This window comes from Endozoicomonas sp. (assembly GCF_031844845.1).
GTDB lineage: Bacteria > Pseudomonadota > Gammaproteobacteria > Pseudomonadales > Endozoicomonadaceae > Endozoicomonas.
The window spans coordinates 1-57671 of record NZ_JAVRMB020000128.1 but is presented as its reverse complement, the minus strand read 5'-3'; the positions used below and the strand labels follow the sequence as shown (position 1 = coordinate 57671).

The following is a 57671-nucleotide window of genomic DNA, read 5'->3' as shown; positions in this document are numbered from 1 at the left end:
TTCAAATAAATCAAGGTTTTCAACGGGTTGATTGCCGCTTAACCGTACGCGAGCCATTCTGACCATTTGATCTGATTCTGAACTTTATTACCTGTTGAGACTCTAAACTGTGATGGAATCCGATTGGCCCAAAGCGGCTTCCATCAAGAATAAGACGAATATATATTACCAAGGGATTAACCAAAGATGATGCTCTCTCCATATTTTGAGTCAGCCATCAGCGCAGCTGGTGCGCCTATGCTGACTGAAGTCTTTATCTGGACACTGATTGTGGTTCTCATTGCTTCAATTTTCCTTAAAAAAACCGGTAGATTAAACGCCTTCACACTATATGCTCCCACCTTGCTGACCTCCCTTGGCATGCTGGGCACCTTTATTGGTATTGTTGCAGGCCTGTTGGAATTTGATCCCGCCAATATTGATGGCAGCATTGAGCTACTGCTAGCTGGCTTGAAAACCGCATTTATCACCAGTCTGGTTGGGATGCTGTTTTCTATCTTCTTTAAAGGCCTTTCAGCCACCGGGCTTATCAACAGTAAACGGCAAGCAAAACAGCCTGCTGAAGCTATTACCACAGGCCATCTTTACGAGGTAATGCAGCAGCAGGTTGATGCCATTAAGGATTTGAAAAAGTCTATTGGTGGGGATAATGAGAACTCACTGGTTGGGCAGTTTAAGTTGATGCGTTCAGATATTATGGATGGTCAGCGAAATACCGAGCGAGCCCTTAAATTTGCTAACGAGCACCTTCAAAGCCTCAGCGAAACCGCCCACCAGCAACAAAAGAATTTTGCCGATTTTGAACAGCGATTGGTAATCAAACTTCAGGAGTTTGCCGAGATGCTGTCCGAGTCAGCGACCAAGCAAGTGATTGAAGCATTAGAAGATGTCATAAAGGATTTTAATAATAAACTGACTGAGCAGTTTGGGGAGAATTTTAAACAGCTGAATGCTGCTGTTCTGGAGCTGGTCACCTGGCAGGAGAACTATAAGCAACAGCTCAGTGATATGAAAGCCCAATATGATCAAGGCGTTATCGCTATTGAGAAAACAGAGGGTTCAGTTGCCAGTATTGCCGAGAACACAGGCATCATCCCGATAGCCATGTCAGATCTTACACAGGTAATGGAAGTCAACCAGCACCAAATTGAAGAACTGGCCCGACATTTAGACGCTTTTGCTGAAACCAGAGATAAAGCAGTTGAGGCTATTCCCGAAATACAGCAACAAATTACCCATGTACTAGAAGGGGCAAGACAAGCCAGTGACACGATGGCTAAAGGAGTATTGGATAGCACAGAAACGCTTACACAAGGGATTGCAGGCAGTACTCAATCGTTAACAGATTCCATTGCCGGTGGTGTCTCAACCATGTCTGAAACTGTTTCCGGTAGTACTGAGTTATTGAAAACCTCCATTGCTGGCAGTACGCAGAAGTTAGAAGCAGGTATTTTGCAAAGCACAGGTTCATTAGTAACCGCTGTTACAGCAAGTGGCAACACGTTGAAGGATAAGGTTTCTGAAAGTGCAGAATCATTAAAAAACGCCCTGAAACAAAGTTCAGACAACATGGCTGCGGGAGTGAATAGCTCTTCTTCTGATTTAGTCAGTGCGGTTAAAGGTAGTTCCGACAAAATAGCCGAGGGGATTAACTCCAGTATTACTGACTTGATGGAAGCGGTTAAAAACAGTGCGGGGAACATGACCAGTGAAGTGACTACCAGTACAACAGAGCTAGTCAGTGCTGTTAAGAGCAGTTCCGAGACCATGGCAGCAGGGATTAATACCAGCGCGACAGACTTTCTTAGCACAATGAAAGACAGCACTGAGAACATGACAGAAGGAGTGAATGGCAGTGCCAAGGAGTTAGTTAGTGCGGTTAAAAATAGTGCTGAACACATGGTTGCTGGTGTTACTAAATCTTCCGATCACTTGGCCCAATCAGTTGTCGTCAGTGCGGATAATTTGCAAGAAAGAGTCACAAAAAGTGCAGAGAGTTATCAAGCAGCCATTAATGAATCAAGTAAGGCTCTCACTGAACTCACGGGAAATATGTCTGATTACGCAGGCAATATTAATCGAACACTTACTGAATCAACAAACAAAATCAGGGAAGAGAACTCAGAATTGATCAAGCAGTTGCAGACCGGTAACCAAGAGCTTTTAAATGGTTTCCAGCTAACGAAATCGGAGATCGATCAGTTACAAAAGCAACTGGTAAAATCTATTAATGAAGCTGCTCAAGTACAAATTGGAGAATCGCAAAAAGTATTAACTGCTCTGGAGAAAAACATTGAGGACACTGTGAATAAAGCATTAGAGGAAACAGCAAAAGTCATCAAAGGTGAAATAACGGACATCAGCAATGCTACTGCACAACACTGCAATAACGTACTTCAGCAAATGGCTGATGACTTGGTATCAATAACTGGAAAATTCACATCTGATTACAAAAGCTTGGTAGGAGAAATGGATGGTGTGATTCGCTACTGGAAAAACAAGCAGTAACCAGGAACTAAAAAATGAATAATTATCATGATGAACAAGAAGAGAATCACTGGTTATCTGTATCTGATTTAATGTCAGGACTGATGATGGTCTTTCTCTTTATCTCCGTTGCTCTGATGCGAAGCGCTTTTCTTGAAAGAGATAAAATTCGGGAAATTGCTGTTGCCTATCAGGAGAATCAGGTAGCTATCTATCAGGCTCTGCAAACTGAGTTTGAAAACGACCTGCCCAAATGGCATGCAACTATTGATGAGGACACTTTGACCTTTACCTTTCAATCACCAGATGTGTTATTCAAAAATGGTGAAATTGAACTGAGCGACCAATATCAGTCATTGCTTTCAAATTTCTTCCCCAGATATATGAAAGTGCTGACGCCATTTAAAAGCTCCATTAACGAAATCCGCATTGAAGGACACACCAGTAGCATTTGGAATCAATACTCCAGCAAACAGGCTGCGTATTTCAAAAATATGGAACTCTCTCAGGGACGAACTCGCTCAGTACTCGACTATGTCTACAACATCCCCAGCAGCAAGCCCTACCGGCCATGGATAAAAGCCAATATTGCTGCTGTAGGACTCTCATCATCCAAACCCATTCTGGATAAGCGTGGGCAAGAAAATCAGGCTCAGTCACGACGTGTCAGCTTCCGGGTCATTACCAACTCAGATATCCAGATCAAACGCATTCTGGGAGAAAGTGAATGAGCCAGCCAATGAATATTCAAGTTAATCTCTCCGACTTGCGTGCAGCAGCCGAGCAAATGGGGGCGGAAAAACGGCGGCATGACTTGGGGGCTGGGGATGATACAGCCATTCAACTTGAACGCGCCGAAGGTATTGAAATAAGCCTTGCTGACCTTGAAACCAGAGAAGGCCTGTTGCACTACAAGGACATGCAAGTCGTTCTGTTCATACCCGATCATAGCCGACGACAGGGCTTCTTTGAAAAAGCAGTTGACGACGGCTCAAAAGGGAACAAATATCACATTGGGCAATGCCAAAAACTGGATGAAATGAAGAGGAATAATAGATTAGAGCGTTACTCAATCAGTCGAAATCCCGACGGGCAATTTGAAATATATGGTTTTGATCGTAGTGGTGAGCAGATAAAGGACGTTGTCGAACTCAACGTGTGCCAGTATTGTCTTTCACTACTTAATTATAAAGGTGCTGCTGAATCATCAAGACGACGATGGGAAGTTGTGGGGGAGTTCGATATTAACGAGTTTTTTGCTAGTCACAGCTCTCTATTCAAATATCTTCCCGGAAACATAAGCCAACGCGATATTGGCTATACCAAGGACTGGGAAGAGATTTCAGCCAAAACCAGAAAACGAGCCAACTACATATGCAAAAGCTGTAAGGTAAAACTCTCTGATAATAAGAATCTTCTGCACACCCACCACATCAATGGCGTAAAAAGTGACAACTCGCACAATAACCTTGAAGTACTTTGTGCCGACTGCCACCGTAGACAGCCTTGTCACCAATGCATGCACGTTTCTCACTCAGATATTCAATTGATCAACCGGCTAAGACGAGAACAGGGCATCATTACAAGTAACTTAAGCTGGGATGATGTATTTAGATATGCTGATCCAGCAATCCATGGTCCGCTTAGTCATGCCCGCAGTCAGGGATATGCGCCACCGATGGTGAGCTTCGAATTATCTGACAGTCAAGCGAACGTTATAGGGGAATTAGGAGCAGCCTGGCCAGATAGGATGTATGGGATCTACATTAACAACCCACCGTCAAAACTGCATGGCTGGGTATTCCATAGCATTCTTGAGGCTCTCGAATACTTTAATGGGTAATGTCAGCTATATTCTCTGACACCAGTTGACTCAATGCCCAATAAGAGAGGTACCAATGCTCAGAAACAGCACCGGCGGATCAAGCAAATTGCTTACGTCCCCCCTTACGCCCCCCTCGCCACCAGAAACAAAAAAGCCCGAAGCATTCACTAACGCTTCGGGCCTTGAAATATATGGCGCTCCCAGGTGGATTCGAACCACCGACCTGCCCCTTAGGAGGGGGCCGCTCTATCCAGCTGAGCCATGGGAGCCTGCTGACTACGGCCTTGGGATACCAAGGCATATGCATAATCCGAGCGATTCGAAGCGTACTTCATTCACAAAGGATGATCAAGCCTTGGATTTTCAGGTTTTTTTTGACGAATATTTCGCGGAATAGCTTATGGGCTATCTTTCTCAGGAAAGACTATTTCAAGCTGACGCTCAAAGGCCAGCATTTTATCGGCGAGGCGTTCACTGTTAACCATTAACTGGCCGTCAAGATAAGCTTGGCGTAACCGGCTGACTTTGTCTTCAGTGGTGTTGATAACAAAGCTGATTCTCTTCTCGGAGCCTTCTAACTTCTCACTTGACTCTCGATGATTCTTAACCATGTTCACTCCTTGAACGGTAAAAAAAAATAACATGTTGTGGTGACGAGTCGGAAATATTGTCACCTCTCGGGCAACCTGTCTACCCATCATTTGCATAGTTTTAGTACTCAAGTTTCATACCAATTCTACCCTTTGCTTTGCTTTCATAATGTTAGCAAAAAAAGCACGCTTAAATTTTTTTTTACTCTCTGTGACGCTGCACCAGAATATGCCGATGGATACACTTCAGTGTCATTGAGTTAGCAAAATCACATGGGAACAAGGTAGAATAATTTACCAGGAGAGTTCAGATTTTGCTGATCTCGGAATTGCTGTAAACCGCTTATCGCGATATAAGATAAACGTTAATCGTCACCCCATTCAGTAGGCAGTAGGGAATAAACGTGGTTAAGTCACTACAGGCTCTGTTGACATAAAGCCTCGTTAAAAATCAATTAAGGAATCAAGCGTGTGAATCATTCTCCTGCGACTATCGTTCAATCAGTAGTCGTAACGATGCTGATGCTGTTACCCGTTCTGGCGACCAGCTCAGAGCCCATCTCCTATGATGATCCGCTGGAACGCTGGAACCGCAAGGTGTTCAAGTTTAATGACACTGTGGATACTTACGCCCTGAAGCCGGTAGCCAAAACCTATAACTACGTTACCCCAAACCCGGTACAAACACTGGTCAGTAACTTTTTCAGCAACCTGGGTGAATTCCGTAATATTACCAGTGCCGGCATCCAGCTCAAAGGACAGGACGCACTGGTTTCATCAGAACGCCTGCTCATCAACTCTACCGCAGGCATTCTCGGTTTGATTGATGTAGCAACAGCCATGGGTCTTGATAAACGCTACAGTGACTTCGGGCTGGCCTTTGCTCACTGGGGAGCCCCTTCAGGCCCTTATCTGGTGCTGCCCATGTTTGGTCCGGGTACAGTGCGATCCGGAGCCGGTCTGGTTCCCGATGCATTAACCAACCCGGTGACCTGGCATAAACCTGAGCGTGACCGCTGGATTGTCGGTGGCATTGATATCATCAATAGCCGCGCCCGGCTTCTGGATGCGGAAGAACTGATCCTCGGCGACCGCTACACCTTTATCCGGGATACTTATTTACAAAGACGGGAATATTTAATCACAGGCCAGCAACCTGAAGATGATTTTTAAAGAAACCAATAAGATAGACAACCAGCAAAAAATAGCTGTAGCCTTCAACAGCAATTAATCAAAGCAAACACATTAACTTGCCAAGACTCCCGCTTGCAGCCAAGCCAGGTTGGGAGTACTTTTCCTTTAATTGTACATTTTAATGTGGTTTTTTATCCGAATGTATCGGGCTCAGGCAGGTTCTTATCATCTCTTTACTTTGCAGGTGTATCCATGACCGGCAGTACCATTCTGGTCATCGATGATGACACCATTGTACGCGAAAGCATTGTTACCTATCTAAAGGGAAGTGGCTTTAAAGCCCTTGAAGCTGAGAATGGCCAGCAGGGTCTCCATATTTTTCGTGAACACCGACCTGACTTAATTCTGTGTGACTTGCGTATGCCGATAATGGATGGCCTGACCATGCTAAGTCAGGTTCGCAGTGAGACCAGCGATATTCCATTTATTGTAGTTTCTGGCGCTGGCGTCATGACCGATGTCGTTGAAGCCCTGCATCTCGGCGCCAGTGATTTTCTGGTTAAACCCATCGTTGATCTGGAAGTCCTGGAATACGCCATCAACCGGGCTCTGGAAAAAGCGCAGTTACTCATGGAAAACAAGCGTTATCGCGCCAGCCTTGAAAAAGCGAACAACTCACTGAAAAGCAGCCTGACATTGCTAGAGGAAGACCAGAAAGCCGGACGTCAGGTGCAGATGAATATGCTCCCCGGGCAACCATTGGAATTCCAGGGTTTCAAGGTTGACCACAACATTATCCCCTCGCTGTATTTGAGTGGTGACTTTGTTGATTATTTTACCCTGAATGATCACAGTTTTGCTTTTTACCTGGCGGATGTTTCGGGGCACGGAGCTTCTTCTGCGTTTGTGACGGTCCTGTTAAAACACATGTCCATTAGCCTGCTCCAGGACTACCACGCCCATGGCGGTAAAATCCGGGTTAAGCCTTCACATGTTCTGAATTATATTAACCTCAGTCTGCTGAAAACCGGTCTGGGCAAGCACGTCACAGTCTTTGGAGGCATCGTTAACACTCGGGATCAAACGTTAACGTATTCTTTTGGTGGACACTTCCCATTACCCATCATTGCACAGGGAAAGGAAGTTCGCTTTCTCGAAGGTAAAGGCCTTCCCGTTGGCTTATTTGAAGATGCCGTGTATGAAGACGCCATTATAGACTTGCCTCAGCAATTCAGCTTAACTATCCTATCGGACGGTATTCTTGAGGTTTTGCCCCAGAAAAGCCTCAAAGAAAAGGAAGATTATTTACTATCGGTTATCAGAGAAGGAGCCGACACGGTAGCAGCACTGACAGAGAAACTGGGGCTTGATGGTAATCAGGAAGCACCTGATGATATTGCCATGCTGATACTGGCTCGAAACTGATCATGAATCCTGGAAAAATACAGTTTGCCGAAAGTGAGGGTACTTACGTACTCAAACTGATCGGAGAAGTGCGACTTACCCTGTGTTCCAGCCTGGAGACTTTCCTTCAGGCCATGTTTGAGGAACCAGAGTTTCGCTCTGTTATTGTTGACCTGTCTGAAGCAGAAACCATTGACAGCACTTCACTTGGCCTGCTTGCCAAACTGTCCATTATGGCCAGAAAGCAGATAAACCAGCGCCCTGTTCTACTATCTCCACAACCTGACATTACCCGAATTCTGATGAGCATGGGTTTTGAGCGGATTTTCGTTATTGTTGAAGATGATGGAAACCATACGAATGACTATCGGGAAATTGAGTGTAGCGACAGTTGTGAGGAATCCACTCATGCCCGCGTACTTGATGCCCATAGAGTTCTAATGAGCCTGAATGAGAATAATCGTATAGCCTTCTGCGATCTGGTCAAACAACTGGAGCACTGCAGGCAGCCGGAGACTACTTGATGACACTCAATCGGCAAACGTCTAAACAGGGAAAAATGACTCAATTTACGATACCCGGTGAGAAGCATTGTTGTTGATTATATTTTGTTCTACAACAACGAGAGATTGCATTCACACCTGGATTAAATGAGTCCGGTGGATTTTGAATAACAGGAATTGAGAACAGCGGCTTAACTTGTGTCCATTTTTACTTGACCACTACAAGCCACGATAGTTCGATAAGACAGTTGTTTTGCTCTCAACCCGGCATCAAATAAATACACAATTACATGTAAAATTTTCAACCCATTGATTTCACTGGTCGGCGTAGAGAGATTCGAACTCCCGACCCTTTCGTCCCGAACGAAATACGCTACCAGCACTACACGCTGAAGCCATTGCTATTCTAGACATGCAGAGAAACCTGTCAATGTGACAAGAGAAAAGTCAGTGAAACTTTACAAGGAGAAATAAGAAAGGAAAGTTGGTCGGGGTAGAGAGATTCGAACTCCCGACATCCTGCTCCCAAAGCAGGCGCGCTACCAGACTGCGCTATACCCCGTTAAACGACAGCTATCATATTGTTTTTGACTGATAAGTCAACAGCCAGAGTATAAATAATGACTATTTTTTATACTTATCGGCTAAAAGGCGCTGATAGAGTTTAGCCATTGGCTGGTCAAACAGAACGAATACTACCTTGTGGGGGAACCCATGATCACTTAACCACTGCCACACCTCATTCAAGGCAATACTGGCGGCTTCCTGATGTGGATAACCATAAACACCGCAACTGATGGCGGGAAAAGCTATGGACTCCAGTTGTCTGTTTGATACTTCCTCAAGGGCATTACGGTAACAGGAACGAAGCAGGTCAGGTTCACCTGCACTTCCACCCTGCCAGATAGGGCCGACCGCATGCAAGATATACTTTGAAGAGAGGTGAAATGCAGGAGTTACCCGCACCTCACCGGTTGGACAGCCACCGATTTCCCGGCAGGCGGCCAGAAGCTCAGGTCCCGCAGCGCGATGAATAGCTCCATCGACGCCACCTCCGCCCAGCAGACCACTGTTTGCCGCATTGACAATAGCATCCACAGCCATTTTGGTAATGTCGCCCTGGATGATGTCAATGCGCTCTTTCATGGTTTTGCCTCGTTTACTTTGAATCCCTCAGCTTACGACACTTCTTCAGTGTTTCAGCAATAAGGAATGCCAGTTCCAGCGCCTGGTCAGCATTCAACCGTGGGTCACAATGAGTATGGTAGCGGTTGCCCAGGTGATCTTCGGTGACCGCATGAGCACCACCAACACATTCGGTCACATTCTGTCCGGTCATCTCAAAGTGGACACCACCAGCATAGGTTCCTTCCGCCCGGTGAACAGCAAAGAACTGTTCAACCTCCGCAAGGATTTTAGCCACTTCACGGGTTTTATAGCCACTGCTGGCTTTGTAGGTATTCCCGTGCATCGGGTCACAACTCCAGAGCACATTCCTCCCTTCCCGTTGAACGGCTTTAAGCAGAGGTGGCAGACCTTTCTCTACATTGTCAGCTCCCATACGAACGATGACGTTCAACTTGCCGGGAATGTTTTCCGGGTTGATCAGGTCAATCAGGCGAATCAGGTCATCCGGCGGCAGAGTTGGACCGGCCTTCAAACCAATGGGATTTTGTATGCCACGGATAAATTCCACATGGCCACCATCCACCTGACGGGTGCGGTCACCAACCCAGAGCATATGGGCAGAACAGTCATACCAGTCGCCAGAAAGACTGTCACGACGGGTTAACGCCTGCTCGTAAGGGAGCAATAATGCTTCATGAGAGGTATAAAACGCGGTCTCACGAATGGTGGATGAGTTCTCTGAAGAAATGCCACAGGCTCTCATAAAGTCCAGGGTTTCATCAATCCGGTCGGCCATATGTCGGTACTGATCGGACTGTGGACTATGGGAAACAAAGTCCAGGTTCCAGGCATGAGCCTGTTCAAGAGATGCCAACCCGCCCTGGGCAAAAGCACGAAGCAGGTTCAATGTTGATACAGACTGATTATAGGCCTGCAGCATTCTTTGTGGATCTGGTTCTCGGGAGGCCTGGGTAAATTCAGTACCGTTAATAATATCGCCGCGATAAATAGGCAGTTCAACACCATTAATGGTTTCACTGCCCGTGGTTCTTGGCTTGGCAAACTGACCCGCTAAACGCCCCACTTTGATCACCGGACAGGCTGCCCCAAAGGTGAGCACCACAGCCATCTGCATCAAAACTTTAAAGGTATCCCGAATATTGTTGGCAGAAAACTCACGGAAGCTCTCTGCACAGTCACCACCCTGCAGTAAAAAAGCTTTGCCTTCAGTGGCTTCTGCCAGACGGTTTCTCAATTCATTCACTTCACCTGCAAACACCAGTGGTGGCATTGCAGCAAGTTCCCGCTCAACCCGGCTCAATTTTTCCTGGTCGGGATATTCTGGAAGCTGGAGCAGCGGCATACGTCTCCAGCTATCAACACTCCATGAATTCATTCAGTCACCAGCTCTTTCACACACTTTAAAAACGGCCATTCTACCTGAATAAAATCATCAAGGCTCTGACGTTATTCCCAGCAATAAAATATGAAAAATGCTCAGTTGAAAAAAATGCAACGAACGCAACAAGCCTTGCCCTGTGCGGGTCTTTTGGTCGCAATAATACAATCATTTCTCTATTTTCAAAGTAATGATTGTATTTAGGACTTGCATAAAGGCAGCTTGAGCCTTGGATCATAACAACGAATGTTGCGCTCGTTGCGGTTTTAATCAAGAGAGCATTACCACTGACTAACCAATGATGCAGCTTTATAGACAGCGTCTTTTTTTGTTATAAGTTCTACCCAGACGACAATACGTAACTATACTAACAACCATGAATTTTTCACTGCCTTCCATGATCACCATTAAATCCGGCAAAATTATGATGTGCCGGAGGGGGGATCGTGGATAGCTGAAAAGCAAAAACGAGCCCCCGCACCCTAACCGGTCCGGGGGCTTTTTTATGTTTACCCCACTGAAAGGAACAAGAGCGTGAACGAACTGAACCTCCGGCTCATCACTACAAATGACCCAAATGCTCTGGAACAGGTTCTCCAATGCAGCAGCGAGAATGGGCTGCACCTGAAAAGTTTTTCAGCCGAACTGAACCCACAAAAAGATCAGTATGAAATAAATATGTGCGTATCTGGCTTTTCCAGCCAGCACCAGATTGTTGGCAGGCTGGCTCAGCAGGAGTACATCCGTGAGCTGAGCCCGGTTAAGTCCCGCGGATTACTCTGAATGATGAATGACTATTGACCCCTGGCGATTGGATGCCCGGGGTCTGTAATCCATTCACTCCACGATCCGGGATAAAGCGTTGCGCCTGACAAGCCAGCATACTCCATGGCAAAAATATTGTGGCACGCGGTAACTCCGGAACCACAGTAGAAGACCGGCCGGGAATCTTCGCCAATCAGCGAAGTCAATATTTCTCGCAGGTTATCCGCAGACAGAAAGCGGCCATCTTCATCCAGATTCTCGGTAAATGGCCGGCATACCGCACCGGGAATATGGCCAGCAACAGGATCCAGTGATTCCTCATCACCACGGAAGCGCTCATAAGCCCTGGCATCAATCAGCTTATGTAGCTGACCGTTTCCTTCTGATTCCATTTCAACAAGCAAGTCTTCTGCAGAAACCACCGGCATATATCCCGTTGAAAATCGGTGCTGACTTTCAGGCCTTTTTGGAATATCCGCTGTTACCGGATAACGACCGGCAAGCCAGGCTTTCATGCCGCCATGCAATATTTTGACCTGAAAAACACCCGCCCAACGGAGTAACCACCAGGCCCTCGCTGCCATGGCATGACTGCCATCGTCGTAAACCACAACCTGTGATTGCTCATCAATACCCCACGACCTGAGGGTAGCCAGCCAATCTTCCGGTTCGGGCAGTGGGTGCCTTCCGGTTTTGCCCGGAACAATAAGGCCTGAGAGATCCTCTTCAAGGTTCCCATAGGTAGCACCGGGAATATGACCCTGCAGATACATCACCCGCCCCTGTTTGGGTTCAGCAAGGCTGAACCGGGCATCCAGCAGAATCAGGTGCTCATCTTTCAACAGGGTTGCCAGCATCTCCGGCTCAATCAACAAGGGCATCTGGCAGGCTCCATTAACACATTATTATGAAAGAATTATGACGATGAAACACCGCCTCCACACAGTAAAAAAACGGCGATGGCTTTGCAAGAAGTCTTGATAGAACTGGAAAGATGTCAAACAGAAGGCAAAAAAAAACCCACCAGGTCAACTGGTGGGCTCACATCCATGTGAAAAGTGCATCCATGCACGATTTACGTTATCAGCCCACTATCTATGGCAACAGCAGCGATCACGCTGAACAACGTGAGATATTTCTCACACGACCTTTATTGTTCAGTGGGCGACTTGTCGACAATCTTGTCATTGCGAATGACTTTTTCCGACAACAGATCAGTCAGCTCCCCATTTTCCGGCTCCACGAGGATAATTCGGGTTTCATCAGATGGCTCATCAAAACCTACTTCAGGATACTCTGTAACCTCTTTAACTGAAGCGTCTGAGGTTACGTCCTCAACAGGCACAATATCCGTAACGGGCAACGCTACAGGTCTGTCATTCCCGGCATAGAAAGTGGCATAGAAAAACCAACCTGCCACACCGATGGCCAGCAGCATTGCTACCAAAACTGCAATTGTCTTTTTACTCATACCCACCCTCAACAACGGCTATTGCCTGTTGGAAATTTAAACGGAGCCAAAGCCCCGTCCGAGCAGTTTATTGCATTCTCACGACCCGGGTTGTATTTCCCTGAGTCAATATCTTTACCTGATCACCCACCTGTAAAGGGGCTCTTGGATCAGCCTCCTGAACCACCGAAATATAGTTACCCGTGTCGAGTCGAATGGTCATTTCAACACCCTGCTGCGTGGTCAGCTCTTTTTCAGCCATATTACCCAGTACGCCACCGGCAACACCACCGAGAATCGCAGCAATATCACTGCCTTTACCACCACCAAGAGTTGAGCCGGCAATACCACCAATAGCTGCACCAGCGACAGTGCCTACAGCCCCTTCGGTTCCTTCCAGCTTGACGTTCTGCAGCTCTGTAATCGTACCAAAGCTCACCTGCTGAATGCGGCGGGCATCTCTACTGGAGTAAGTTGTACCCGTGCTGTCGGTCATACAGCCTGACAGAAAAACCATAAAAGTGATGGGCAATATGGCCCAGTAGCTTCTCACACTCATTACTTCAACTCCTTAAATCTGTGCGGCTATAGTACCTGATCCCGGAGAAGCTTGTGATATGAACCCTATTTCCAAACGGTAAAATTTGGCTAAGCTTTTTATCAATGATTCTGCAGGCCAGCTGAAGATTGTTTTAAAGTCCCACCCATTCCCAAACAAAAAAAGCTGATTTTCCGAGAAGAAAAACCAGCTTTATTTAACATAGAAAATAGCGCTTTCCCGTTAACCCACCCAAACCCGGGCATTTCGGAACATTCTCATCAGCGGAGCATCTTCACCCCAGTGATCGGGATGCCAGCTGTTCTGAACGGTACGGAATACCCGTTCAGGGTGCGGCATCATAATGGTCACCCGACCATCGGTAGAAGTGAGGCCGGTGACCCCCTGTACCGAACCATTGGGGTTGTATGGGTAACGATTGGTGGGTTTACCCTGGTTATTAACAAACTTCAATGCCACCTGACCACTGGCAGCCAATCGCTCAATATGTGATGGGTCCGCAAACTCTGCATGCCCTTCCCCATGAGCAACGGCAATAGGCATTCGGGCACCTTCCATCCCCTGGAAGAAGATCGAACGGCTCTTCTGCACTTCAACCATGGCTAACCGGGCCTCAAACTGCTCAGACTGGTTACGAACAAAGTGTGGCCAATACTCAGCACCGGGAATCAGGTCATGGAGGTTGGAAAGCATCTGGCAACCGTTACATACGCCCAGGGCAAAGCTGTCCCGGCGATCAAAGAAACGGGCAAACTGATCACGGGCCTGCTCATTAAAGAGAATGGACTTGGCCCAACCTTCCCCTGCACCCAGGACATCCCCATAAGAGAAACCACCACAGGCGACCAGGCCTTTAAACTCATCCAGAGTCCTGCGACCGGAGAGGATGTCACTCATGTGTACATCCACGGTCTTGAAACCAACCCGATCAAAAGCGGCAGCCATTTCCACCTGACCATTGACGCCCTGCTCACGCAGAATCGCCATGGCGGGTCGCACACCGGTGTTAATGTAAGGAGCTGCTACATCCACGGAAATATTGTAAGGCAGCGAGACATGCAGGCCCTCATCACGATCATCCAGAAGGTTGTCATACTCCTGTTGTGCACACTCAGGGTTATCACGTAATGCCTGTATCCGGAAACTGGTTTCCGCCCACCACCGCTGGAACTTGACGCGGCTTTCGCTCACCAGTTCAGCACCATTGAACCGGAAAGTAATCCGCTGATTATCAGCCAGCCTGCCAATAGCATGGGAGCAGGAAGCCAGACCATGCTGGGCCAGAATATCCTTAACCGCACCCTTATCACTGTGGCGAATCTGAACGACAGCACCCAGTTCTTCATTAAACAGGGCTGGAATCACCATGGACTTGTTGCCAGCCAGTTTATCCAGGTCAATGGCAATACCGGTATGGCCAGCAAAAGTCATTTCAACCAGTGTGGTGAACAGACCGCCATCAGAGCGGTCATGATAGGCCAGCAACAGGTCTTTCCCCATCAACTCCTGAATGGTATTAAAGAACGCTTTCAGATCTTCCGGAGAGTTCACATCCGGAGCCGTATCACCCACCTGACCATAGACCTGGGCCAGCGCAGAGCCTCCCAGACGGTTATGATCCCGGCCAAGGTCAATCAACAGCAGGTCGGTATCTCCCTGGTCAGTGCGAAGCTGTGGTGTCAGTGTCTTGCGAATATCCTGAACGGTCGCGAACGCGGTGATGACCAAAGACAGTGGTGAGGTAACACTCTTGTCTTCACCATTTTCCTGCCACTGAGTTCGCATGGACATGGAATCCTTACCCACTGGAATCGCAATACCCAATGCCGGACACAGCTCCATGCCCACCGCTTTCACGGTATCAAACAGGTTTTCATCTTCACCCGGGTGACCCGCAGCAGCCATCCAGTTTGCTGACAGTTTGATATCCCCGATTTTCTCAATGCGGGCAGCCGCAATGTTGGTGATGGCCTCACCAACCGCCATACGACCAGAAGCGGGTGCATTGATCAGGGCAACGGGAGTGCGTTCTCCCACAGCCATGGCCTCACCGGTGTAACCCTCAAAAGCAGTTGCAGTGACCGCACAGTCAGCGACAGGCACCTGCCAGGGACCCACCATCTGGTCACGATTAACCAGACCGGTAATGGTTCGGTCACCAATGGTAATCAGGAAATTTTTACTGCCTACCGATGGCAGCTTCAACACCCGCTCCATGGCTTCACGAAGGCTGACATCATCAAGATCAAGGGCATCCCGTGTAAATGGCTGGCGCTTGATTTCCCGATGCATTTTGGGTGGTTTACCCAACAGTACATCCAGCGACATATCCACAGGATGATTGTTGAAGTGACTGTCATCCAGCAGTAGCCGTGGTTCTTCAGTGGCTTCACCCACCACCGCATAAGGGCAACGTTCCTGCTGACAGATTTCCTCAAACCGGGAAAGATCCTCAGCCGCCACCGCCATAACATAGCGTTCCTGGGATTCATTACACCAGAGTGCCCGCGGAGACATGCCCGGTTCATCATTATTGATGGCCCGCAGCTGAAAGTGGCCGCCCCGACCACCATCACTCACCAGTTCAGGCAGCGCATTGGAAAGACCGCCGGCACCCACATCGTGAATAAAGGCAATAGGGTTTTTGTCACCCTGCTGCCAGCAACGGTCGATCACCTCCTGACAGCGACGCTCCATTTCCGGGTTATCCCGTTGCACACTGGCAAAATCCAGATCTTCCTGGCCTTCACCGGACGTCATTGAAGAAGCCGCTCCGCCACCCAGGCCGATCTGCATGGCAGGACCGCCCAGTACAATCAGCCTGGCACCTACCGGAATATCACCTTTTTCAACATGCTCAGCCTTAATATTGCCAAGGCCACCCGCCAGCATGATGGGTTTGTGATAGCCGCGAACTTCATAGCCCTTTGCACCTTTTACCAGGGCTTCGAAGGTTCGAAAATAGCCACAGAGATTCGGACGACCAAACTCATTATTAAAGCCGGCACCACCCAGTGGACCATCAAGCATGATATCCAGTGGCGAAACAATCCTCTCGGGTTTGCCATAATCCTGCTCCCAGGGCTGCTCGTAGCCCGGTATTTTCAGATTGGATACCGTGAAACCGGTCAGGCCAGCCTTGGGTTTTGAACCTTTACCAGTCGCGCCTTCATCACGAATTTCACCACCAGAACCGGTTGCAGCACCAGCCCAGGGAGCAATTGCCGTTGGATGGTTATGGGTTTCCACCTTCATGAGGATATGGATATCTTCCTCATTAAAGCCATATTCCCGACTGTTGGTTTCTGGGTAAAAACGCTTTGAATGGAAACCTTCAATAACAGAGGCATTATCTGTATAAGCTGATAACACCCCTTCACCGTGCATCGCGTGGGTATTACGGATCATCTTGAACAGGGAAAGATCCTGCTCTTCACCATCAACAGTCCAGGTGGCATTAAAAATCTTGTGTCGACAGTGTTCGGAGTTCGCCTGGGCAAACATCATCAACTCGACATCAGTGGGATCTCTTTTCAGCTTCTCGTAGCTGTCCACCAGGTAATCAATTTCATCGCCTGCCAGTGCCAGGCCAAGGGACTGGTTTGCAACAACCAGCGCCTCTCTGCCGCCCTCCAGAACAGAAACAGTGGTCATTGGAGCAGGTTCGGATTCAGCAAACAGACGGGGGATATCGCTCTCATCACGGAGTACTGCCTGGGTCATCCGGTCATGCAACATTTCAGCAATCAGGCCTTCCTGATTTTTAGAAAGCTGAGCATCAGCAAAAACAACAAACCGAATACCTCGCTCAATACGCTGGATCATGCTGAGGCCACAGTTATGGGCAATATCCGATGCCTTACTGGACCAGGGAGAAATGGTACCGGGACGGGGAACCACCAGAAATTCTGTCTGAGAGGCAGAACCTTCGGGCTCTGTCTGTTGAATCTTGGGTCCATAAGTCAGAAGCCTGGCCAGAATATCGGCCTGTCGGTCATTTAACTCTCTGTCACTCAACGACTGAGTTTTGACATAATGCTGGAATTCAGCAACAACACAGGAAATCTCTGGCACTCTGCTCTGCAACTGAGCAAGCAGCTTTTGACTGCGGAACTGGGAAAGTGCAGGGGCGCCACGCAGTATCAGCATGTTCTGGTCTGTCCTCGGGCCTGATTAAAGCGTTAAGCAATGAGGAGCTACAGCCCGGATGAGCAAATAATAAGCATCAGGAAGCCCGCATAAATGGCCACTTCCTGATTGGATTACAAGCCAGTCCTTATGCTACAGCCTCTCAACTCAGGGGGATGATTAAAAGCTGCCTATATTAATCGAAACCCGCCTTCGGAAACCAGCAGTCACGGGGTATTTATTGCGCTATTTATCAAGAAAAGGCTTCTTTCTTCTCTCTTCACGAACCTGTTGCCGTCGAAAACGAAAAAAATCGCTGATCATCGCACTGCATTCTTCCTGAAGGACGCCACCAGTAACCTCAACCCGATGATTCATCTGGGGCTGCTCAAGTACCCTTGCCGCACTATCGATAGCACCTGCCTTGGGCTCGGTAGCCCCATAAATCAGACGCCGGATTCGACTATGGACTATCGCCCCGGCACACATGGTGCAGGGCTCCAGCGTCACGTAAAGATCACAATCCACCAGCCGGTAGTTCCCGATGGCTGCAGCGGCAGACTGGAGTGCCAGAATTTCGGCATGAGCAACCGGGTTACAGGAAGAAATCGGCTGATTACAGGCTCGAGCAATGATCTGACCATCTTTAACCACCACCGCTCCAACAGGCACTTCACCCATTTCACGGCCTTTATCAGCCTCCAACAGGGCTTCTTTCATCCAGAAAACATCATCAATCACAAACTATTCACCAGACCAGATATTGATAATCTTCAATTATTTTGTATCTTGAAGGAATGATCCCGGCTTTGCATCCGTTAATTCTGCAAAGATTTTGAGCTTTTATGAAATCCACCTGTCTGCCGATTAAAACTATGGAATTTTTTTACATACGGAATGTCTGAGCTATATATAGTGTCTAAGCTATAAATAGATTATCAAAAATAAATTGCTCAATTATGAAAAATAAATCAGTGGAGGGAAGGACCTGATGTCTTTCAAGCAGAATGTAGAACAGCATCTACAACACTTTGCCCAGAGCATCGGTCTGGGAGAGCTCAAGTTAAACGAACATGACGCCTGCGGGCTGTGTTTTGACGATACCTTAATCGTCAACATGGAATACCTGGAGGATGATGAAGCCCTGGTATTTGTCGCTTCTGTTCGGCCAATGGATGCTCATGATTCAACCAAGACTGAACTCTTTGAAAAAATGCTTTCTCTGAATCTCCAGCATCACAGTATGCAGGGAGCATTCCTGGCATTAAACCATGACAAAACTGAAGTTCTGTTAATTCGTTCTCTGCAGGCTTCCTGTGACTACGGCTTATTTGAATCAACACTGGAAAAGTTTGTGAACACCCTTGAATGGTGTGTCAGCGAGCTGGACCAGGCAAAACAGGATCAACCCATAACACCCAAAACACCACCCCGTCCACAAAATGGTCCCGGAGGTCCCGGTGGCCCTGGCGATATGGGTATGATGGTTTAATTACTTGAATCTTCGATAATAAAGAAGGGTTTCTCCAACCCTTCTTTTCTTTCCCCCCCTCCAGTCTGCCTTCACTTATTTATCACTGCCATTTCAGCTCGAAACCATCAGGCCGACACTATATAGGAAGAAGCCGGTGCTGGCTTAATGCCAAGGGTAATCATCAAGTTTCCAGCTTCGTCTTGAGTAGAAGCACTATACTCCGTCGCGTCTGGATAAAAACGCAAAACAGACAAGAATAAGAAGTGCTGGCCATTCCAGCCATGAAAATGGGATGGATCTCAATAGCGGCATTTCCAGAGTAAAAAAATAATGGAGGCATCAAGTTGGCTCAAGCATTTAACTACCTGACCACGGCACTTCAGGGAACTGTTGAGGGCAGCAGGCTGGTTGATATTCGTGGACGTGTCACTGAGGTGCGGGGCATGATCATTAAAGCAGCTGTGCCTGGTGTCAAAATTGGCGAGCTTTGCCAGCTGGTATCCCCTGACAACCCTGATGACAATGACCGGAATTCTTATGCTGAAGTAGTCGGCTTCCAGGGGCATGAAACGGTACTTGCTCCACTGGGAGAGATCATGGGGATCTCCTCAACCACCGAAGTAATTCCAACCGGAAAAGTGCATCATGTCGCTGTCGGCCCTCACCTTTTAGGTCATGTTCTGGATGGCATGGGAAACCCCTTAAATCCGGAAGCATTTAATGGTATTGAGCCTGAAGCTCACTACCCTGTGTATGCAGATGCACCCGATCCAATGACCCGCCGGATTATTGATCATCCAATTCCGCTGGGTGTTAAGGCGATTGACAGCGTCCTGACCTGTGGTGAAGGTCAGAGAATGGGTATTTTCGCTGCCGCTGGTGGTGGTAAGAGTACCTTGCTGTCCATGCTGGTTAAGGGTGCGGAAGTCGATGTCACCGTTCTCGCCCTGATCGGTGAGCGGGGACGTGAATTACGGGAGTTTATTGAACATGACCTTGGCCCTGAAGGGATAAAGAAATCGGTCATTATTGTAGCCACTTCTGACAAATCCTCCATGGAACGTTCTAAGGCGGCTTATACCGCTACAGCGGTTGCAGAATACTTTCGGGATAAAGGCAAACGTGTACTTCTGTTGATGGACTCTGTCACTCGCTTTGCCCGAGCCCAGCGGGAAATCGGTCTGGCGGCTGGAGAGCCACCAACCCGCCGTGGCTTCCCGCCTTCCGTATTTGCGACCTTACCCAAGCTGATGGAGCGCTCAGGCATGTCGGATGTCGGCTCGATTACGGCATTTTATACCGTACTGGTTGAAGGCGATGATATGACAGAGCCAGTGGCGGATGAGACCCGCTCAATTCTGGATGGACATATTATTTTATCCAGAAAACTGGCTTCTGCCGGCCAGTTCCCCGCCATTGATGTTCTGGCCAGCGCCAGCCGGGTCATAACGGCTATAGCTACAGAAGAACACCGTGCAGCGATAACAAGGCTGCGCACATTGATGGCCAAATACGAAGAAATCGAGTTACTGGTCAAAGTGGGCGAATACAAACAGGGAACCGACCCTGTTGCCGATGAAGCCATACACAAGATTGACATGATAAGGACATTCCTGAAGCAGAGAACCGATGAACTGATGCCGTTTGATCAAACCATCCAGCAACTTCAGCAAATCGCAGGTTACTGACAGAATGCTTAAGGACCTGCTGAAAGTTAAAAAAATCCGCGAAGAATCTGCGGATCGAGAGGTCAAGCGTTGTCAGCATGAACTTGACCTGGCACAGCAGGAGGTTGAAAAGCGCAAGCAGGAAGTCGAACAGCGCAAGCAGAAACTGCAAGAATATATTACATGGCGCAGTCAAGAAGAGCAGCGTCTATACGATAATATTATGAACACCAATGTTCAGCAGCATGATCTGGATATGCTGAAACAGAAAGTTGCCATGTTGCGCGAGAAAGACGCGTCAATGGAACAGGAAATCTCTGAAGCAGAGCAGCGGGTGGTAGAAGCAGAACAACAGGTGGCAGAAGCAGAGCAGATTCTTGAGGCGGCCAGGCAGAAACATTACAAAGCCAGAATTGCCGTCGAGAAATTCGGAGAGTTCTGCAAAGTACAGGATGAAGAGGATGAAAAAGAAGTCAAACGTCTTGAAGACCTGGAAATGGAAGAGTTTACCGTCAAATCCAAGGAATAGGAGCCAATAATTATGTCGACAGAAGGCCTTAACCAAAGCGGTAGCTCTCAACCAGCTCCTCCGTCTCAACCGCAGGACTATAACCAGCAGAGCCGTAAAGTTTCAGAAAGGCAGGCCGGCGACTTTGCTGACCGGATGACAAAAGAGAAACGGGAAAAAGAAAAAAAGGCCGGTGGAGATAAAAAAGACCAGAGCCTTGAGAGTCTGGTTGCCGAGCGCAGCAAAAGTTCAAAAGGTGCTGTCAAAGGCCGCCAGGAAAAAGATCAGGGCGGAGAAAACATGTCGCATAATATGCGGGATGGCTCAGAGCACGCCTTAATCAATAATACTCAGGGTCAGATAAAAGCAGATGCTCAGCTTCGTGAGATCCAACAAGTCAGCAGTGTTAAGGAAATTGATGCCGCACTGCATAAACTGGCGGATCAGATTCAAGTCTCCGCCAAAGATGCAATCAACGGGGCAGAGGTTCGAATTTCCCTGAAAGACAGCGTGCTTCCTGGTACCGAGATCAGAATCCAGAGACAGGGTGGCGAGCTGACGGTAACCATGAACACCACATCAGCAGAAGCCGGAAACTTTCTGGCACAGCACGAAGCGAACCTGCAGAAAATGCTGGCTGAGCGGTTCTCGAACGACAAGGTTCAGGTAAATATCAACATGTCAGGTGGTGACAATCAGGATACCGATGGTCGCTCACGTAACCAGTATGTTTCTGAAGATAACGACCAGAACTCATCAAACGATCGGGCATAGGCTAAACCATGGCAGCAGAACTTCTTGATCTACCCACTGTTTCACCCTCGCAGCTGCTGCTTAGTCAAATCCTCAGCAACCGTCTGAAAGAAATTGCTCTGCAGGTTCATGAGGATCGGTGGGACATTTCCCTAAGCAGTATCGCGGCAGAAAATATGCCGCCCATCTGCCTGCAGCTCGAAATAAACCACCAGCCTGTCTCTCTGTATACCGGCAGTGCATTTATTGACCGTATAATGCCAGACAATCTTAACAGTCAGGTGCTAGAGAAGCTCCCCAGAGAGTTAATGCTGGCGGCCCTGGAAAACAGACTGCAGAACTTACTGGACTACCTGATGCAGGGGCTTGGTATCTCGATCAAGTTCTCTGACATGATGCCAAATGCTGATCACTCAAAACGGGCAGAACTGGCGATGACAATCCAGATAGCCGGCACACAATACCCCATCTATCTGGAAAGCAACCCCATTGTATTTGAGCTGCTGAAACTACTCCCCACTCATATCCACGAGCAAACCACCGATATACCTATCTGGGCAGGTTTGGAACTGGGTCAGGCAAAACTGTCTAAAGAAGAAACCAGCGGGCTGAGTGTCGGTGACATTGTATTTTTTCATTATCACGTAACCGGACAACAACTGATTATCCGAGTCAGCCCTGACGTTGCTTTCATCGGAGAGGCAGAAGGTTCTCAAATCACCATCAAGCACAGGATGGATACAATGGAAGACGATCAAATACATGATGATCAGGACCCGATAGACCTGTCCGATATTGAGGTCGAACTTTTATTTGAAGTGGGTCGTCAACAATTCAGTGCCCAGGAACTTCAGACGCTTCAGTCAGGCCATGTATTTGAACTGGATCGCCCCATTGAACAACCGGTTCGTGTTCGGGCCGGTGGCAAGTTGATTGCCGAATGCCAGCTTGTACAGATAAATAATCGACTGGGCGCACGTATTACCAGAATTGTCGACTGACTCTTTTAAGACAATCTTTATAAAAAAGCCTCTTGCTTACACAGTGAGGCTTGCAAAGGACGACTATGGAAAGCGGCGCGATAACTCTCACCAGTCCTTTTTATTTGATGCTACCGCTGGCGCTGATCGCGCTGGTGCCTTTCCTGGCGGTCATGGGTACATCATTTCTGAAACTGGTTGTCGTTTTTTCCATCCTGCGAAATGCCACCGGCCTACAGCAAATACCGCCCAATATTGCCATGAATGCCCTGGCAATCATCCTGTCCCTTTACATTATGGCGCCCATCGGTTTTGAGATCTGGGATACGGTGGAAGAAGAGAATATCAGTTTCCAGACCGATGACACCAAAGCACTGATGGGTAATATCGAATTACTGGTCAAACCTTACCGGGACTTTCTCAAGAAGAATACCAACGAACGGGAAAGAAATTTCTTCCTCAAAACAGCCCGACAACTCTGGCCAAAAGCTTATCAGGAACAACTGTCTGCAGATGACCTGATCGTTCTGATGCCGTCATTCTGTATCAGTGAACTGACCAAAGCCTTTGAAATCGGCTTTCTGCTCTACTTACCGTTCATCGTTATTGATTTGATCGTATCAAACATTCTGTTAGCCATGGGTATGATGATGGTATCCCCCATGACCATCTCGCTGCCTTTCAAGCTGCTGCTGTTTGTTTTACTGGACGGATGGACGCGTCTGATTCACGGACTGGTGCTGAGCTATGCATGACCCGCATATACTAACGCTGACAGCCCAGGCACTCTGGCTAACCTTACTGCTCTCCATGCCTCCGATCATTGCTGCGTCGATCGTTGGCCTGTTAATCAGCTTGATTCAGGCATTAACACAAATCCAGGAGCAGACCCTGCCCTTCGCCTTCAAGCTGATTGCCGTGGTCATCAGTATTTTCCTGACGTCGCGATGGATGGGCATTGAGATCTATAACTTCTCTTTAGCCATCATGAATATGATTCAAAGGCTCTAGTTCATGATACTGCCCATCGACGACCTGAAAGACTGGTTCTACCTCCTTTCGATGGGGATGCCACGAATAGTCGCCATGTTTACCGTTTTTCCCATGTTGAACAAACGCAACCTGGGTGGTGCCATGGCTCGTAATGGCATTGCCATGTGTCTGGTACTTTTCATGCACCCAATGTTATCTGAAACCAGACCTGATGAAGCGCTCTCCATCTATGACACAGCAGGCATTGTGATCAAGGAAGTGTTCATTGGCGCGATTATGGGCTTTTGCCTGGCCATACCGTTCTGGGCACTGGAAGCGGCTGGTTTTTTTATTGATAACCAACGGGGTGCATCAATGGCCAGTACCATGAACCCCTTCTCGGGGGGAGAAACCTCGCCAATGGGGATCTTATTCAGTCAGGCCCTGATTGCACTGGTAATGACCAGCGGGCTGTTTCTGTTCATACTGGAAAGCTTGATGGTTACCTACAAAGTCTGGCCGATATTCAGCTATTTCCCCCAGCTCAACCAGGAAGCAACCACCTTCTTCCTTGGCCAGTTTGACCTGATCATCAATCTCGCCATGTGGCTATCCGCACCGGTCATTATCTGTATGTTTATCACTGAATTCGGCATTGCCCTGATCAGCCGGGCGGCACCGCAGCTCAACGTATTTATTCTGGCCATGCCCATCAAGTCCGCCGTCGCCCTTGCCATTCTGACTGTCTATATGGCGACCGTTCTGGAGTTATCCCGCAAATACCTGATGGGAATCCCTCAGTTGTTTGACTCACTGGGAGTGATCTGGCAATGAGTGCAGAAAAAACCGAAGAACCCACCCCCAAAAAACTCCGTGACGCCCGGGAAAAAGGGCAGGTGGCAAAAAGCAAGGAGGTATCCGGAACCTTCAACCTGATTGCCGTTCTGGCAACACTCTGGTTCATGAGTGACACCTATATCGACACCTTTAAGCAAATGGTAATTCTCCCCTCCCTGAGCTACAACGAGCCGTTTGAAACCGCCCTTAAAATCGTTATCACCGGTACCCTTGACTTAACAATGGACTTACTGATTCCTTTAGTCGCCGTCGCCATGGTTTCCGCGATTATCGGTAATGTCATGCAGTTTGGCCTGCTGTTTGCCCCTGAGGGTATCAAGCCGGATATTGGGAAAATCAGCCCGATTGGCGGATTGAAGAAAATTTTCGCCATGAAAAACCTGGTAGAGTTTTTCAAATCGGTTGTCAAGATATTATTTCTGTCGTTTGTTGTGTATTACGTAATCACCAGCAGTATTGGTGATATGGTCAACATGCCCCATTGTGGCAGCTCATGCATACTGCCAGTGGCGGCTCACCTGATAAAAAAACTATTACTCTATGCCATCATTGCTTTCGTGATCATTGCCGTACTGGACTTTATGTTCGAGCGTTTTAATTTCACAAAACAGAACCGTATGAGTAAGGATGAAGTCAAACGGGAGCACAAGGAAAGTGAAGGCAGTCCTGAAATCAAGGGTAAGCGGAAAGAGATTCATCAGGAAATACTGAACCAGGCAGAGAACACGGGTAAATCAGATGTTGTTATCAAAAACCCGACTCATCTGGCCATTGGCCTGCGTTACCGCCATGGAAAGACACCCTTACCGATGGTTACTGTCAAAGGTCGTGGAGGCCATGCCCGATTCATCATTAAAATTGCTGAAAAAGAAGGCATTCCTATTCTTGAAAATGTTCCGTTAGCCCATGCCCTGTTTCATTTAAACATCACCGACTTTATTCCTGGCGACCTGATTGAACCCGTTGCAGAAGTGTTCCGCTGGGTGCAGGAAATTAAAGAGCAGGAAGAGCAAAACCAGCAATCTTCTGATTAAGATTAAGGCCGTTGTCCGCTACCCGCTGCCCGAAAAAGCGCAAGCGGGCCCGACTTTTTCGGACAACGGGCATCGGGCACTTCATTCCGTCCGGGCGAGCTGTTCTTTTGCGAACATTTTTGCAAAAGGCTTGTGTATGGCAGAGGGCAAAAGCCGTTTAAATTTCTCAATCAAATGAGAGTCCGTACCAATCACCACTCGCTGTTTATTTTTCTTAACAGCATTCAGCATTTTGGCGACGGCTTTATCCGTATCCATAGCAAACTTATCCACCGTCCTGACAATAGCCGCAGCATTAGCAGGATTGCCTGCCTTATCCAGATGAGCATTCAGTATATTGGTTTTAATGGCACCGGGATGCACACAGGTAACTCCAATATTATCCATATGCAGCTCTGCCCAGAGGGTTTCACTGATCGCTCTTACTGCTGCTTTGGTTGCACAGTAGGATGACTGATTGGGCATCCCGATAAAGCCTGCAAGACTGGACATATTAATAATATGAGCGTTATCGGGTCCTTTCTTGCCCTGCTCTTTCAGATAAGGCAGGAAAGCCTTGGTACCGTAGATTACACCCCACAGATTAATACCCAGGACCAATTCCCAGTGCTCAATACTGAGATCTTCAAAACTGCTCTGTAAAGTAATCCCTGCGTTGTTGACCAGTAAATTAACAGCCCCATGCACGCCAATCACTTCTTCCGGCAGAGATTCCATTCGGCTTCGATCAGTGACATCAACAATATGACAGCTGACTTTTACGCCACTCTTTTTACAAATAGGTTGTAACAGCTCGGCAGTTTCATCCAATCCCTGCTGATTAACATCCGCCAGGGCAAGATGACAACCCTCCCTGGCAAGCTGCAAAGCCACTTCCCGTCCAATGCCACCACCGGCGCCGGTGATAACAGCCACTTTATTATTAAAATTATTCATAGGCTGAAGTCTGCTATTTAAAAGATTTTTTAAACCAGGAAGGCCACAAAGAACACCAGGGATTTATCCTGAAATAACTTACCCATTTTGCACTCAGTTTCCATTCCCCTTGAGCGAGGCGCTTCCCGCTTCCCGCTTCCCGCTTCCCGCTTCCCGCTTCCCGCTTCCCGCTTCCCGCTTCCCGCTTCCCGTAAAGCATGCGTCTTTTCTTTTTCGGGCGGCGGGCAGCGGGTCGCGGGCGGCGAATTTACTTAAATCAATCCCTTCTCTTTGGCCATGGTCAGCGCCAAATCTTCAATCATGTCCTCCTGACCACCAACGGTACCGCGACGACCCAGCTCTGCCAGAATATCACGGGCCTGCACGCCATACTTCGCTTCAGCGCGCTTGGCAAACAGCAGGAATGAGGAGTAAACCCCGGCATAACCCAGTGTCAGCGCATCCCGGTCAATCCGGATGGGCTGGTCCATCAGAGGCACCACCAGGTCTTCAGCCACATCACTGATCTTGTACAGGTCAACACCGGTTTCAACACCCATACGGTCAAGCACGGCCACAAACACTTCCAGCGGTGTATTACCAGCACCAGCGCCCAGGCCAGCTACCGACCCATCAATACGTGAAGCACCCGCTTCAATGGCTGCCAGTGAGTTGGCAATACCCATCGCCATGTTGTGATGACCATGGAAGCCCAGTTCAGTTTCAGGCCTCAATTCCGCTCGCAGAAGTCCCAACTTGTCAGTAACTTCATCTGGCAACATATAACCGGCAGAGTCGGTGCAGTAGATGCAGTTAGCACCATAACTCTCCATCAGCCTGGCCTGTTCCAGAATTTTCTCAGCACTGACCCTATGCGCCATCATCAGAAAGCCCACAGTATCCATGCCCATCTTTGCTGACATGCCAATGTGCTGTTCAGAGACATCCGCTTCAGTACAATGCGTTGCTACGCGAATGGTGGAAACACCCAAGTCTTTTGCCATTCGCAGGTGATCCAGAGTTCCAATACCAGGCAACTGCAAAACAGAAACTCTGGCATTTTTCATCTTGGGAATAACGGCATCCAGATACTCTTCATCGCTATGAGCAGGAAAACCATAGTTAACAGATGCACCACCCAGACCATCACCATGGGTGACTTCGATCAGAGGAATACCGGCCTCATCCATGGCAGTAGCGATATTCACCATTTCGTCCAGAGATATCTGATGCTGTTTGGCATGCATACCGTCACGCAGACACATATCATGGAGGGTGACTTTTTTACCTTTCAGGTTCATCGTTTATTCTCCACGTGCCGGTAAGGTGATTGCGCCCTTCGCTGCTTCTTCAGCAAACATCTCAGCCGTTCTCAGGCCCGCCGCCGTCATAATATCGAGGTTACCCGCATACTTGGGCAGAAAATCCCCAAGGCCTTCCACTTCCATAAAGACGGTAACCCGATTGCCATCAAAAACCGGACCATTTACCAGACGATAGCCTGGTACATACTTTTGAACCTCAGCTACCATATCGTGAACTGACCGAGTGATAGCTCTCTGATCTGGCTCTTCTGTGGTCAGACAGTGGATGGTATCCCGCATAATCATTGGTGGCTCAGCAGGGTTAATAATGATGATCGCCTTGCCCTTCTTCGCTCCCCCAACCTTTTCAACAGCACTGGACGTAGTCCGGGTAAACTCATCAATATTCTGTCGTGTACCAGGCCCTACAGAGCGGGAAGATACCGTGGCCACAATCTCACCGTATTCCACTTCCTGAACCCGTGAAACCGCCGCAACCATGGGGATCGTTGCCTGCCCGCCACAGGTCACCATATTCACGTTCATTTTCAACGCTTCTGTATGCTCTCTCAGATTGACAGGAGGCACACAGAAAGGGCCGATAGCAGCAGGCGTCAAATCAATCATAATGACACCCAGCTCATTCAACTTCCGGCTATTCTCAGCGTGAACGTAGGCTGACGTTGCATCAAAGGCGATGCGAATATCATCCTTGATGACGTGAGAAAGCACGCCATCGACCCCTTCTGAAGAGGTCTTGATACCCATTTCACGGGCACGTTTCAAACCCTCAGATTCCGGATCAATACCCACCATCCAGACCGGCTCGATCCATTCAGAGCGTTTCATTTTCATCAAAAGATCGGTACCGATATTACCCGGCCCGATAATGATTGCCTTCAGTTTCTCATTCACTTTCTCATAGCTCATGGCTGTTTTATTCTCCAAATGTCACAGCGGCCTTGCCCAAACCTTCAATTTCCAGCTCCATCACATCACCTGGTTGAACAGGTTCAAGAGGCACAAGGGAACCGGACAGAATAATTTCACCCGCTTTCAATGGAATGCCAAACTCACCGAGGGTATTAGCCAGCCAGGCAACAGCAGTCAACGGATCACCCTGTACCGCAGCCCCTACACCTTCACTGATTAACTGACCATTTTTATAAACTTTCATCTGCACAGCGGGCAGATCAATTGATCGAGGATCAACAGCTTCTTCTCCCAGCACAAACACGCCACAGGACGCGTTATCCGAAACGGTGTCCTGAATTTTGATCTGCCAGTTATGAATACGGGAATCAACAATTTCAAAACAGGGAAAGACAGACTCGGTGGCATCCAGTACATCCTGTTCAGTCACACCAGGACCCACCAGATCCTTTTTCAGTTTGAAGGCAATTTCTCCTTCAGCTCTGGGTTGTATGAGTTTGTTTTCCGAACAGGAAATGGTTTCTCCATTTTTGAACCACATCTGCCGGGTAATAAACCCAAAATCTGGCTGGTGAACATTCAGCATGTCCTGAACCGCTTTGGAGGTTACCCCTATTTTTTTGCCAACAATCTTATCGCCTGCAGCAACCCGACGTTCCACCACATGAAGGGAAATGTGATAGGCATCTTCAACAGAGATATCGCTTTCACGTTCCGTTAGCGGGGTAATGGTCTGACCACTGGTCAGAGCCTCATAAAGTTCATCACCGTACTGCGATCTTTTATCTTTATTCATTATTTTTATTCGCCTCGTTCCCAGATTCTGAGGTTGTTGCAAAAGGTCTTAAATGCCGATTTCTACCCCCCCTCCGTCTTTCCCGCGAAGGCGGGAATCCATCTCGAGAGCGGGGTCTATCTCGAGCAGTGGATCCCCGCCTTCGCGGGGATGACGGTTGGGAGTTAATTCTCCCTTTTGCGACACCCTCGAAGGCGGGGATCCACTGCGTGGTAGATTCCCGCCTTCGCAAGAATGACGGAGAGCTGGTACTTTCTACAATGCCACGTCCCAAAGCCCTCGCATTTACATCAACATATAATAACGGCTCCTGAACTTCGGGAGCTCAACCGTGCCCAAAACCAGGCTTTCCATGGCTCTCAGGAAAGCCTTTGGTTATTACCAAATAGCACGACAGTATAACTACAAAATGTTAGCCTGTTGCAGCCTGATCTGAAGAGCCAGATAGAAGCCTGAAAAAGCGGCAATCCAGATTGAATATCAAAAAACGCTGACATAACAATAAAAGCAAAAGCTCTAAAAAGGACAACTCATGAATGAGAGTAGTACCGCCATTCTAGGCACCTTTATTGTCTATCTAACCCTGATGCTATTCATTGGTTATCAGGCATGGAGACGCACCAACAACTCTGAAGACTATTTTCTGGGAGGCCGAACACTGGGTCCATGGCCTGCGGCGCTCAGTGCCGGGGCATCGGATATGAGTGGCTGGCTTCTGCTCGGACTGCCCGGCTATGCCTTTGCATCAGGCTTTGAAGCCTTCTGGCTGGCTGGCGGTTTACTACTGGGCACCTGGTTGAACTGGTTATTAATGGCTAAACGACTGAGAGTTTACAGTGAGACTGCTGGAAACTCGGTAACCCTGCCTGAATTCTTTACCAACCGCTTCAGAGACCACTCAAAAATGCTGCAGGCAGTTTCAGCTTTTTTCATTCTGCTGTTCTTCCTGTTCTATACCAGCTCCGGACTGGTCGCCGGTGGCAAACTGTTTGAAACCGTATTCGGTATTGATTACAGCATTGCAGTGATTATTGGCACACTCTGCATTATTTCCTACACGCTGTTCGGTGGTTTTCTTGCAGTTTCCTGGACGGACCTTATTCAGGGCCTGCTGATGGCGGCCGCATTGCTGATTGTTCCGGTGGTAGCCCTGCAATCGGGCTCATCCGACCAACCTCTCCTCACACTACTGGAAACGCACAACCCTCACCTGCTCAACCCATGGACCAGCGCTAAGGGCGAACCACTGACGTGGATTGCCATCCTTTCACTGGTCGCCTGGGGGTTTGGTTATTTTGGACAACCCCATATCCTTGCACGTTTCGCTGGCATTCGCTCACCGGACGATGTACCCACTGCCCGACGTATAGCGGTTACCTGGAGCGGCTTATCAATGGTGGGAGCCATTCTGGTCGGGTTGGTTGGCCTGATTTACTTAAACAACCAGGGCTCGACGCTTGCTGATGGTGAAACTATTTTTATGGTTCTGGTTAATGCCACATTCCACCCTGTTATCGCGGGCATTCTGCTGGCTGCTATTCTGGCCGCCATCATGAGTACTGCCGACTCACAGCTGCTGGTTTCTTCATCTGCCCTTGCTGAAGATTTCTACAAAGATATCCTGAAAAAGGATGCGACATCCGGTCAGGTAATGGCTGTTGGCCGTATTGCTGTTGTTCTGATTGCACTGGTCGCCCTGTTCCTGGCTTTCGATCCCGATAGCTCGGTACTTGGCCTGGTATCCTATGCCTGGGCTGGTTTTGGTGCGGCATTTGGTCCTGCGTTGTTAATCAGTATGTTCTGGAAACGAATGAACCGTTTTGGCGCATTGGCTGGTATTGTTGTGGGTGGCGTCACCGTCGTTGTCTGGAAGCAGATCAGTGGCGGTATCTTTGATCTCTATGAGATCGTCCCCGGCATACTGTTTGCCACTGTATCTATTGTGGTTGTCAGCCTGTTAACAAAAGAGCCAGGCGAGGAAATCACGAAAGAGTTTGAGTTGGTAAAACAGATGGTATCCTGATTCAGACTTCAAAAGGGAGCAATAACTTATTGCTCCCTTTTTCTCGATTAAACTGGCCACTTACTTCTCCAACCCTGCACTTCATTCTTCAAGTTAGCTCTAATCACAAGGAAACAAAAACGAGACTTCTTTTTTCACAAAAACTGTACTATGGTACAAGAAAATTCACGATCACCACGGTTCAGCTCAAGTGTAGAAAGTAAACAACAATAAGAGAACCGCTTTATGAAGTTCCTGAAAACCGCAAAATACCTGACAGGCACCCTATTATTTAGCCTCTTGCTCACCGCCTGTGACTCGTCACAACTCTCATTAAAAAAACAGGCATTCGACCCGGCACTGGCAAGCCAGTTGCGGCCACAGGATTCTCATCTCTCTGCTATTTACAACCGCAGCTGCAAAAGCTGCCATACCATTGCCACTACCGGAGCCCCCCTGACCGGCGATAGCCAGGGCTGGCAAAACCGTATGGATAAAGGTATGGATGAGCTACTGAATAATGTAATAAACGGCTTTGGTGGTATGCCTCCTTTTGGCCTGTGCATGGACTGCGAACCAGAGCAATTCGAAGCATTAATCGCATTTATGGCTGCTCCAGCTAAATAAGCAAAAAAATAAAAAAAACGAATACCAGGGAATCTTTATGTTAAGTCGCCGACATTTTTTAACGTCATTAATTGCTGTTGCGGCAGCCCAGGCCATTTCACCTTCAATCAGCCTGGCCACAGAAAAACGCCGTATTCCCTGGCGTAACTGGTCCGGGTCGCAGCAATGCTTTCCGCAAGCCAGAAAAGCCCCCACGTCTGTTGCCGAGTTGCAGGCGTTGATTACTTCTACTAAAGGTGTCATTCGACCGGTTGGCTCCGGACACTCATTCAGCCCTCTGGTTCCTACGGACGATATACTGGTTTCTCTCAGTCGTATGTCTGGCATCGTCAGTCATGATCCCGACAGATTACAGGCAACCATACAGGCCGGAACCCGACTGGGTGATATAGGCCAACCGCTGGAAGCTGCAGGTCAGGCTTTGATTACCATGCCAGATATCGATCAGCAATCACTGGCCGGTTGCCTGGCCACCGCAACACACGGCACTGGTGCTGGTACAGGGTGTATTCCAACACTGGTGGAAGCCCTGGAGCTGGTCACGGCCAATGGCGAAGTTCTACAGTGCAGCGAGCAACAGAATTCAGATATTTTCCAGGCTGCCAAAGTCTCTTTAGGGTCATTGGGCGTTATCACCAAAGTGACTCTGCAAAATTCAGCACCTTATCGCTTAAAGCGGGAAACCGTCTGGCGGGAGTTCGATGAAATCCTCGAAGTGGCCGAAGAGATGGCAGGCAGTAATCGTAACTTCGAATTTTATTATATCCCCTTTACCGGTATGGGCTGGACCGATGTACACAACATTACCAATGAGCCGCTGGCTACCACTGAACGTCTGGATACCAATGACGGTGCCAACGACCTTAAACTGGCCAGAGATATGCTCAGCTGGTCCCCTGCCCTGCGTGAGGTAATCTTAAGTACCTATATGAAAACCATTGATGACGAAGTCGTCATTGAAAGCTCCTGGAAGAACTACGCTAATGATCGCAACGTTCGCTTTAACGAGATGGAATATCACCTGCCACGGGAAAATGGTTTAAAAGCCCTGAAAGAGATCCGCGAAGTTCTGGAGAAAGATTTCTCTGAGGTGTTTTTCCCCATCGAGTTCCGTTATGTCAAAGGTGACGACATCTGGTTAAGCCCGTTCTACCAGAGAGAGACCTGTTCCATCGCCGTACACCGATTCTTCGAAGAGGATTATCAGGTCTATTTTAATGCCATTGAGCCTATCCTGCGGAAATACCATGGTCGTCCACACTGGGGGAAACTGAATAAGCTCGATGCTCAGGACTTCGCCAGACTCTATCCCAAATGGGATGATTTTCGTCAGGTCAGGCAACAACTGGATCCTCAGGGCAGATTCCTGAATCCTTACCTGAAGCAGCTGTTCACCTGATTGCGGGACTGACAGGATTTCCCTCGTTCCCACGCTTTTAGGCCCTGAGGGTCCTGCGTGGGAATGCAGGCCCGGACTATCAGACTGCACTGTGGCCATCAGACAGGTTACGTATGCATGCCCACGAGACCGTGGGAACAAGACTGAAATAATAAAAACAAACATCAAAACTGGCCATGAATATTACAGACACGAATGATCGTTACTTTCAGGACATAAACCTGATCCTGAAAAAGGCAGGCATCTGTCGGCCTACCCTGGTAATCGACAAACAACGACTTGACCTCAATATTAACCATCTGCTGGATGTGATTAAACGCGGTTTTCAATACCGTATCGTTGCCAAGTCACTGCCGTCTATTCCTATGTTGCGCTACATCATGGAACGCACAGGAACCTGCCGTTTGATGAGCTTTCACCTCCCCTTTCTGATTCACCTGATAGAGAACATTCCTGAAGCCGATGTACTGCTGGGCAAACCCATGCCGATCAGTGCTGTGAAATATTTTTACCACTGGCAGCAAAATCATTCCTGTGAATTCAAGCCAGAATCTCAGCTGCAGTGGCTGGTTGATTCGCTGGACCGTTTACAGGAATACCATACCTTTGCCCGGAATAATAACCTGCAACTTCGGATCAATCTGGAAATTAATGTTGGCCTTAATCGTGGCGGCTTTGATGATTCATCGGGATTTCAGCAGGCACTCGCATTACTGAAAGAAAGTGACCATTTATCATTGTCTGGCCTGATGGGTTATGAAGCTCATATTACTAAAATCCCCGCACTGGCAAGTGGCCCGAAGAAAGCGTTTCGTCTGGCCATGAAGCGCTATCAGTTTTTTACAGAGCAAGTACGCAGGGTATTTGGTGATCAGGTATTGCAAGGCCTGTGTCTCAACGCAGGGGGAAGCACCACCTACCCTCTATATAATGACAACACCCTGATTAATGAAATTTCCACCGCTTCAGCCCTGGTAAAACCCACCGATTTTGATGTATTCACCCTGGACGACCACTCTCCGGCTGCTTTTATTGCGGCCCCGATATTAAAAGATGTCAGAAAACCAAACCTGCCCATGGCATCTGGAATTTCAGCATGCCTGCGCATGATCGGGCTTTCTCCCAAACGGGCAGCTTTTATATACGGTGGTAACTGGCTGGCATCCCCCTGTTATCCCGCAGGTAGTAAACGGTCTGGAGTTCTTGGCCACTCCAGCAATCAGGAGCTGTACGAAATTAATAAAGATCACCCTGTTCAACGGGATGACTTTATGTTTTTTCGCCCCACCCAAAGCGAAGCGGTATTTCTTCAGTTTGGCGATATTGCGGTCATTGATGACGGTGAAATTAAGGAATACTGGCCAGTGTTCCAATACCCGGAAAGTGATTTGCAATCCTGTACTGCCAAAGACCATTTCTCAAAGGACAATCTGAACGGCGCCCGTCGCTGATCGAAGGAGTGTATTGTGCCCATTATTACTGCCACTTTGGCTTACCTGCTTATTCCTGCCCTGCTGATTATTGTGTGTCAGAAATTTCAACTGCTGGATAAAATCGGCGTAGTGGTTTTATCCTTTGGCCTTGGCATAGCCCTCAGCGCCAGCCTTGACCTGCCGGCATTTTTTGCAAAGGATGAACTGCTGGCTATGCAAATCAACTTAACGGAAATAGCCATCGCCCTTGCACTCCCTTTGCTAGTGTTTTCGCTCGACGTAAAACACTCGTTAAGCATGGCCGGCGATACCATGAAAAGCATGGTAGTGGCCTTATTGACCGTAATGATCATCAGTGCCGCTGGTGCATTAATATTTCGTGATGACCTTCAGAATATCTGGCAAATTGCCGGAATGTCCGTGGGTGCCTATACCGGTGGCGGCCCCAATATGGCAGCCATTAAAACCGCTATTGACGCGGATCAGGATATCTTTATCACCATGGCCACCTACGATATTCTGCTCTCGGCTTTATACCTGATGTTTGTGATGACCCTGGCCAAGCCCTTATTTGGTCTGTTTTTACGCCCATTTAAATCCACGGGTATACCGCTGGATTCAGAGCACGATAAGAAGTTCGCTCATCTCGCTGACGAAACCGCTAACAGCTATAAAGTATTGGTTAATTTCAAAACGCTACCACAAACAATTCAGTCATTAATCTTCTCAGGACTGGTTGTTGGGCTTGCTGTGACTGTCTCATCACTGTTCCCGAAATCCATGTCATCCGCTGTGACCATTATTTCTATTACCAGCCTGGGACTGGCCGCCTCATTTATTCCTTATATCCGACAGCTGGCAACCAGTTTTCAGCTGGGCATGTACCTGATTCTGGTATTTTGTTTCACCATGGGTACCATGACGGATACCAGTATTGTAACCAACCTGAACGTTGATTTATTTGCGTATATTGGCTTTATTCTACTGGGTTCATTATTGGTTCATGCGTTGATTTGCAAACTGATGAAGATTGATACCGACACATTCCTGATTACCTCTTCAGCCGCCATTATGTCGGTTCCTTTTATTCCGGTCATTGCCGGTGCACTGAAGAACCGTGAACTTATTCTGCCAGGTTTTGCTGCAGCCATTATTGGTTACGTCATAGGTAACTACCTGGGTGTTGTGGTCGCTTACAGCGTTCGATATCTGTTGGGTCAGTGAGCTGAACCCAAACACTGACGGCTTAAAATGCTCAGCTCTGTCTCTGCCATATTGAGCCAGCTACCATGCTTCGGTGTGTAATGAATTTCAAGCTTGCTGGCTATACGGCGCGCTTCTTCTGGCTCGAACACTTTATACAGGGACGCAGGGGTATGAGTATTCAAATTATCCATCACCAGTTTTTTAATCTGTAACGCCCGGTCCTCAGCCGTCCTTCTGTCAGTGACTTCTACGTGTCGCCATCCGTCGAGTGGCCCAAAGAACATAAAGATTGCACTGACCCCATTGCACTCATCTTAAGGTAGACATTAAGCGGTCTCAAATCGCCCGCCAATAGAGACCGGCATACTCTGGCAAGAGAGGAGCTGGTATATCAGCCGCAGGTCGGTTCCCGATGCCGATTAGCGCCTCCATTCACCCCTCCGTTTCGCTATAGCCTCTTTTACTCGCGCCCTGGCCTTTGTTACCTCATCAAGCTTCCCATCATCATAACCATCCCGCCTGTCCGGATGATAATCCCTGGCCTTTTTTCTATAGGCTTGATTCAAATCCTTTTCAGTCAGGTCTTGCGCATTGTTGTGGATAAAACGCTCCAGTCCCAGCAGCCGAAGTGGTTCAGCAAGTGTCGACATGTTTAATTTCGTCGTCTCTATCGTCAGGCAATCACTGCTACACGCCCGATATATGTCAAAGGGTAGACACAATACACCCCGGACCACCCCACAGACAGCCAGGGCCAGAGCGCCAACCACGACTCCGGGAATACTGCCAAGTACACAGACTACCAACCCACCGGTTTTTATACCTAAAGTCACACCATGAAAGACTGCGTAAGATTCCACACCACGATAACGGTCAGCCAGCAGCTTCACTCCACCCAGGACACCACCAACAACAGCACCAACGCCCGCCCCCACGACAGCAGAAGGGATTCCGGTAATAGACCCGCCAATTAGTTTGCCTATTTTCACTGCATCAATCATTCGCCTGGCATTAACTTTTATCGGGTAAAGGATTCGATCTCGCAGATTTACCGGGTTTAATTTTGGCTGATGAGCGTCTTCGCGTCCCATCTGTGTTTTCCGGGGGCCTGAAGAACCTGCAGAATCCGGCTGATCATTCGCAGAAGGGTACTGGGTGTACATTCCCGGTGCTGATGAAACGTTTGGTACAGGCATATTGGTTAGCCTCCCTGTATTTTTGAATAGCTGGATTTTGATTTTAGGTAATCAGACAGGTATTTACCCTAACCAGTCTGTCAATATTGATAACAATTTCTTACTAAATAATCCGGCCTTCAGGAAAGCTACCATTTCCATTTGTTTTTGGTCAGTAAGCTGCCCCCCGGAAGGCTGTCCGAGAATAGACTGCCCAAGCCATTTCCAGAGGGCTTTCACATTGGTTGGGGGTGGGGTTATGCCGAAGGAGACCAAAGATTTTTTTTGGTTTTTATTCATCAATGGTTACTTTGTCTTCATAGGGTATAGCTGACCATTATTCAGCGTCAGGGCATGATTACAGAAATGAGCAAAGGACTTCCGGTTACTGAGAATAATCAGTCCTTTTTCTGTCTCCTGGCAAAAAGAGCGTACGGACTGGATAAAGTTAAGGCTGCCTTCATCACTCAGAAATTCAAACGGTTCATCAAGAACCACCAGGTCGGCATCGGTCAGGAAGACTCTGGCCAGCATAAAGCGCTTTCGCTCGCCGGATGACAGGGGGATGACGTCACTATTATCAACCTTGAAGTGTAAGCCATCTTCAATCTGGTTAATCTTTTCAGCCAGGTGTACTTTCTCAAGGGCATCCGCCACCTGCTCAGCGGTGATGGAGCTACGTCCAAGGGTCAGGTTGTCATACAGGGTACCGGTAAAAAACCGGTAGTATGAGGGCGAGAAATGAATATGGCTGCGTACATCCCGATAGTCAAAGTGTTCAACATTCAGATTATTAACCAGCAGGTGCCCACTGGATGGATCTTCAAGCCCTGCCAGAATATTAAACAAGCTGGATTTGCCCGCACCCGGACGACCATAAACGTAGAGTGTATCGGGCAGGTTAAAATCAATATTCACGCCCTTTATTTGAAAATACCGGTTATCTGCATAGGCAAACTCGATATCCTTCAGTTCAAGATGCTTAATCCGGGTCAGACAGAAAGAAGCCCCCCGCTCTTCAATGGGAATTTCATAAAAGCGATTCAGGTTATCAAACAAAATCCTGATGCGGTTGATATTGAACAGCAAGTTGGTAATAGAGGCATTGGAGATGGATTTAGACGCCAGAAGAGAACAGGCCACCAGCTGGCCCATGGTCATCATCCCCTCTGATACACGCCATGCACCGTAGCCGGTCACCGCAATGAGCGAAAGAAACAGAATCAACATAGAGATGTGGTTGATATGAGCCGAAATTGAAAAATAGTGCTGATGGTCTGGCCTGTTATGTTCGATCACTTCGGTAAAATAGCGTTCCATACCCGCCAGTTTGATAAAGGGCAGTGACTGCATGATTTCATATTCAAACTTACGTTTTCGCCCTTCAAACTCATACTGGTCATTAATATATTTTTGAATTTTCGGCTGCAGTACAAGGTTGATACCCACCACGAGAAAAATTGAAATCAGTGGTATAACCACCATGGCACCACCAAAGTAAGCAATAAGGATCAGAGACAACACCATGAATGGCGAATCCACTAACGCCAGCAAATGCAGTGTACCCAGCATCTGGCTCAAAGAGCGGCCATAAGTCACCAACTGAGCCATGAAGGAAGCAGAGTGAGGCATAGCGGAAGGCTTCAAATTACAAAGTCGATCAGAAAACTCCCTGCCCAGTTGAACCTCGAGGTGGAAAATCCGGTCACTCAACAAATAGGAGAGTGCTGACCGGTTAACAAACCAGATCAACACCATAAAAACGGCAATTAACACCAGTGATGACAAAATCCCGATAAAGCCACTGGGCAGTACTTTATCGAACACGTTCATGTTGTAGAGAGGAACAACATAAACCAGAAGATTGGTAATTAAACCGGTCAACACCAGATAGATGCCGTCACGATCCGTCAGGCGCCGGAAAAACCAGGCCATACTTTTGTGTTCATCGCCCGATGTGCTCGCTCTTGTTTCCAGCTTTTCAGTACTGATAATCAGTATCGGATGTTCCATGCTGTGCTTGGAACGGGTTCGGTTCATATCACTGTTGTGACGAAGAATAATAATGTCGTGTTCATGGTCAAAACAGAACAGCAGATGCTCTTCATCCAGCTCAACCAGCTCAAGATTTTCAACAGTGGAAATTTTGACAAGAAAACCGAGTTCTTCCAGATAGGATTTGGTTTTATAAATGTTAAGGTCGGTGGTCCTGCGCAGCTTGTTATTAATAAAGGCGAGCCGACTATCCAGCGTATAGTGCTTGTTCAGATATTCCAGCGCATTGCTCAAACTGGCAGAGTTGACCAGATAGTCTTCACAATTCATATTCACAATCCATTGCCTTTCAACCATGATGGCAGAACGCTGGGGGCACTCCTTATCCCACGAATGATTAACGTACGTATTGGCTACAACGGCTCACCCTGAGTACTGCTCCTGCATATCGTCCGTCAGCTCACTGAACCCCAGCTCAAAGTAGTCCAGCCCAAGCTCAATAAGCTCCAACCCCTGTAGACCATCGCCACCCTGAACTGTAACTGTATCGCCATCCGGGATGGTTGCCTGATCAAAGCCAAATGTCTGGCTGCTCACCACCTCTCCGAAAACATTGACTTCGTGAAATACCACCTGTACTTCGTCCAGGGTTAATGTTTCCAGTGGCTCGTTATTGATCGTAATTGAGATGTCCTGCGGACTCATGGCGCTACTGAAATCGAACGCTCCCTGGCCAACCCTGGTATCACTATTAAACACCTCGTAATACAGGGTGTTATCGGTGTCTACCATTTCAGCTTCATTATTTACAACGGCCAAAGTGAGAATTCCTTCAGTCTGGCCCCAGGTTTCCCCGGAAATCCGGGCATTCTGGCCAGGGTCCCTCGGCAGGGCTGCGATAGAAACCTGACCGGAAACCGCTACCTCATAACCATGTTCACCACTGACAACACCCGGATAATCCAGAGCACTGGTGGCACTGCTTTCGTCAAAGCCATCATTCCCAAGTACCAACTGGTAATGACCGGCTGGTAAATCATTAAACTCCAGAACCTGAACCGCCTGACCCGTTTCTGACAACTGACCACTGAAGCGACCCACTTCCACACCAGCAGATCCATTAACATCACTGTGTAACAAACGCACACCGGCAGACCAACTGATTCCATCAGCCGTATTCAGCGACACTGTAAGTGCTCCGCCTTCATGATTAAGCAGCCACTGATCCAGAGAGGTATAACCATTATCAGCAACGATTTTTCCGGAAACATCAGTCCCAAGGAGAGCACCTTCCATTATCTGAAAAGTACTGTTGGCAATGTCCAGGCTACTCTGATTAATCGGCTGGCCCGATGCATCGTCCGATACCAGCAACAGAGAAGCCTGTGCTGATGTCACTGTCGCCCCGTCATAAACATCAAAACTGAAGTTCGCTGTACCGCTGCTATGGGCTGTGGGTGTAAATAACCAGGAACCATTCCCATGATCGGTAATGATGCCCTGATGGGTAAACAGATTCTGGACACTCAGGTTATCCCCATCCACATCAGCAGCATTAGCCAGCAGAGCCGCCTCCGTAATGATTATCTGACTATATTGGCCGGTTGCGCCCAGAGCGGTAACCTCACTGATTACCGGTGCATCATTAACACCGGTAACGGTAATATTCACGGAAGATACTGAGGTTTCACCTTCGTCATCACTCATCACATAGCGGATCGTCACTGATTCCGTTGCACTGGCAGGCAGATCATCAAAATCATTGCCGGGGGTAAACTGCAACTGATTGTTAACAATGGTCACCGACCCCTGACCGGTGACCGGGTTACCACTGGCATCGACAATTTCCACACTATCGAGACTGAAATTAGCTGGACTGTCGTTATGATCCACGTCGCTATCGTTGGCCAGTACGTCCAAAGTGAGGGTAGCATTCTCCGAAGTGTTGCTCGTATCAACAAAGGCAACAGGGGCATCATTGATACTGGTCACCGTTACTGTCCGGATCGCCGTCACCGTACTGGTTCCATCGGTAACCTCAACAGAGAAACTGACTTCTCCATGGAAATTATTATCCGGCGTAAAAATCCAGTGACCATCACCCTGGTTGACTACTGCCCCATGATCTACCGAGATACCCTGGATGCTCAGGCTATCACCCTCCAGATCACTAAAGCCGTTTAATAAATCTACTTCCTGCAGGAGCAGAGTGTCATCTTCGGCGACCTTTGCGTCGACCGTAAAGCTCTCCCGTGTTGCAAGATTGCCACTGAATGCTGTGCCGTTTCTGCCATTACCACTGGTATCAGTCACCGTATCGCCCGTACCGGAAAAGTCTGTGCTGAACAGAAGATCATTGTTATCAAAATAGTCAGGCCCCTGATTCATCAGAGCCTTGATACTGCTGTCATCTAAACCAACGGTGTTGCCGAATATACCAACCTCGGCGATCTCGCCATTGGTGCCAAAACTCCCGTTAAGGTCACCATTCCTGACCAGTGAACCAATATTAACCAGATCAATATCCGTGCCCGTAAACAGGCTGGTGGTTGCTGATCCATTGTTGAAATGCACCGCCATACGTTCACCATCAATGTACATGCGGTTATCAATACCATCTACAACGGCAACAACATGGTGCCATTGGTCATCAAACAGGTAGCTCTCCCCTTGCCTGACCATCATGGAAAAGTGCGTACTGCCATTCATGGAAGCAAAAGTCAGGCTTTCATCATTCATCGATCTGGTGACACCGCCCGCTATGAAAAAGCTCTGGGTAGATGTTGTCGAGTCTGTCATGGACAGCAGAGTCGCATTGGCATGGTCGGAGTCCATCTTCACCCACAGGCTGATAGCACCGGTTCCGAGGCCTCCAAAATCATCAGCATGCTCGTTCAACGTGACAAAAGTAGAACCATTACCCATTGGCTGAGTGTTTACTGTGTGGCTCAGCGCAACTGGCGACAGGGCCAGTTCTGAAGGCGGATCATTAACAGGCAGCACATTGACCATCAGCGTTTCAGAAATGCTGGCGGTTTCTCCGGTAGCAGCCTCAGTAGCAATTGCCGTTACCGTCAGAGTGATATCCCCATTGAAATTCAACGGCGGTGTAATTTCCAGATTGTCCAGATCAGTGGCCGTTAAACTCCAGCTCCCATCAGGGTTTTGCTCTCCGGCAGAAAGCACAGCCCCTTCAGGAACATCCGTAATACTGATCGACAATGACTCACTGCCATCGGAATCTACCAGAACGGCTGTAAGATCCAGCGTAATAGCCGTGTCTTCCAGACCGACAGACTCACCAGTCATTTCCGGATTGTCGGTCGGCGTGATGGTCAGAGCGGGGAGATCCACAACCGGTGTCAAAACTATCGAAGCCCCTGCGGGTGTGCTGGATACCCCATCAAAAACATCAAAGGTAATGTTTGCCGTACCACTGAAGTGGGCATGGGGTTCAAATAACCATGATCCATTACCATTGTCGCTTAAAATACCCTGATCCGAAGCCAGACTCCGAACACTCAGCTGACCCCCATCTACATCGGAAGCATTGGCCAGCAAAGTTGCTTCGGTAATTTCAATCAGGCTGTCTTCACTGCTACTCCCTAACAGAACCGTCTCACTCAAAACAGGGGCATCATTTGTGCCCGTCACGGTAATGATTACTTCGGACTCTGAAACGGCACCTTCATCATCGTGCATTACATAGCGAACAGTGACAGTTTCAGTCTCACCCGCAGCCAGATCATCAAAATCAGCACCCGGCGTAAACTGAAGCTGATTATTAACGATACCGGCACTGCCCTGCCCCGTGACCGGATTTCCGTTATCATCAACAACACTGACTCCTCCCAGAGTGAAGCTGGCAGAAACATCATCATGATCGGCATCGGTATCATTGGCCAGCACATCAATCAGTAATGTCTGATTTTCGCTGCCTGCAGCAGTATCAGCCATTGCAACCGGAATATCGTTCTCTCCGGTCACGATAATCTTTACCGTGGATGAGAACCGGGTACCCTCATCGTCACTCATCACGTACTGAACAGTAACTACCTGTTCCTCATCAGAGGCCAGGGTTTCAAAATCATTACCGGGAGAAAACTGCAGCTGGTTATCAATAATGCTGACACTGCCCTGACCTCTGACAGAGTCGCCAATACTGTCAACAATGGCCACACTGTCGAGGCTGAAATTCTCTGATTCATCATTAACATCGTTATCATTAGCCAACGGGTCAAATAACAATAACCCGCTCTCACTGACAGTAACCCCATCGGGAATGGCTTCCGGTTCATAGTTTGAATTAATGATGGGCTGTTCCCTGACTACGAGCTCAAAGGAACGACTGCTGTCTGCTACCAAGGCTATTGTTTCAGTGATGATTGAAGCCGATTCTGAGGCTGTTTCCTCTTCAGTGCCGGAAGCGCCGGCGCTATCTTCTTCAGCCTCGTCTTCAGCCTCTTCCCTTGCATTCTCTTCAGTTTCATCGGACTCTTCGTCTGCACCTTCTTCAGCAGTATTATCGGAAACACCTGAGTTAGCACCTGCTCCGGAAGCGCCAGTTGCCGATGACGCAGCATCAGATGAAATGGCAACATTGGCTGTACCGGCAGCAGCAGCCCCCTGGACTGCGGATGAAGAGACGAGACCAGCAGTACGGCCCGTTCTGGCAGAACCGGTGCTTTCCTCCTGAGCCTCTTCATCTTCACTACTGCCAGAAAAAGACTCCCATTGTTCTATGGCAAGATCAGCCCGGGCTTCTTCACGGCCCCTGATATCAGCCTTTTGATTTTCACCAATCAGCCCATCAGAAGCCCCCAGAACCATGGATGTCTTTAATGCTGCACCCACACTTTCACTACCGGATGCAGAAGATTTCGCCTGATTAGTTTCACTCATTTTTACCAATCCATTTTATTGTGATGACTGACCCGAGCCAGGGGCAACCCGAATCAGATATGACCAATTTCATGGAAGTGTTTAATAACCGGGCTCATCAGGTAGCTGATCAGTGAGACCCTGCCACGCTCAATGGTACCGTACAGCGTCATGCCATATTTCAATGGAAACTGCTCATCCCTGTATTTCAGAAATGCCCGGTCTGGCACCACTTCAACCCGGTAAAACAGATCATGGCCAGACTCTTCAAGACGATCAACACTGATGCGGCTGATGGTACCGTCGAGATAACCGAAAATTGTATGATCGTAAGCATCCAGTCGCAGTCTCACATCGGTATCGACCTTAATCATCCCAATATCACTGGCAGAGACATTCAGAGTGATTTTGTAGGGTTTCGGCGTATCTTCAATAATCTCGGCAAAGGTATCGCCCTGGTTGATAAACTTACCTTCCTGAGAATAGTGAACCTGGCGAACCACTCCGGAAACCGGAGAACGAATATAAGAGCGCTCAATATAATACTCATATAAACGAATACTGTTGCTCACTTCCCGAAGCTGCTCTTCATATCGTTCAATTTCAAAAACAATACGTTCTTCAAATTCTTTTTTAACTTTCAGCAGGTCTTTACGGGAACGAAGTACTTTATGTGTCGAATCCATGGTCTGCATGGAACCGGCAGCTTTCTTTTCTACCAGTGCAGTAATGGCCTGATTCTTCTGACTGTCGATAGCCACCAGCGCCTGCAGGTTTTTCAGGCTGTCATGGTAGTTATTGCTGATCAGGACAAAACGGGACACCTGCGTTTCCAGCTGCGTGCTATCCGCCATTCTATCCAGCTGCTGCTCTTCAAGGAGTGCATTGAGAATGTCGAGTTTCTTCTCCAGGCGCTGCTGCTTTTCAGTGAAAATATCCAGGTTGATCTTCTGCTCTTCATTATCCAACTCAACCAATACATCACCCTGCTCAATGAAATCGCCTTCAGTGACATAAATACGCTGAATCACACCATCATCGGAAAAATCGGCATGGGCAGGCGCCGAATAGGAAGACACTTCTCCATCGGCACGGGTAAAGACTTCAACCTCAACAAATGTGCTGATCAGCACCAGGGTTAAAAAGAGGAAACCACTGACTATGAGTCCTTTCTTTGCATCCATACTGATTTACTTCCTGATAAATACTAAGAATAATCACCCCTCCCGTTCTTTTCCTTCCCAGGGAGCATACAAAAGTCTCATTTTTTATCTTTTTTTGAGATAAAAAATAAATATAAAATAGCTAAATATAAAATAAATCCAGAAAAAGCTGATATCTCAGCAACTTAACTACTTTATTGAATTCTTCTTTTCTTATAATTGTTCACTGGATGAGCCCCCGGGTGCATAGAAAAGGTGTTGCCACTCACGAAGCATGACGGCAGACAAAGTAAACACGAATAATGGCATCAACCATCAATCAGTACTTCATCTCGCTTAACCAGCAGCACAAGCTGACCGCCATAACAGATGCCACCCGGCCAGGGAGCCAGTATCTCAATGGTGTCCGGGCGATGAAAATGAGCTGACTTGGTTTCCGGGTGCGGATAATAGATCCAGCCAGCAACCATCTGCTGCCCAGTCTTGAGAAAACAGTGGGAAAAAGAGAACGTCTCACATCCTCCAGGTCAGGATAACCCGGGTAATGTCAGTTCAGGTGAGATCAGTTGAAAGGTATGTGGAGCAATGGAAATATTGAGAGTGCCATCAAAACAATCAGAAAGATCAAGCCCCACCTCAAGGAAGCAGGGTTTCTGCAACCGGATAGAACCACCGGGGAACGGACAATTGCTGGTCTGACCAGAAGACCACTCTTCCGGTAAGGAACACCAGACCTTGATAGCCCATCACAACCCTGACATAAGCCAATATGAGATAAAATTATGGCTGTCAGACCAGGGTTGGCAAACGGACTTTCGACAATAGCCTCAGAAATAAACGACCAGAAATCTTTCCAGCACCAGTGCATGATTTCAATAGGATTGACATATCATAAAGCAGTGGTACCGATCTTCAGGCATGATACTGATTTTTTGTCTGCATTATACCTGTCAAGTACCACATCCAGCTTTCCTCTGAAGAACAGCAGAGCCTGAAACAAATCGTTCACACCGATAAAGTTGCGTCCGGTAAACGAACTCGTCATGTGCTCCTGGTCATTAAATTATGCTCTTTGCACCAATGTTCAATTGCTGTATTAACAGACTCGATTTCAAAGGCATACCATTGCTCCAGGCTGCCAGTACGCTCAAGGAACAGCTTGAATTTAGAGTATGCGCCCTTGCGGCGAAAGAACTCATAAACAGAGTCAAGATCACTCGGCAATTGCTGAGCAGTAAACGCTAAAGCGAGAGAACGCCCTAAGTCCAAATCCTGTTTAGAAGGCACTGATAGGTAGCGTTCATTTTCATACACATCAATGGGCAAATCTTCGTCAACACAATCCCCCGAATAATATATTGTCCCGGTTTTACGATCCAAAAATGCTTCCGATTCAAGTGAAGGACAACTCGAAACAAATTCAACAGCCAATTGTAGATCATCAATGCTTACTTCCATGATTACCCCCTTTGAGCACATAACGCCTGCATGGCCGGCTGCTGAAGGCAGTCCGAGCCGATGTGTTTGTTAGCCACCCATACTGACAATCTGTCTGGACTGGCCACTAATTGGATATTACTTCTGAAAAGGGTCTGGATCACAAACAACCATTCCACTGCCTTTATTTCCTTATTATGCTTCTCCTCGCCTTTGACCACCTACGTAAATCAAGTTTTTTGAAAGGCGGATTTTCAAATTTTTGGCAACTACCGGTTCAACAGTTCTGCATTCGCTGGGTATTTCTCAAGTAACTCAACAAGCTTCCTGGCGCCTTCTACAGGTTTAAGATGGGTCAGTGCCCGCCGCAAAACCCTTACCCTTTCGATATCTTTCGAATTTAGAAAAAGCTCCTCACTCCGCGTGCTACTTTTAGCAATACCCAGCGAGGGGAAAGTCTGCTGATTCGAAGAACGGTTCCAACCCTTTATATTTGAATGATTTAATCATGCAATCGACTGCAGCGTGCTGCGCAACACCATCAATCTTGAGACAGTCTGACGCCTGCATGTGGGGCGCCGAAGGCGGCGGCTGCATGCACTTATCACCTGCCTGCTGGTTGATGAAACTCGATAATATTGGCATCGGGATCTCTTATAAAGAAGAATTGAGCACCCTCAAATTCTACTCGCTCAGTAATCGTAATGCCCAATTCTTGAATTTGCCGTAATGCTGACTGGATATCGGATATTTCCAATGCTACATGTGTATAGCCTGGATACTTCACTGATTCTTCCATCAGAATATTCTTCCTTGGAGCTTCTTCTGATGTGTTAAGGATGAGATTAATGTTCACCCCAGATGGATGCTCTATGATAGCAACGGGTTCAGGACCAACTGGACCTACAAGGAATATGAATCCGAGTTTTTCGTAGAATTTTCGAGAAATGTCTAAATCTCGAACCCTTAAACCAACGTGATTTATTCTTTGTATTTCTTTCATTATTCGTAATCCAATTGATGTGAGGCAGGTAACGTCAGCATAGCCAGCTGCCGGAGGCAGTCCGAGCTGATGGCCGTGACGCCGTTATTAACTTCGATTGGCCACGGGACTTGAAGCCATACCAAAGCCTGAGATTAACTGAGACCAGGCTTAATGCAAGCAACCAACCTGGCTTATGCAGAAGGCTGACTCACGGCACGAAACCATTATCGTAGGAAGATTGGGGGCAAGTCTTTCATTTTGCATAAGTGCAAGATTCAAGACCCGACCCCGGTTTTCCAAGATTCAAGACCCGACCCCGGTTTTCCTGGGACTAATGCCAAGGCTTTTTTGCCAGGAAAATGGTATGTCGACTGCCTTTACCAGGCCTCGCTCTCACTGTACGTACTTGAACTGAGAATCCAGCTTTTTTTAGTTGAATAGTGAACATGGAATCTGCACCGGCAGACCACACTGCCAACATCCCTTCAGGGCGTAAGCTCTTATATAAGGCATCTAAACCACTCGTGGAATACAGCCAATTATTATTACTATGGGTAATACCTTCCGGACCATTATCGACATCCAGTAAAATGGCATCAAAATCTGGCTGCTGTATTTTTATTAACTCGGCGATATCACCCAACCGTACTTGGCAGCGACTATCTGCCAATGGCTTGCCTGCACATTCACCTAGCGGGCCCTGGTTCCATTCCACTACCTCTGGAATAAGCTCTGCGACAGTGACCCGTGAGTTTGCAGTAACACTCTCTAGTGCTGACGCCAAGGTATAGCCCATACCCAAACCACCAACTAACACTTCTGCATTGTCTTTATTTTTAATATGAGCACAGCCGAGTTTGGCCAATTCCTGTTCGGAATTATAAACCCGACTATTCATTAACTCCCCGCGCACGCCGGAAAGCCGAATAGAAAATTCATCTTCGCGGCGAAACAAAGTCAACTCACCGCCATTGTTGGGAATAATCGCTATCGCGAGTTTGTTTAATTGTTTCATATTAATTCGCCGTGGTTATAGTGGGAAGACGAAGATTGGGGTCAAGTCTTTCATTTTGCATAAGTGCAAGATTCAAGACCCGCCCTCGGTTTTCGCGCAGTCCGCTGGAAATTCTTGTTATGCCCTGTGTCTTAATTATCGTAATTCTTGAAACACTTCTGGACATTGTTCTGCAATTCTTAGCAATGCTTTTGCTGGGCCTTGTGGATTTCGGCGACCTTGTTCCCAGTCTTGTATGGTTCTTATGCTGACCCCCATAAAACCTGCAAACGCCGACTGCGATAATTTTAATTTCTTCCTGATTTCTTTAGCTGGAGACGGTTCTGAAAGGATAGAGGCTTTAAGCTTTCCTTCACCGGACTTAAACGATTTAATTTCCTCAATACCATCAAAAATTTCTTGACCTATATCACGCTCACTCATTTTTGATAGCCTCCGAAATTTTCTTTAGAATTTGACCAGAAATAGTGGCTTGCTCTGATTTGCTGTAAATTGTGAGCATCCAGATTTCGTGATCACTCTTCTTTCAGTGGTAAATTACTCGAACACCGCCGATTTTATCTTTCCCTTCTGGAGTCCAGCGTACTTTTCGGACACCCCCGCTACCACGAACAATATCACCAGAATCAGGTTTTTCCTGTAGGTGCCACTGCAAGATACTGAATTCAGAATCAGACAAATAATCTGATATAAGCTTGGTAAATTTACTTGTTTCAATGAAAATCATTGATCACAATGTATACGGCGTTGCCGTATCTTGTCAAGTACTCATATCTTATTAATCAGGCTGACAATTTCTATTTGGGCTAACGACTGGACAAGGAGAATAAGACACCCATAAACTGGACTTTCCAAATGTAGACTCATTTTTTTAAGCCTGATTGATTAAACTGCATTCCGTTACTGCGTAGTGCTGGTTCAGCCTGCGCCAACCAGAATCCTGTCCGTTAGTTTTTCATCCAAAAGCTGGATTCACCCTCAATAGTATTGTCTGCATCACTTGGACTCAGGGATGGTTAATACTGATGATGATTGAGTTGTCAGTTTTTATAGCCAATCAGGTTTTATTGGGTTTTAAGATTATGGCTGTCCTATTTCTTGTCCTATTTCTTCGTGAATATCTTTGCGATAGAAGTCTGTGCCTATGCAATCATGTCCAATCATTACCATGCTGTGTTGCACATCAACACACCCGCCGCGAAGCAGTGGTGTGACAGGGAGGTGCTCAAACGCTGGGCACAATTATTTAATGGGCCAATGCTGGTTCAGCGTTATCTTGCCGGTGAGAAACTGGATGATGCGGAACAACTGAGAGTTGATGAATATGCTCTGGTGTTCCGGGAACGATTACAGGACATCATCTGGTTTATGCGCTGTCTTAACGAGCATCTGGCCCGCGAAGCCAATCAGGAAGATGGCTGCAAAGGCCGATTCTGGGAAGACCGTTTCAAAAGCCAGGCCCTGCTGGATGAAGCAGCTATTCTCACCTGCATGGCTTATGTGGACCCTAATCCCATAAGAACAAAGATGGCCGATACACCGAAAACCTCTGCCTACACTTCCATTCAACAACGAATAACGCACCTGGATAACAATCTGACCAATAAAAAAACCGGCCTGCTGCTCAAACCCCTGCAATGCCCTGGACAAAACCCCGATGAGTCCATTCCGTTCAGCCGACAATACTACTTTGAATTAGTGGACTGGAGCGGAAGAATACTCAAAGCCGGCAAACGAGGAGCCATACCCGCTGATACGCCTCCCATTCTGACCCGACTGGGTATAGATGAAGAAGAGTGGCTAAAAACCATAGACTGGAATAATCGTTTCAGACGTGCGGTTGGTAAATTGGCCGCCATGAAAGCCTTCGCTGAAAAGCAGGACGGCAGTGGTTTCAGGGTACTCTTGCTTGTCGTCGGTTATACTCATCGGCACCATTGTAAAACTGATTTCTCTTAGCCTGATTGATTAAACCGCACTCCGTTGCCATGTAGTGCTGGTTCAACTGCGCCAACCAGAATCCTGTCTGTTAGTTTTTATCCAAAAACTGGATTTACCCCCAAAGTAATATCTGAATCACTTGGATTCAGAGATGTTTAATACTGAGGATGATTGATTTGTTAGTTTTTATAGCAAATAAATTATTATTGGATTTTAAAATTATGGCTGTCCTACTTCTCCCTACTTCTCCCTACTTCTCCTCTTGTTTTTTATACAAGAATTGACGGGCGTTCAGGTGAAGGGCAGGATAACAAACCGTCTAACAGGAAGCAGATTTTATACAAAGGCCGGCTTTGGCTTATAGGAACCCACGCCTATTTCTATTGTTTCTGCTTTTCTTTCCTTTGTCTCTAAAGCTAGTTCTTTCGTCCTTTCATCACGGCAGATCCTCATAAGAACATCATCTGCCGTATCCTGGCCTCCCTCTTGTGATGGGGGTACAGCCAGATAGTTTTTATTGCTGGGTACGCATTTTTGGAAAATAACGACTACGACCATCACAACGACCAACATAACCAATAATACAATAGTTGCTATTATTTTTTCCTGTGCGGACGTTTCACTACTGGTGTCGGCTACCATATTCCCCACACTGCCTGTAGCATTCGCCATTACATTTCCCATGCCTGTTGTAGCATTGGTCATCATATTTTCCATGGTGGTTGTAGCATTGGTCGTCATATTTTCCACGGTGACTTTAGCATGGGTTAAGTCGCCAGCTCCCGGGGCAGAATAAAAACCCTCACCATCTGTGAGCCCATGATCCGAAATACTCTTTGTAGTTGACTGTCCCATTGCCCCACTGAGAAACGTTACTATTCCCATAGCAACACAGGCAAACCGCTCATAAGCAAACAGCGGACGGCTATACTGTCGGGAAGCAGGTTGTCCATGATCTGAAACTTTACCTTTATCTGCATTCTCTTTTTTAACCGAAAGCCCAAATGCTACCGGCGGACCAGATCTACGACAATTCTGATTATCATCCACCTCAGAGCGATAGACTGAATGTATTCCCTGCATACCCTGCATACCCTGCATACCCTGCATACCCTGCATAGTCCAGACCTCGAATAATTGGATTAATTTAAATAGCAGTAATGGCTTTATCACCAGATTGATCAGAAATTTCACATGCATTTAAAATTACACGAAGACTAGTAAATATAAATTAAATTACAAACACCATGACTAATCATTCGGTAAACTCCCGACTATGCAGGGGTACTCTCACAGGCTTGGCCGAGGCTACGGCAGGCTCTTTTGGAGAATTTTCTCAACCGCCTATTGTGGTGTTTCAGACAGGATATTGATAATCGATATACGCTCGTTGTGGCGCGCACCGGAGGGCACAGTAGAAACCGTGCCCAGGCCAGAAAAAATCAGAAGGTATCACCAGGCACCCTGACCCAGCCTTCCATCAATACTCTGGCACTGCGGCTCATCATCGCTTTTTTCACCGACCACTGACCATCATTCAGTACGGCTTCAGCACCGACTTTCAAAGTGCCCGACGGGTGACCAAAACGCACCGCATTTCGCTCGCCACCGCCGGCGGCCAGATTGACCAGGGTTCCGGGAATAGCCGCAGCGGTACCGATGGCTACAGCAGCAGTCCCCATCATAGCGTGATGGAGCTTACCCATGGACAGGGCGCGAACCAGCAGATCCACCTCGTTTTCAGAGACCTCTTTACCACTGGAAGAAAGGTAACTCTCAGGCTTTGAGACAAACGCCACTTTTGGGGTGTGTTGTCGGGTAGCGGACTCTTCGATGTTACTGATCAACCCCATACGAACAGCACCATGGGCTCGAATAGTTTCAAACATTGCCAGGGCTTGCTCATCACTATTAATGGCTTCCTGCAACTCGGTTCCCTGGTAGCCAATATCTTTTGCATTGACGAAAATGGTGGGGATACCGGCATTAATCAGGGTGGCCTTCAGTGTGCCAACGCCCGGTACTTCAAGATCATCTACCAAATGGCCCGTTGGGAACATGGTGCCTTCACCATCGGCTGGATCCAGAAATTCAACCTGAACTTCAGCCGCAGGAAAAGTCACACCATCAAGATCAAAGTCGCCCGTTTCCTGAACCGCACCCTCCGTCATGGGGATATGAGCTATGATGGTTTTCTTGATATTGGCCTGCCAGATTCTGATGGTCGCGATGCCATTTTCCGGAACCCGTTCCCCATCAACCAAACCACTGGTAATGGCAAAAGCACCAACGGCCGCAGTGAGATTACCGCAGTTACCGCTCCAATCCACAAAGGGCTTATCAATAGACACCTGTCCAAACAGGTAATCCACATCGTGATCTGGCTGACTGGTTTTTGAAAGAATCACTGTTTTGCTGGTACTGGACGTCGCGCCCCCCATACCGTCAATCTGCTTACTGTATGGATCAGGACTGCCAATCACTCTCAGCAACAGCGCATCCCGGACTTCGCCGGGAACCTGCGCAGCTGCCGGAAGATCGGTCAGCTTGAAAAAGACCCCTTTGCTGGTACCACCACGCATATAGGTGGCAGGAATTTTTATTTGAGGTGAATGAGCCAAGATAAACAGCTCCTTAGTGGGGATTCTTATGTAGGTCGGTTCCCCGTTCAGGGGAGCCGACTCGTGACCCAACCGCCATGCACCAAACAAGTTTTGGCGTTAACGGATGGTTTAATGGTCGGCTCCCCCCGACGGGGAACCGACCTACGGATTAAATCAGGCAGGTGCCTCTGACTCAAGGAAGTCTTTGGCAAAGCGCTGGAGTACACCACCGGCGGAATAGACAGACACTTCTTCTGCGGTATCCAGACGACAGGTTACTGGCACCTCAACGGTTTCACCATTTCTCCGATGAATCAGCAGCGCCAGCGTTGCTCCCGGTGTAGGCTCACCTGCCACATCGTAGGTTTCGGTACCATCAATACCGAGTGTTTTACGGGTTGTGCCTGGGTTGAATTCCAGAGGCAATACGCCCATTCCCACCAGATTAGTCCGGTGAATACGCTCAAAGCCTTCCGCAACAATCGCCTCAACGCCGGCCAGACGAACCCCTTTGGCCGCCCAGTCACGGGATGAGCCCTGACCATAATCAGCGCCAGCCACAATGATTAATGGCTGCTTACGCTCCATATAGGTCTCAATGGCTTCCCACATCCGGGTTTCTTTGCCTTCCGGTTCAACCCGTGCCAGAGACCCCTGCTTAACCTCACCATTGGCATCCAGGCACATTTCATTAAGGAGTTTTGGATTGGCAAACGTCGCTCTCTGGGCGGTGAGGTGATCACCCCGGTGGGTTGCATAGGAGTTAAAATCTTCCTCAGGCAGACCCATTTTCGCCAGATACTCACCGGCAGCGCTGCTGGCCATAATGGCGTTGGAGGGTGACAGATGGTCAGTGGTGATGTTATCGCCCAGAACGGCAAGCGGTCGCATGCCTTTCATTGTCCTTTCACCCGCCAGGGCACCTTCCCAATAAGGAGGGCGACGGATATAGGTACTCATTGGCTGCCAGTCGTACAATGGGCTCTCTGCTTCTTCTGCCTTACCCAGATCAAACATTGGGATGTACACCTGATGGAACTGCTCAGGCTTCACGGACCTGGCGACAATCGCATCAATCTCTTCATCGCTGGGCCAGATATCTTTCAGGGTAATGGCGTTACCACTTTTGTCGGTACCCAGTACATCTTTTTCAATATCAAAGCGCATGGTACCGGCAATGGCATAAGCGACCACCAGGGGTGGTGACGCCAGGAAGGCCTGTCTGGCATAAGGATGGATACGACCATCAAAGTTACGGTTTCCAGACAGTACCGCCGTCGTATAGAGATCACGGTCAATCACTTCCTTCTGGATCTCCGGGTCCAGTGCTCCACTCATGCCATTACAGGTGGTACAGGCGTATCCAACGATACCAAAACCCAGTTTTTCCATCTCTGAAAGAAGACCTGCATCTTCAAGATAGAGTTTGGCCACTTTGGAACCGGGAGCAAACGACGATTTCACCCAGGGCTTGCGAATCAATCCCAGCTCATTGGCCTTGCGGGCAACGAGACCCGCCGCCACAACATTGCGCGGATTACTGGTATTGGTACAGCTGGTGATAGCGGCAATGATGATGGCGCCATCGGGCATCAGGCCCTCCTGTTCCTCCCACTCTTTTTTCCAGGGGCCGGCTATACCACGACTTTCCAGCTCAGCGGTTGGCAGACGACGATGAGGGTTAGAAGGCCCGGCCATATTGCGGCAGACCGTTGAAAGATCAAACGTCAGCACCCGCTCATATTCAGCAGCTTCCAGATCATCTGCCCAGAGTCCGGTGGTTTTCGCATAGTGTTCTACCAGGGCCACTTGCTCAGGCTCACGTCCGGTTAGCTTGAGATAATCAATGGTCTGTTGGTCGATATAGAACATTCCGGCAGAAGCACCAAATTCCGGTGTCATGTTGGAGATGGTTGCCCGGTCACCGATGGTCAGATTGGCTGCGCCTGCGCCAAAAAACTCAAGAAAAGCAGAGACTACCCGCTCATTCCTTAGAAACTCGGTTATTGCCAGTACAATATCTGTGGCGGTAATGCCCGGCTGACGCTGACCGACCAATTCAACACCGATGATGTCAGGCAGTCGCATCATGGAAGGACGGCCCAGCATCACCGTTTCGGCTTCCAGACCACCCACACCAATGGCGATAACACCCAGCGCATCAATGTGAGGGGTATGGCTGTCAGTACCGACACAGGTATCCGGATAAGCAATACCATCACGAGCCTGGATAACCGGAGACATTTTCTCCAGATTAATCTGGTGCATGATGCCATTACCGGCAGGAATCACGTCCACATTTTCAAAAGCGGCCTTGGTCCACTCAATAAAGTGGAAACGATCTTCGTTACGACGGTCTTCAATGGCCCGGTTTTTATCAAAAGCGTCCGGGTCGAAACCACCGTGTTCTACGGCGAGGGAGTGATCAACAATTAACTGAGTAGGAACCACAGGGTTAACTTTTGATGGGTCTCCCCCCTGATCTGCAATGGCATCTCTCAGGCCTGCAAGGTCGACCAGGGCGGTCTGCCCAAGAATGTCATGACAGACAACACGGGCCGGGTACCAGGGAAAGTCCAGGTCCCGCTTGCGCTCGATAATCTGCTTCAGTGAATCAGTTAGTGTTGCCGGGTCACAGCGACGAACCAGCTGCTCAGCCAACACTCTGGAAGTATAAGGTAAGGTTTTCCAGGCGCCCGGTTGAATCGCTTCCACGGCTTCACGGGTGTCAAAATAGTCGAGCTGGGTACCGGGTAAGGGCTTACGAAAATCAGTGTTCATACGTCGAACGTCCACCGGGCAAATTATTTGAGGTGCAGGCAACTCTGTGACTGCTTTATTATCCTGAGGCTTTGATTTGAACCACAAAGGCACAAAGGTTAACCCTCGTTCCCACGCTCCGCGTGGGAATGCAGAGCCAACCACCGCAGATGCCTGCGATTCACGGAGAACGCTCCCACGCAGGACCCGCAGGGCCTAAAAGCGTGGGAGCGAGGAAGCTTTGTCTTTCCTCTGAGTCCTCCGTGCCTCTGTGGTAGAAAACCGTCCCTATGGTCGATCTTCAATAGCAACCCACTCAGACGTTTCCGGACCGGTATAGTCTGCAGATGGCCGAATAATCCGGTTATTGGAACGCTGCTCCATGACATGAGCAGTCCAGCCGGCAACACGAGAGCAAACGAAGATAGGCGTAAACAGCTTGGTAGGAATACCCATAAAGTTATAAGCAGAGGCATGGAAGAAATCCGCATTACAGAATAACTTCTTCTCACGCCACATCACCGCTTCTACACGTTCAGAAACCGCATACAGGCACTCATCACCGACCTGCTCAGACAGCTTCTGCGACCACTCTTTAATAATGGCATTGCGCGGGTCTGACTCACGGTAAACCGCATGACCAAAGCCCATGATTTTGTCTTTTCGTGCCAGCATGCCCATGATTTTATCTTCAGCTTCATCCACAGAACGCCAGTTCTCAATCATTGCCATTGCCGCTTCATTAGCGCCACCATGCAGTGGACCACGGAGAGAACCGATGGCAGCCGTCACACAACTGTGAATATCAGACAGGGTGGAAGCACACACACGACCCGTAAATGTTGAAGCATTGAATTCATGCTCCGCGTAAAGCACAAGAGAAGCGTGCATTACCTGAACATGCAGTGGCTCGGGCTTTTTGTTGTGCAGTGTCCAGAGAAACTGTTCAGCAATAGAATCAGCGTCAGTATTCACATCCACACGCACACCATTGTGGCTGAAGTTATACCAGTAGTTGATCATGCCCGGAAAAATCGCCAGCAAACGGTCGATATGATCGTTCTGCTCAGAGAAATCCTGTTCGGTTTCCAGGTTACCCAGCATGGAGCAACCCGTACGCATGACATCCATAGGATGGGCATTGGCAGGAATCTGTTCCAATACCGTTTTCAATGCATCCGGAAGCGAACGGAGGCCTTTCAGCCTGGTTTTGTAAGCGCCCAGTTCAGCTTGATTGGGCAGTTTTCCGTAAAGCAGGAGGTAAGCGACTTCTTCGAATTGTGCTTTGTCCGCCAGTTCTTTGATGTCATAGCCACGGTAAGTCAGACCGGAACCGGTTTGACCAACCGTACACAGTGCGGTTTCACCCGCTGACTGGCCACGCAGACCAGCACCACTTAATTTCTTTTCTGTCCCAGAGTTCGTCGACATAGTACTTCTCCGTTTTTTTATTTCAGTGTCAGGCACCGAGTCAGCTACCTTT

Annotated in this window: 48 protein-coding genes, 3 tRNA genes and 1 pseudogene; 22 read left to right on the top strand and 30 right to left on the bottom strand. The window is 48.1% G+C overall.

The features are described 5' to 3' along the window. The first annotated feature begins 186 nt into the window (after nt 1-186). Genes RM811_RS06420 through RM811_RS06410 form a run of 3 tightly spaced genes read left to right on the top strand, consistent with a single transcriptional unit; the run spans nt 187 to nt 4330 of the window. A complete protein-coding gene (locus RM811_RS06420) occupies nt 187-2508 on the top strand; it encodes a hypothetical protein (protein WP_402522002.1) in 2322 nt (773 codons plus the stop codon). A 14-nt stretch (nt 2509-2522) separates the two neighbouring features. Then, nucleotides 2523-3218, top strand: a complete 696-nt coding sequence (locus tag RM811_RS06415) for a flagellar motor protein MotB (RefSeq protein ID WP_402522001.1) — start codon at nt 2523-2525, stop codon at nt 3216-3218. Further along, a complete protein-coding gene (locus RM811_RS06410; protein WP_402521999.1) occupies nt 3215-4330 on the top strand; it encodes an HNH endonuclease in 1116 nt (371 codons plus the stop codon). Before RM811_RS06415 ends, RM811_RS06410 begins: the two co-directional genes overlap by 4 nt. 174 nt (nt 4331-4504) lie before the next feature. Here RM811_RS06410 and RM811_RS06405 read toward each other — a convergent pair. Together RM811_RS06405 and RM811_RS06400 are read right to left on the bottom strand one after the other, a co-directional pair. After that, a tRNA-Arg gene (locus RM811_RS06405) sits at nt 4505-4581 on the bottom strand. Between the two features lie 129 nt (nt 4582-4710). Then, nucleotides 4711-4923, bottom strand: a complete 213-nt coding sequence (locus RM811_RS06400) for a flagellar biosynthesis anti-sigma factor FlgM (protein WP_402521997.1) — start codon at nt 4921-4923, stop codon at nt 4711-4713. Nucleotides 4924-5373: 450 nt separating this feature from the next. Between RM811_RS06400 and RM811_RS06395 the strand changes: the two genes are divergently transcribed. The 3 genes from RM811_RS06395 (at nt 5374) to RM811_RS06385 (ending at nt 7964) form a co-directional block, all read left to right on the top strand. Next, a complete protein-coding gene (locus RM811_RS06395; protein WP_402521994.1) occupies nt 5374-6075 on the top strand; it encodes a VacJ family lipoprotein in 702 nt (233 codons plus the stop codon). 213 nt (nt 6076-6288) lie between these two features. Then, a complete protein-coding gene (locus tag RM811_RS06390; RefSeq protein WP_402521992.1) occupies nt 6289-7461 on the top strand; it encodes a SpoIIE family protein phosphatase in 1173 nt (390 codons plus the stop codon). A 2-nt stretch (nt 7462-7463) separates the two neighbouring features. Continuing rightward, entirely contained in the window at nt 7464-7964 is a 501-nt protein-coding gene (locus RM811_RS06385) for an STAS domain-containing protein (protein ID WP_402521990.1), read from the top strand. 298 nt (nt 7965-8262) lie between these two features. Here the strand turns inward: RM811_RS06385 and RM811_RS06380 are convergent. From RM811_RS06380 to RM811_RS06365, 4 genes are all read right to left on the bottom strand, one after another. Next, nucleotides 8263-8335, bottom strand: a tRNA-Pro gene (locus RM811_RS06380). Nucleotides 8336-8428: 93 nt separating this feature from the next. Continuing rightward, nucleotides 8429-8505 (bottom strand) — tRNA-Pro (locus RM811_RS06375). A 62-nt stretch (nt 8506-8567) separates the two neighbouring features. Beyond that, nucleotides 8568-9089 (bottom strand): O-acetyl-ADP-ribose deacetylase, encoded by a 522-nt coding sequence (locus RM811_RS06370; RefSeq protein ID WP_402521988.1) that lies wholly within the window; start codon nt 9087-9089, stop codon nt 8568-8570. 13 nt (nt 9090-9102) lie between these two features. After that, the gene (locus RM811_RS06365) at nt 9103-10467 is read right to left on the bottom strand and encodes a class II 3-deoxy-7-phosphoheptulonate synthase (protein WP_402521986.1); all 1365 of its coding nucleotides are present in this window, start codon (nt 10465-10467) and stop codon (nt 9103-9105) included. 537 nt (nt 10468-11004) lie between these two features. On the opposite strand from RM811_RS06365, the gene RM811_RS06360 reads away from it, so the two are divergent. After that, complete coding sequence (locus RM811_RS06360) at nt 11005-11253, top strand: hypothetical protein (RefSeq protein WP_402521984.1); 249 nt, start codon at nt 11005-11007, stop codon at nt 11251-11253. Between the two features lie 11 nt (nt 11254-11264). On the opposite strand, the gene RM811_RS06355 is transcribed toward RM811_RS06360, so the two are convergent. The 5 genes from RM811_RS06355 to tadA all read right to left on the bottom strand — a co-directional run bounded on the left by RM811_RS06355 (nt 11265) and on the right by tadA (nt 18110). Beyond that, nucleotides 11265-12116, bottom strand: a complete 852-nt coding sequence (locus RM811_RS06355) for a sulfurtransferase (RefSeq protein WP_402521981.1) — start codon at nt 12114-12116, stop codon at nt 11265-11267. A 269-nt stretch (nt 12117-12385) separates the two neighbouring features. Then, nucleotides 12386-12706 (bottom strand): hypothetical protein, encoded by a 321-nt coding sequence (locus RM811_RS06350; RefSeq protein WP_402521979.1) that lies wholly within the window; start codon nt 12704-12706, stop codon nt 12386-12388. Between the two features lie 67 nt (nt 12707-12773). Next, a complete protein-coding gene (locus tag RM811_RS06345) occupies nt 12774-13244 on the bottom strand; it encodes a glycine zipper 2TM domain-containing protein (protein ID WP_402521977.1) in 471 nt (156 codons plus the stop codon). Between the two features lie 222 nt (nt 13245-13466). Continuing rightward, entirely contained in the window at nt 13467-17393 is a 3927-nt protein-coding gene (purL, locus tag RM811_RS06340; RefSeq protein WP_402521974.1) for a phosphoribosylformylglycinamidine synthase, read from the bottom strand. Between the two features lie 225 nt (nt 17394-17618). Further along, entirely contained in the window at nt 17619-18110 is a 492-nt protein-coding gene (gene tadA / locus RM811_RS06335; RefSeq protein ID WP_402522035.1) for a tRNA adenosine(34) deaminase TadA, read from the bottom strand. 253 nt (nt 18111-18363) lie between these two features. On the opposite strand from tadA, the gene RM811_RS06330 reads away from it, so the two are divergent. The 9 genes from RM811_RS06330 (at nt 18364) to sctU (ending at nt 25618) form a co-directional block, all read left to right on the top strand. Further along, nucleotides 18364-18864 (top strand): type III secretion system chaperone, encoded by a 501-nt coding sequence (locus RM811_RS06330; protein ID WP_402521971.1) that lies wholly within the window; start codon nt 18364-18366, stop codon nt 18862-18864. Between the two features lie 326 nt (nt 18865-19190). After that, nucleotides 19191-20534 (top strand): type III secretion system ATPase SctN, encoded by a 1344-nt coding sequence (gene sctN / locus RM811_RS06325; RefSeq protein WP_402521969.1) that lies wholly within the window; start codon nt 19191-19193, stop codon nt 20532-20534. A 4-nt stretch (nt 20535-20538) separates the two neighbouring features. Further along, the gene (sctO, locus tag RM811_RS06320) at nt 20539-21042 is read left to right on the top strand and encodes a type III secretion system stalk subunit SctO (protein ID WP_402521967.1); all 504 of its coding nucleotides are present in this window, start codon (nt 20539-20541) and stop codon (nt 21040-21042) included. Nucleotides 21043-21054: 12 nt separating this feature from the next. Beyond that, on the top strand, nt 21055-21795 hold the full coding sequence (locus tag RM811_RS06315) for a type III secretion HpaP family protein (RefSeq protein WP_402521964.1): 741 nt from the start codon (nt 21055-21057) through the stop codon (nt 21793-21795). A gap of 8 nt (nt 21796-21803) precedes the next feature. Continuing rightward, nucleotides 21804-22775 carry a type III secretion system cytoplasmic ring protein SctQ gene (sctQ, locus tag RM811_RS06310; protein ID WP_402521961.1) on the top strand — a complete coding sequence of 324 codons (972 nt, stop codon included), beginning with the start codon at nt 21804-21806 and terminating at the stop codon, nt 22773-22775. Nucleotides 22776-22840: 65 nt separating this feature from the next. Then, nucleotides 22841-23509 (top strand): type III secretion system export apparatus subunit SctR, encoded by a 669-nt coding sequence (gene sctR, locus RM811_RS06305; RefSeq protein WP_402521958.1) that lies wholly within the window; start codon nt 22841-22843, stop codon nt 23507-23509. Continuing rightward, nucleotides 23502-23765: a type III secretion system export apparatus subunit SctS gene (gene sctS, locus RM811_RS06300; protein ID WP_402521955.1), complete on the top strand. Its 264-nt coding sequence runs from the start codon at nt 23502-23504 to the stop codon at nt 23763-23765. Before sctR ends, sctS begins: the two co-directional genes overlap by 8 nt. A gap of 3 nt (nt 23766-23768) precedes the next feature. Next, entirely contained in the window at nt 23769-24560 is a 792-nt protein-coding gene (sctT, locus tag RM811_RS06295; protein WP_402521952.1) for a type III secretion system export apparatus subunit SctT, read from the top strand. Next, entirely contained in the window at nt 24557-25618 is a 1062-nt protein-coding gene (gene sctU, locus RM811_RS06290; protein ID WP_402521949.1) for a type III secretion system export apparatus subunit SctU, read from the top strand. The genes sctT and sctU overlap by 4 nt, the downstream gene beginning before the upstream one ends. Nucleotides 25619-25699: 81 nt before the next feature. On the opposite strand, the gene RM811_RS06285 is transcribed toward sctU, so the two are convergent. The 4 genes from RM811_RS06285 to RM811_RS06270 all read right to left on the bottom strand — a co-directional run bounded on the left by RM811_RS06285 (nt 25700) and on the right by RM811_RS06270 (nt 29566). Beyond that, nucleotides 25700-26554, bottom strand: a complete 855-nt coding sequence (locus RM811_RS06285; RefSeq protein ID WP_402521946.1) for an SDR family NAD(P)-dependent oxidoreductase — start codon at nt 26552-26554, stop codon at nt 25700-25702. A gap of 251 nt (nt 26555-26805) precedes the next feature. Further along, nucleotides 26806-27834, bottom strand: a complete 1029-nt coding sequence (gene dmpG / locus RM811_RS06280) for a 4-hydroxy-2-oxovalerate aldolase (RefSeq protein ID WP_402521943.1) — start codon at nt 27832-27834, stop codon at nt 26806-26808. 3 nt (nt 27835-27837) lie between these two features. Further along, complete coding sequence (locus tag RM811_RS06275) at nt 27838-28752, bottom strand: acetaldehyde dehydrogenase (acetylating) (RefSeq protein ID WP_402522033.1); 915 nt, start codon at nt 28750-28752, stop codon at nt 27838-27840. A 22-nt stretch (nt 28753-28774) separates the two neighbouring features. Next, complete coding sequence (locus RM811_RS06270) at nt 28775-29566, bottom strand: fumarylacetoacetate hydrolase family protein (protein WP_402521940.1); 792 nt, start codon at nt 29564-29566, stop codon at nt 28775-28777. A 532-nt stretch (nt 29567-30098) separates the two neighbouring features. On the opposite strand from RM811_RS06270, the gene putP reads away from it, so the two are divergent. From putP to RM811_RS06245, 5 genes are all read left to right on the top strand, one after another. Then, nucleotides 30099-31589 carry a sodium/proline symporter PutP gene (gene putP, locus RM811_RS06265; protein WP_402521937.1) on the top strand — a complete coding sequence of 497 codons (1491 nt, stop codon included), beginning with the start codon at nt 30099-30101 and terminating at the stop codon, nt 31587-31589. A gap of 225 nt (nt 31590-31814) precedes the next feature. After that, nucleotides 31815-32195, top strand: coding sequence for a c-type cytochrome (locus RM811_RS06260; protein WP_402521934.1), 381 nt, complete (start codon nt 31815-31817; stop codon nt 32193-32195). A gap of 37 nt (nt 32196-32232) precedes the next feature. Then, on the top strand, nt 32233-33594 hold the full coding sequence (locus tag RM811_RS06255; protein ID WP_402521931.1) for a D-arabinono-1,4-lactone oxidase: 1362 nt from the start codon (nt 32233-32235) through the stop codon (nt 33592-33594). A 176-nt stretch (nt 33595-33770) separates the two neighbouring features. Further along, the gene (locus RM811_RS06250) at nt 33771-35045 is read left to right on the top strand and encodes an alanine racemase (protein WP_402521928.1); all 1275 of its coding nucleotides are present in this window, start codon (nt 33771-33773) and stop codon (nt 35043-35045) included. A gap of 15 nt (nt 35046-35060) precedes the next feature. Continuing rightward, complete coding sequence (locus RM811_RS06245; protein ID WP_402521925.1) at nt 35061-36251, top strand: DUF819 family protein; 1191 nt, start codon at nt 35061-35063, stop codon at nt 36249-36251. Nucleotides 36252-36259: 8 nt separating this feature from the next. Here the strand turns inward: RM811_RS06245 and RM811_RS06240 are convergent. The 11 genes and pseudogenes from RM811_RS06240 to RM811_RS06190 form a co-directional block, all read right to left on the bottom strand. Then, nucleotides 36260-36544: pseudogene (locus RM811_RS06240) on the bottom strand (transposase); the annotation flags it as partial. A 108-nt stretch (nt 36545-36652) separates the two neighbouring features. After that, nucleotides 36653-37429 carry a hypothetical protein gene (locus RM811_RS06235; protein WP_402521922.1) on the bottom strand — a complete coding sequence of 259 codons (777 nt, stop codon included), beginning with the start codon at nt 37427-37429 and terminating at the stop codon, nt 36653-36655. Nucleotides 37430-37714: 285 nt separating this feature from the next. Further along, nucleotides 37715-39733 (bottom strand): ATP-binding cassette domain-containing protein, encoded by a 2019-nt coding sequence (locus RM811_RS06230; protein ID WP_402521919.1) that lies wholly within the window; start codon nt 39731-39733, stop codon nt 37715-37717. A 93-nt stretch (nt 39734-39826) separates the two neighbouring features. Continuing rightward, nucleotides 39827-44305 carry a cadherin-like domain-containing protein gene (locus tag RM811_RS06225; protein ID WP_402521917.1) on the bottom strand — a complete coding sequence of 1493 codons (4479 nt, stop codon included), beginning with the start codon at nt 44303-44305 and terminating at the stop codon, nt 39827-39829. 53 nt (nt 44306-44358) lie between these two features. After that, on the bottom strand, nt 44359-45468 hold the full coding sequence (locus tag RM811_RS06220; RefSeq protein WP_402521915.1) for an HlyD family efflux transporter periplasmic adaptor subunit: 1110 nt from the start codon (nt 45466-45468) through the stop codon (nt 44359-44361). Between the two features lie 287 nt (nt 45469-45755). Next, nucleotides 45756-45917, bottom strand: a complete 162-nt coding sequence (locus RM811_RS06215; RefSeq protein ID WP_402521912.1) for a hypothetical protein — start codon at nt 45915-45917, stop codon at nt 45756-45758. 419 nt (nt 45918-46336) lie between these two features. Further along, nucleotides 46337-46492, bottom strand: a complete 156-nt coding sequence (locus RM811_RS06210; RefSeq protein WP_402521909.1) for a hypothetical protein — start codon at nt 46490-46492, stop codon at nt 46337-46339. Beyond that, nucleotides 46489-46905: a hypothetical protein gene (locus RM811_RS06205; RefSeq protein WP_402521906.1), complete on the bottom strand. Its 417-nt coding sequence runs from the start codon at nt 46903-46905 to the stop codon at nt 46489-46491. The genes RM811_RS06210 and RM811_RS06205 overlap by 4 nt, the downstream gene beginning before the upstream one ends. A gap of 583 nt (nt 46906-47488) precedes the next feature. Next, a complete protein-coding gene (locus RM811_RS06200) occupies nt 47489-47887 on the bottom strand; it encodes a VOC family protein (RefSeq protein WP_402521903.1) in 399 nt (132 codons plus the stop codon). 313 nt (nt 47888-48200) lie between these two features. Continuing rightward, complete coding sequence (locus RM811_RS06195) at nt 48201-48884, bottom strand: hypothetical protein (RefSeq protein WP_402521900.1); 684 nt, start codon at nt 48882-48884, stop codon at nt 48201-48203. A 135-nt stretch (nt 48885-49019) separates the two neighbouring features. Beyond that, nucleotides 49020-49307: a helix-turn-helix domain-containing protein gene (locus RM811_RS06190; protein WP_402521898.1), complete on the bottom strand. Its 288-nt coding sequence runs from the start codon at nt 49305-49307 to the stop codon at nt 49020-49022. 675 nt (nt 49308-49982) lie between these two features. Between RM811_RS06190 and RM811_RS06185 the strand changes: the two genes are divergently transcribed. Then, nucleotides 49983-50843 carry an alpha-amylase family glycosyl hydrolase gene (locus tag RM811_RS06185; RefSeq protein WP_402521896.1) on the top strand — a complete coding sequence of 287 codons (861 nt, stop codon included), beginning with the start codon at nt 49983-49985 and terminating at the stop codon, nt 50841-50843. 318 nt (nt 50844-51161) lie between these two features. On the opposite strand, the gene RM811_RS06180 is transcribed toward RM811_RS06185, so the two are convergent. From RM811_RS06180 to prpC, 4 genes are all read right to left on the bottom strand, one after another. After that, nucleotides 51162-52025, bottom strand: coding sequence for a hypothetical protein (locus tag RM811_RS06180; RefSeq protein WP_402521894.1), 864 nt, complete (start codon nt 52023-52025; stop codon nt 51162-51164). Nucleotides 52026-52267: 242 nt separating this feature from the next. After that, a complete protein-coding gene (gene prpF / locus RM811_RS06175; protein ID WP_402521892.1) occupies nt 52268-53446 on the bottom strand; it encodes a 2-methylaconitate cis-trans isomerase PrpF in 1179 nt (392 codons plus the stop codon). Between the two features lie 156 nt (nt 53447-53602). Further along, nucleotides 53603-56209: a Fe/S-dependent 2-methylisocitrate dehydratase AcnD gene (acnD, locus tag RM811_RS06170; protein WP_402521890.1), complete on the bottom strand. Its 2607-nt coding sequence runs from the start codon at nt 56207-56209 to the stop codon at nt 53603-53605. Nucleotides 56210-56476: 267 nt separating this feature from the next. Then, a complete protein-coding gene (gene prpC / locus RM811_RS06165) occupies nt 56477-57619 on the bottom strand; it encodes a 2-methylcitrate synthase (protein WP_402522031.1) in 1143 nt (380 codons plus the stop codon). Nucleotides 57620-57671: the final 52 nt, after the last annotated feature.

Excerpts from the sequence above, each read along its gene's own strand:
- RM811_RS06420 (WP_402522002.1), top strand. The coding sequence starts at position 187 with ATGATGCTCTCTCCATATTTTGAGTCAGCCATCAGCGCAGCTGGTGCG.
- RM811_RS06415 (WP_402522001.1), top strand. The coding sequence starts at position 2,523 with ATGAATAATTATCATGATGAACAAGAAGAGAATCACTGGTTATCTGTA.
- RM811_RS06410 (WP_402521999.1), top strand. The coding sequence starts at position 3,215 with ATGAGCCAGCCAATGAATATTCAAGTTAATCTCTCCGACTTGCGTGCA.
- RM811_RS06400 (WP_402521997.1), bottom strand. The coding sequence starts at position 4,923 with ATGGTTAAGAATCATCGAGAGTCAAGTGAGAAGTTAGAAGGCTCCGAG.
- RM811_RS06390 (WP_402521992.1), top strand. The coding sequence starts at position 6,289 with ATGACCGGCAGTACCATTCTGGTCATCGATGATGACACCATTGTACGC.
- RM811_RS06385 (WP_402521990.1), top strand. The coding sequence starts at position 7,464 with ATGAATCCTGGAAAAATACAGTTTGCCGAAAGTGAGGGTACTTACGTA.
- RM811_RS06370 (WP_402521988.1), bottom strand. The coding sequence starts at position 9,089 with ATGAAAGAGCGCATTGACATCATCCAGGGCGACATTACCAAAATGGCT.
- RM811_RS06365 (WP_402521986.1), bottom strand. The coding sequence starts at position 10,467 with ATGAATTCATGGAGTGTTGATAGCTGGAGACGTATGCCGCTGCTCCAG.
- RM811_RS06355 (WP_402521981.1), bottom strand. The coding sequence starts at position 12,116 with ATGCCCTTGTTGATTGAGCCGGAGATGCTGGCAACCCTGTTGAAAGAT.
- RM811_RS06350 (WP_402521979.1), bottom strand. The coding sequence starts at position 12,706 with ATGAGTAAAAAGACAATTGCAGTTTTGGTAGCAATGCTGCTGGCCATC.
- RM811_RS06345 (WP_402521977.1), bottom strand. The coding sequence starts at position 13,244 with ATGAGTGTGAGAAGCTACTGGGCCATATTGCCCATCACTTTTATGGTT.
- purL (WP_402521974.1), bottom strand. The coding sequence starts at position 17,393 with ATGCTGATACTGCGTGGCGCCCCTGCACTTTCCCAGTTCCGCAGTCAA.
- RM811_RS06330 (WP_402521971.1), top strand. The coding sequence starts at position 18,364 with ATGTCTTTCAAGCAGAATGTAGAACAGCATCTACAACACTTTGCCCAG.
- sctO (WP_402521967.1), top strand. The coding sequence starts at position 20,539 with ATGCTTAAGGACCTGCTGAAAGTTAAAAAAATCCGCGAAGAATCTGCG.
- RM811_RS06315 (WP_402521964.1), top strand. The coding sequence starts at position 21,055 with ATGTCGACAGAAGGCCTTAACCAAAGCGGTAGCTCTCAACCAGCTCCT.
- sctQ (WP_402521961.1), top strand. The coding sequence starts at position 21,804 with ATGGCAGCAGAACTTCTTGATCTACCCACTGTTTCACCCTCGCAGCTG.
- sctR (WP_402521958.1), top strand. The coding sequence starts at position 22,841 with ATGGAAAGCGGCGCGATAACTCTCACCAGTCCTTTTTATTTGATGCTA.
- sctS (WP_402521955.1), top strand. The coding sequence starts at position 23,502 with ATGCATGACCCGCATATACTAACGCTGACAGCCCAGGCACTCTGGCTA.
- sctT (WP_402521952.1), top strand. The coding sequence starts at position 23,769 with ATGATACTGCCCATCGACGACCTGAAAGACTGGTTCTACCTCCTTTCG.
- sctU (WP_402521949.1), top strand. The coding sequence starts at position 24,557 with ATGAGTGCAGAAAAAACCGAAGAACCCACCCCCAAAAAACTCCGTGAC.
- RM811_RS06285 (WP_402521946.1), bottom strand. The coding sequence starts at position 26,554 with ATGAATAATTTTAATAATAAAGTGGCTGTTATCACCGGCGCCGGTGGT.
- dmpG (WP_402521943.1), bottom strand. The coding sequence starts at position 27,834 with ATGAACCTGAAAGGTAAAAAAGTCACCCTCCATGATATGTGTCTGCGT.
- RM811_RS06270 (WP_402521940.1), bottom strand. The coding sequence starts at position 29,566 with ATGAATAAAGATAAAAGATCGCAGTACGGTGATGAACTTTATGAGGCT.
- putP (WP_402521937.1), top strand. The coding sequence starts at position 30,099 with ATGAATGAGAGTAGTACCGCCATTCTAGGCACCTTTATTGTCTATCTA.
- RM811_RS06260 (WP_402521934.1), top strand. The coding sequence starts at position 31,815 with ATGAAGTTCCTGAAAACCGCAAAATACCTGACAGGCACCCTATTATTT.
- RM811_RS06255 (WP_402521931.1), top strand. The coding sequence starts at position 32,233 with ATGTTAAGTCGCCGACATTTTTTAACGTCATTAATTGCTGTTGCGGCA.
- RM811_RS06250 (WP_402521928.1), top strand. The coding sequence starts at position 33,771 with ATGAATATTACAGACACGAATGATCGTTACTTTCAGGACATAAACCTG.
- RM811_RS06235 (WP_402521922.1), bottom strand. The coding sequence starts at position 37,429 with ATGCCTGTACCAAACGTTTCATCAGCACCGGGAATGTACACCCAGTAC.
- RM811_RS06230 (WP_402521919.1), bottom strand. The coding sequence starts at position 39,733 with ATGAATTGTGAAGACTATCTGGTCAACTCTGCCAGTTTGAGCAATGCG.
- RM811_RS06225 (WP_402521917.1), bottom strand. The coding sequence starts at position 44,305 with ATGAGTGAAACTAATCAGGCGAAATCTTCTGCATCCGGTAGTGAAAGT.
- RM811_RS06220 (WP_402521915.1), bottom strand. The coding sequence starts at position 45,468 with ATGGATGCAAAGAAAGGACTCATAGTCAGTGGTTTCCTCTTTTTAACC.
- RM811_RS06215 (WP_402521912.1), bottom strand. The coding sequence starts at position 45,917 with ATGGTTGCTGGCTGGATCTATTATCCGCACCCGGAAACCAAGTCAGCT.
- RM811_RS06210 (WP_402521909.1), bottom strand. The coding sequence starts at position 46,492 with ATGACGAGTTCGTTTACCGGACGCAACTTTATCGGTGTGAACGATTTG.
- RM811_RS06205 (WP_402521906.1), bottom strand. The coding sequence starts at position 46,905 with ATGGAAGTAAGCATTGATGATCTACAATTGGCTGTTGAATTTGTTTCG.
- RM811_RS06200 (WP_402521903.1), bottom strand. The coding sequence starts at position 47,887 with ATGAAAGAAATACAAAGAATAAATCACGTTGGTTTAAGGGTTCGAGAT.
- RM811_RS06195 (WP_402521900.1), bottom strand. The coding sequence starts at position 48,884 with ATGAAACAATTAAACAAACTCGCGATAGCGATTATTCCCAACAATGGC.
- RM811_RS06190 (WP_402521898.1), bottom strand. The coding sequence starts at position 49,307 with ATGAGTGAGCGTGATATAGGTCAAGAAATTTTTGATGGTATTGAGGAA.
- RM811_RS06180 (WP_402521894.1), bottom strand. The coding sequence starts at position 52,025 with ATGCATGTGAAATTTCTGATCAATCTGGTGATAAAGCCATTACTGCTA.
- acnD (WP_402521890.1), bottom strand. The coding sequence starts at position 56,209 with ATGAACACTGATTTTCGTAAGCCCTTACCCGGTACCCAGCTCGACTAT.
- prpC (WP_402522031.1), bottom strand. The coding sequence starts at position 57,619 with ATGTCGACGAACTCTGGGACAGAAAAGAAATTAAGTGGTGCTGGTCTG.